Annotated in this window: 58 protein-coding genes and 1 pseudogene (2 of these 59 only partly in view); 27 read left to right on the top strand and 32 right to left on the bottom strand. The window is 57.5% G+C overall.

Translation table 11 applies throughout. The features are described from left to right. Together ASC80_RS23040 and ASC80_RS10510 are read left to right on the top strand one after the other, a co-directional pair. Nucleotides 1-114: the 3' end of a hypothetical protein gene (locus ASC80_RS23040; RefSeq protein WP_082512512.1), read on the top strand. The gene continues 186 nt to the left of window position 1, outside the view; the window shows 114 of its 300 coding nt (coding positions 187-300); its start codon lies beyond the left edge, outside the window; its stop codon occupies nt 112-114. 134 nt (nt 115-248) lie between these two features. Beyond that, entirely contained in the window at nt 249-1,127 is an 879-nt protein-coding gene (locus ASC80_RS10510; protein ID WP_082512511.1) for a universal stress protein, read from the top strand. 29 nt (nt 1,128-1,156) lie between these two features. On the opposite strand, the gene mnhG is transcribed toward ASC80_RS10510, so the two are convergent. The 11 genes from mnhG to ASC80_RS23035 form a co-directional block, all read right to left on the bottom strand. Then, a complete protein-coding gene (mnhG, locus tag ASC80_RS10505) occupies nt 1,157-1,501 on the bottom strand; it encodes a monovalent cation/H(+) antiporter subunit G (RefSeq protein ID WP_056296498.1) in 345 nt (114 codons plus the stop codon). After that, nucleotides 1,498-1,779 carry a K+/H+ antiporter subunit F gene (locus ASC80_RS10500; protein ID WP_056296494.1) on the bottom strand — a complete coding sequence of 94 codons (282 nt, stop codon included), beginning with the start codon at nt 1,777-1,779 and terminating at the stop codon, nt 1,498-1,500. The genes mnhG and ASC80_RS10500 overlap by 4 nt, the downstream gene beginning before the upstream one ends. Beyond that, on the bottom strand, nt 1,776-2,264 hold the full coding sequence (locus ASC80_RS10495) for a Na+/H+ antiporter subunit E (protein ID WP_056296491.1): 489 nt from the start codon (nt 2,262-2,264) through the stop codon (nt 1,776-1,778). The genes ASC80_RS10500 and ASC80_RS10495 overlap by 4 nt, the downstream gene beginning before the upstream one ends. Beyond that, nucleotides 2,261-3,904: a monovalent cation/H+ antiporter subunit D gene (locus tag ASC80_RS10490; protein ID WP_056296488.1), complete on the bottom strand. Its 1,644-nt coding sequence runs from the start codon at nt 3,902-3,904 to the stop codon at nt 2,261-2,263. The genes ASC80_RS10495 and ASC80_RS10490 overlap by 4 nt, the downstream gene beginning before the upstream one ends. Then, a complete protein-coding gene (locus ASC80_RS10485; protein WP_056296486.1) occupies nt 3,901-4,245 on the bottom strand; it encodes a Na+/H+ antiporter subunit C in 345 nt (114 codons plus the stop codon). Before ASC80_RS10485 ends, ASC80_RS10490 begins: the two co-directional genes overlap by 4 nt. After that, nucleotides 4,245-7,181, bottom strand: coding sequence for a monovalent cation/H+ antiporter subunit A (locus ASC80_RS10480; protein WP_056298698.1), 2,937 nt, complete (start codon nt 7,179-7,181; stop codon nt 4,245-4,247). The genes ASC80_RS10485 and ASC80_RS10480 overlap by 1 nt, the downstream gene beginning before the upstream one ends. Nucleotides 7,182-7,374: 193 nt before the next feature. Further along, nucleotides 7,375-8,097 carry an arsenical resistance protein ArsH gene (gene arsH / locus ASC80_RS10475; protein ID WP_056296483.1) on the bottom strand — a complete coding sequence of 241 codons (723 nt, stop codon included), beginning with the start codon at nt 8,095-8,097 and terminating at the stop codon, nt 7,375-7,377. Next, nucleotides 8,087-8,491 (bottom strand): arsenate reductase (glutaredoxin), encoded by a 405-nt coding sequence (gene arsC, locus ASC80_RS10470; protein WP_056296480.1) that lies wholly within the window; start codon nt 8,489-8,491, stop codon nt 8,087-8,089. The genes arsH and arsC overlap by 11 nt, the downstream gene beginning before the upstream one ends. Nucleotides 8,492-8,507: 16 nt before the next feature. Continuing rightward, entirely contained in the window at nt 8,508-9,185 is a 678-nt protein-coding gene (locus ASC80_RS10465) for an aquaporin (protein WP_056296476.1), read from the bottom strand. Then, nucleotides 9,185-9,712, bottom strand: a complete 528-nt coding sequence (locus ASC80_RS10460) for an arsenate reductase ArsC (protein WP_056296473.1) — start codon at nt 9,710-9,712, stop codon at nt 9,185-9,187. The genes ASC80_RS10465 and ASC80_RS10460 overlap by 1 nt, the downstream gene beginning before the upstream one ends. Then, nucleotides 9,702-10,058, bottom strand: coding sequence for an ArsR/SmtB family transcription factor (locus tag ASC80_RS23035; RefSeq protein WP_082512510.1), 357 nt, complete (start codon nt 10,056-10,058; stop codon nt 9,702-9,704). The genes ASC80_RS10460 and ASC80_RS23035 overlap by 11 nt, the downstream gene beginning before the upstream one ends. Before the next feature lie 837 nt (nt 10,059-10,895). Here ASC80_RS23035 and ASC80_RS24390 point away from each other — a divergent pair. Both ASC80_RS24390 and ASC80_RS24385 read left to right on the top strand, forming a co-directional pair. Next, the gene (locus ASC80_RS24390; RefSeq protein WP_056298696.1) at nt 10,896-11,273 is read left to right on the top strand and encodes a response regulator; all 378 of its coding nucleotides are present in this window, start codon (nt 10,896-10,898) and stop codon (nt 11,271-11,273) included. Between the two features lie 105 nt (nt 11,274-11,378). After that, complete coding sequence (locus ASC80_RS24385) at nt 11,379-12,161, top strand: sensor histidine kinase (RefSeq protein ID WP_056296470.1); 783 nt, start codon at nt 11,379-11,381, stop codon at nt 12,159-12,161. A 54-nt stretch (nt 12,162-12,215) separates the two neighbouring features. On the opposite strand, the gene ASC80_RS23030 is transcribed toward ASC80_RS24385, so the two are convergent. Further along, a complete protein-coding gene (locus ASC80_RS23030; protein ID WP_082512509.1) occupies nt 12,216-12,467 on the bottom strand; it encodes a hypothetical protein in 252 nt (83 codons plus the stop codon). After that, nucleotides 12,464-12,751: a hypothetical protein gene (locus ASC80_RS10445; protein ID WP_244487245.1), complete on the bottom strand. Its 288-nt coding sequence runs from the start codon at nt 12,749-12,751 to the stop codon at nt 12,464-12,466. The genes ASC80_RS23030 and ASC80_RS10445 overlap by 4 nt, the downstream gene beginning before the upstream one ends. 515 nt (nt 12,752-13,266) lie before the next feature. Between ASC80_RS10445 and ASC80_RS10440 the strand changes: the two genes are divergently transcribed. The 5 genes from ASC80_RS10440 (at nt 13,267) to ASC80_RS10420 (ending at nt 21,249) form a co-directional block, all read left to right on the top strand. Then, a complete protein-coding gene (locus ASC80_RS10440; RefSeq protein WP_056296464.1) occupies nt 13,267-14,220 on the top strand; it encodes a class I mannose-6-phosphate isomerase in 954 nt (317 codons plus the stop codon). A gap of 2 nt (nt 14,221-14,222) precedes the next feature. Continuing rightward, nucleotides 14,223-16,499, top strand: a complete 2,277-nt coding sequence (locus ASC80_RS10435) for a glycosyltransferase family 4 protein (RefSeq protein WP_056296461.1) — start codon at nt 14,223-14,225, stop codon at nt 16,497-16,499. Nucleotides 16,500-16,543: 44 nt separating this feature from the next. Next, entirely contained in the window at nt 16,544-17,839 is a 1,296-nt protein-coding gene (locus ASC80_RS10430; RefSeq protein WP_056298694.1) for a glycoside hydrolase family 130 protein, read from the top strand. 784 nt (nt 17,840-18,623) lie between these two features. Continuing rightward, nucleotides 18,624-19,325 (top strand): VIT1/CCC1 transporter family protein, encoded by a 702-nt coding sequence (locus ASC80_RS10425; RefSeq protein ID WP_056298691.1) that lies wholly within the window; start codon nt 18,624-18,626, stop codon nt 19,323-19,325. A gap of 79 nt (nt 19,326-19,404) precedes the next feature. Next, nucleotides 19,405-21,249, top strand: coding sequence for a heavy metal translocating P-type ATPase (locus ASC80_RS10420; protein ID WP_056296458.1), 1,845 nt, complete (start codon nt 19,405-19,407; stop codon nt 21,247-21,249). A gap of 174 nt (nt 21,250-21,423) precedes the next feature. Here ASC80_RS10420 and ASC80_RS10415 read toward each other — a convergent pair whose 3' ends face one another. Continuing rightward, a complete protein-coding gene (locus ASC80_RS10415; protein ID WP_056298688.1) occupies nt 21,424-22,248 on the bottom strand; it encodes a universal stress protein in 825 nt (274 codons plus the stop codon). A 172-nt stretch (nt 22,249-22,420) separates the two neighbouring features. Here ASC80_RS10415 and ASC80_RS10410 point away from each other — a divergent pair, with 172 nt between their 5' ends. The 4 genes from ASC80_RS10410 (at nt 22,421) to ASC80_RS24160 (ending at nt 26,071) form a co-directional block, all read left to right on the top strand. Further along, nucleotides 22,421-23,248 (top strand): universal stress protein, encoded by an 828-nt coding sequence (locus ASC80_RS10410; protein ID WP_056296456.1) that lies wholly within the window; start codon nt 22,421-22,423, stop codon nt 23,246-23,248. Between the two features lie 389 nt (nt 23,249-23,637). Next, a complete protein-coding gene (locus ASC80_RS10405) occupies nt 23,638-24,387 on the top strand; it encodes a CBS domain-containing protein (RefSeq protein WP_056298685.1) in 750 nt (249 codons plus the stop codon). 170 nt (nt 24,388-24,557) lie between these two features. Next, the gene (locus ASC80_RS10400; protein WP_056296453.1) at nt 24,558-25,817 is read left to right on the top strand and encodes an MgtC/SapB family protein; all 1,260 of its coding nucleotides are present in this window, start codon (nt 24,558-24,560) and stop codon (nt 25,815-25,817) included. 86 nt (nt 25,818-25,903) lie between these two features. Further along, nucleotides 25,904-26,071 carry a hypothetical protein gene (locus tag ASC80_RS24160; protein WP_200941180.1) on the top strand — a complete coding sequence of 56 codons (168 nt, stop codon included), beginning with the start codon at nt 25,904-25,906 and terminating at the stop codon, nt 26,069-26,071. A gap of 62 nt (nt 26,072-26,133) precedes the next feature. Here the strand turns inward: ASC80_RS24160 and ASC80_RS10395 are convergent, their stop codons facing one another. Together ASC80_RS10395 and ASC80_RS10390 are read right to left on the bottom strand one after the other, a co-directional pair. Next, complete coding sequence (locus ASC80_RS10395) at nt 26,134-26,961, bottom strand: universal stress protein (protein ID WP_056296450.1); 828 nt, start codon at nt 26,959-26,961, stop codon at nt 26,134-26,136. Between the two features lie 41 nt (nt 26,962-27,002). Then, nucleotides 27,003-27,851: a universal stress protein gene (locus tag ASC80_RS10390; RefSeq protein ID WP_056298681.1), complete on the bottom strand. Its 849-nt coding sequence runs from the start codon at nt 27,849-27,851 to the stop codon at nt 27,003-27,005. An 845-nt stretch (nt 27,852-28,696) separates the two neighbouring features. On the opposite strand from ASC80_RS10390, the gene ASC80_RS10385 reads away from it, so the two are divergent. Continuing rightward, entirely contained in the window at nt 28,697-29,182 is a 486-nt protein-coding gene (locus ASC80_RS10385) for a potassium channel family protein (RefSeq protein WP_056296447.1), read from the top strand. Between the two features lie 41 nt (nt 29,183-29,223). Here the strand turns inward: ASC80_RS10385 and ASC80_RS10380 are convergent, their stop codons facing one another. The 5 genes from ASC80_RS10380 to fixL all read right to left on the bottom strand — a co-directional run bounded on the left by ASC80_RS10380 (nt 29,224) and on the right by fixL (nt 33,006). Continuing rightward, complete coding sequence (locus ASC80_RS10380; RefSeq protein ID WP_056296444.1) at nt 29,224-29,502, bottom strand: hypothetical protein; 279 nt, start codon at nt 29,500-29,502, stop codon at nt 29,224-29,226. A 62-nt stretch (nt 29,503-29,564) separates the two neighbouring features. Continuing rightward, a complete protein-coding gene (locus ASC80_RS10375; protein WP_056296440.1) occupies nt 29,565-30,263 on the bottom strand; it encodes a helix-turn-helix domain-containing protein in 699 nt (232 codons plus the stop codon). 96 nt (nt 30,264-30,359) lie between these two features. After that, entirely contained in the window at nt 30,360-30,752 is a 393-nt protein-coding gene (locus ASC80_RS10370) for a response regulator transcription factor (RefSeq protein ID WP_056298678.1), read from the bottom strand. Nucleotides 30,753-30,858: 106 nt separating this feature from the next. Then, nucleotides 30,859-31,482, bottom strand: a complete 624-nt coding sequence (gene fixJ / locus ASC80_RS10365) for a response regulator FixJ (RefSeq protein ID WP_056296438.1) — start codon at nt 31,480-31,482, stop codon at nt 30,859-30,861. A gap of 3 nt (nt 31,483-31,485) precedes the next feature. Further along, nucleotides 31,486-33,006 (bottom strand): sensor protein FixL, encoded by a 1,521-nt coding sequence (gene fixL, locus ASC80_RS10360; protein WP_056296436.1) that lies wholly within the window; start codon nt 33,004-33,006, stop codon nt 31,486-31,488. 266 nt (nt 33,007-33,272) lie between these two features. Between fixL and ASC80_RS10355 the strand changes: the two genes are divergently transcribed. Both ASC80_RS10355 and ASC80_RS10350 read left to right on the top strand, forming a co-directional pair. Then, nucleotides 33,273-33,470 carry a hypothetical protein gene (locus ASC80_RS10355; protein WP_056296433.1) on the top strand — a complete coding sequence of 66 codons (198 nt, stop codon included), beginning with the start codon at nt 33,273-33,275 and terminating at the stop codon, nt 33,468-33,470. A gap of 92 nt (nt 33,471-33,562) precedes the next feature. Then, a complete protein-coding gene (locus tag ASC80_RS10350; RefSeq protein ID WP_056296430.1) occupies nt 33,563-33,988 on the top strand; it encodes a CBS domain-containing protein in 426 nt (141 codons plus the stop codon). 15 nt (nt 33,989-34,003) lie between these two features. On the opposite strand, the gene ASC80_RS10345 is transcribed toward ASC80_RS10350, so the two are convergent. After that, a complete protein-coding gene (locus ASC80_RS10345; protein ID WP_056296427.1) occupies nt 34,004-34,579 on the bottom strand; it encodes a hypothetical protein in 576 nt (191 codons plus the stop codon). Between the two features lie 499 nt (nt 34,580-35,078). Between ASC80_RS10345 and ASC80_RS10340 the strand changes: the two genes are divergently transcribed. After that, a complete protein-coding gene (locus tag ASC80_RS10340) occupies nt 35,079-35,453 on the top strand; it encodes a hypothetical protein (RefSeq protein WP_156464350.1) in 375 nt (124 codons plus the stop codon). Nucleotides 35,454-35,460: 7 nt separating this feature from the next. Next, nucleotides 35,461-37,237, top strand: a pseudogene (locus tag ASC80_RS10335) (PHA/PHB synthase family protein). A 26-nt stretch (nt 37,238-37,263) separates the two neighbouring features. On the opposite strand, the gene ASC80_RS10330 reads toward ASC80_RS10335, so the two are convergent. The 3 genes from ASC80_RS10330 to ASC80_RS10320 form a co-directional block, all read right to left on the bottom strand. After that, nucleotides 37,264-37,470 carry a YgaP family membrane protein gene (locus tag ASC80_RS10330; RefSeq protein WP_056296422.1) on the bottom strand — a complete coding sequence of 69 codons (207 nt, stop codon included), beginning with the start codon at nt 37,468-37,470 and terminating at the stop codon, nt 37,264-37,266. A 171-nt stretch (nt 37,471-37,641) separates the two neighbouring features. Beyond that, nucleotides 37,642-38,823 (bottom strand): acetate/propionate family kinase, encoded by a 1,182-nt coding sequence (locus tag ASC80_RS10325; protein ID WP_056298675.1) that lies wholly within the window; start codon nt 38,821-38,823, stop codon nt 37,642-37,644. Between the two features lie 34 nt (nt 38,824-38,857). Further along, complete coding sequence (locus tag ASC80_RS10320) at nt 38,858-41,278, bottom strand: phosphoketolase family protein (RefSeq protein WP_056296418.1); 2,421 nt, start codon at nt 41,276-41,278, stop codon at nt 38,858-38,860. A gap of 382 nt (nt 41,279-41,660) precedes the next feature. On the opposite strand from ASC80_RS10320, the gene ASC80_RS10315 reads away from it, so the two are divergent. Further along, nucleotides 41,661-44,354, top strand: a complete 2,694-nt coding sequence (locus ASC80_RS10315; protein WP_056296415.1) for a bifunctional acetate--CoA ligase family protein/GNAT family N-acetyltransferase — start codon at nt 41,661-41,663, stop codon at nt 44,352-44,354. A 24-nt stretch (nt 44,355-44,378) separates the two neighbouring features. Here ASC80_RS10315 and ASC80_RS10310 read toward each other — a convergent pair whose 3' ends face one another. The 6 genes from ASC80_RS10310 to ASC80_RS10285 all read right to left on the bottom strand — a co-directional run bounded on the left by ASC80_RS10310 (nt 44,379) and on the right by ASC80_RS10285 (nt 49,723). Next, nucleotides 44,379-45,971: an MBL fold metallo-hydrolase RNA specificity domain-containing protein gene (locus ASC80_RS10310; RefSeq protein ID WP_056296412.1), complete on the bottom strand. Its 1,593-nt coding sequence runs from the start codon at nt 45,969-45,971 to the stop codon at nt 44,379-44,381. Then, entirely contained in the window at nt 45,968-46,888 is a 921-nt protein-coding gene (locus ASC80_RS10305) for a ribose-phosphate pyrophosphokinase (protein WP_056296411.1), read from the bottom strand. Before ASC80_RS10305 ends, ASC80_RS10310 begins: the two co-directional genes overlap by 4 nt. After that, nucleotides 46,885-48,435, bottom strand: coding sequence for a thymidine phosphorylase family protein (locus ASC80_RS10300; protein WP_056296408.1), 1,551 nt, complete (start codon nt 48,433-48,435; stop codon nt 46,885-46,887). Before ASC80_RS10300 ends, ASC80_RS10305 begins: the two co-directional genes overlap by 4 nt. 62 nt (nt 48,436-48,497) lie before the next feature. After that, nucleotides 48,498-48,905, bottom strand: coding sequence for a hypothetical protein (locus ASC80_RS10295; protein WP_056296406.1), 408 nt, complete (start codon nt 48,903-48,905; stop codon nt 48,498-48,500). A 52-nt stretch (nt 48,906-48,957) separates the two neighbouring features. Then, the gene (locus ASC80_RS10290) at nt 48,958-49,446 is read right to left on the bottom strand and encodes a phage holin family protein (RefSeq protein ID WP_056296403.1); all 489 of its coding nucleotides are present in this window, start codon (nt 49,444-49,446) and stop codon (nt 48,958-48,960) included. A gap of 1 nt (nt 49,447) precedes the next feature. Beyond that, nucleotides 49,448-49,723 carry a hypothetical protein gene (locus tag ASC80_RS10285; RefSeq protein WP_056296400.1) on the bottom strand — a complete coding sequence of 92 codons (276 nt, stop codon included), beginning with the start codon at nt 49,721-49,723 and terminating at the stop codon, nt 49,448-49,450. 169 nt (nt 49,724-49,892) lie between these two features. Here ASC80_RS10285 and ASC80_RS10280 point away from each other — a divergent pair, with 169 nt between their 5' ends. Genes ASC80_RS10280 through ASC80_RS10270 form a run of 3 tightly spaced genes read left to right on the top strand, consistent with a single transcriptional unit; the run spans nt 49,893 to nt 52,914 of the window. Next, the gene (locus ASC80_RS10280) at nt 49,893-51,029 is read left to right on the top strand and encodes an ABC transporter permease (protein WP_056296396.1); all 1,137 of its coding nucleotides are present in this window, start codon (nt 49,893-49,895) and stop codon (nt 51,027-51,029) included. Nucleotides 51,030-51,031: 2 nt separating this feature from the next. Continuing rightward, entirely contained in the window at nt 51,032-51,805 is a 774-nt protein-coding gene (locus ASC80_RS10275) for an ABC transporter ATP-binding protein (RefSeq protein ID WP_056296394.1), read from the top strand. Between the two features lie 2 nt (nt 51,806-51,807). Then, the gene (locus ASC80_RS10270) at nt 51,808-52,914 is read left to right on the top strand and encodes an ABC-type transport auxiliary lipoprotein family protein (protein WP_056296391.1); all 1,107 of its coding nucleotides are present in this window, start codon (nt 51,808-51,810) and stop codon (nt 52,912-52,914) included. Between the two features lie 13 nt (nt 52,915-52,927). Here ASC80_RS10270 and ASC80_RS10265 read toward each other — a convergent pair whose 3' ends face one another. After that, nucleotides 52,928-53,245: a c-type cytochrome gene (locus tag ASC80_RS10265; RefSeq protein ID WP_156464349.1), complete on the bottom strand. Its 318-nt coding sequence runs from the start codon at nt 53,243-53,245 to the stop codon at nt 52,928-52,930. Between the two features lie 295 nt (nt 53,246-53,540). Between ASC80_RS10265 and ASC80_RS10260 the strand changes: the two genes are divergently transcribed. The 5 genes from ASC80_RS10260 to napA form a co-directional block, all read left to right on the top strand. Continuing rightward, nucleotides 53,541-54,095 carry a cytochrome b gene (locus tag ASC80_RS10260; protein WP_056296388.1) on the top strand — a complete coding sequence of 185 codons (555 nt, stop codon included), beginning with the start codon at nt 53,541-53,543 and terminating at the stop codon, nt 54,093-54,095. After that, nucleotides 54,092-55,351: an APC family permease gene (locus ASC80_RS10255; RefSeq protein ID WP_082512506.1), complete on the top strand. Its 1,260-nt coding sequence runs from the start codon at nt 54,092-54,094 to the stop codon at nt 55,349-55,351. The genes ASC80_RS10260 and ASC80_RS10255 overlap by 4 nt, the downstream gene beginning before the upstream one ends. Before the next feature lie 310 nt (nt 55,352-55,661). Continuing rightward, complete coding sequence (gene napE, locus ASC80_RS23025) at nt 55,662-55,856, top strand: periplasmic nitrate reductase, NapE protein (RefSeq protein ID WP_082512505.1); 195 nt, start codon at nt 55,662-55,664, stop codon at nt 55,854-55,856. Nucleotides 55,857-55,864: 8 nt separating this feature from the next. Then, nucleotides 55,865-56,176: a chaperone NapD gene (locus ASC80_RS10250; protein WP_056296387.1), complete on the top strand. Its 312-nt coding sequence runs from the start codon at nt 55,865-55,867 to the stop codon at nt 56,174-56,176. After that, a protein-coding gene (napA, locus tag ASC80_RS10245) for a periplasmic nitrate reductase subunit alpha (protein ID WP_056296384.1) crosses the window boundary here: on the top strand, nt 56,173-56,337 show its 5' portion. 2,331 nt of this gene lie beyond the right edge of the window; 165 of the gene's 2,496 nt are visible here — the first part of the coding sequence; the start codon lies at nt 56,173-56,175; its stop codon lies off the right edge, out of view. Before ASC80_RS10250 ends, napA begins: the two co-directional genes overlap by 4 nt.

Here is a 56,337-nt window from a genome sequence, read left to right as displayed (position 1 = left end):
CGGGAGAACGGTGGCGGTATCGGTGTTCGGCTGAAATTCACCAGCGCCGAGGCCAAGCAGATTGCTCGCCTTGAGGGGGAGGGTGGTATCGTCGCCAGCGATAGAGTGCCCTGAGTTCATTGCAAAGGGCAACTCAAGCATCGAAGAACTACGGATTGCGGAGGCAATCGTCGTCGGGCCGTTGGGCCAGCGTGCTGCTGACATGACTTGTGGAGTGGAATGGCCACTTGGTGCGGGGAGGTGTTCAAGTGCGTATTCTCGCAGCGACGGACTTTTCGACACGATCTCATCGCGCATTGCGACGCGCAGGCGTACTGGCGCAAGACAAAGGCGCTGAACTTGTTATCGTCCACGTCGTGGACGATGATCATCCGACGCAGCTTGTTGAGATTGAGAGACGTGAGGCTGAACGGATCCTCGCTGAGCAGATCGGCGCTATCTCCGAACTGCGCGACGCAAAATGCCACCCAAAGGTCGTAGCGGGCGATCCCTTCTACGGCATCCTGCGGATGGCGGAAACGGTCAAGGCAGATCTCATCGTGATGGGCGCGCACCGCAAACAACTGCTGCGGGATATCTTTGTAGGGACGACTGTCGAGCGCGTGATCCGGACCGGATCATACCCCGTTCTCATGGTGAACAATGAAGTGAGGCGACCGTACCGAAATCCCCTGGCTGCCGTCGATGTGTCGGAACCCTCGGTGAATGCGATCAGGGCTGCGATGTCAACGGGACTCATCGGAGACCAAGGCGCTACGCTTCTTCACGCTTTTCTCCCTCTCGGAAAAGGCAAGCTTTCCGTCAGCGGGACCGATGAGGCTGCCATTAACGAGTATGTGGCGAGCGAGCGCGAGCGGGTCGTCGATGAACTCGCCGGATTTCTCACAGCGAACAAGCTTCTTGGTCCAAAATTGTCTTTGCGGGTCGAGGAAGGCGGAATCTTCGAGGTAATTGCACGGACTGTCGAAGAGACGAGACCTGATCTTCTCATTTTAGGGACCCATAGCCGTTCCTGGTTGCTGAAGGTGCTGCTGGGAAGCGTGACGGAAGAAGCTCTGCGGTGCCTCGACATCGACATTCTTGCGGTGCCGCCTGTCAGATCGCTTCCGAAGAATGTGAAAGCCTGACTTCAAAGTGCAAAGGCACATAGAGCAGACTACGTTGCATCCGGTCCCGAAGCACCATCTGTTCGCTCCAGCCTGTCGCGAAACAGCGCAGCGCGTACCAAGATCATCAGGGTGACCGGTGTGGTGACGGTGACGAAAACCACGATCAGGATTTCGTGCAAAGCGAGCCGGCTCTGCGATGCCGAGAAAAAAATGATTGAAGCGAGCGCGATGCAGCCGGTTCCAAGAGTCGTCCCCAGCGTAGGCGCGTGGAGCCGCTCGTAGAAGCTTGCGAGCCGCAAAAGGCCCAGCGAACCGATGAGAGTTGTCGCTGCGCCGGTGAAAACGAGAATGGCGGTTATGATAGCCGCCCAGGCTGGCAAGTCCGCAATCATTCGATTACCTCACCGCGGAGCAGGAACTTGGCGATAGCGACGGTCCCGACAAAGCCGAGAAGTGCGACAATTAAAGCGGCCTCAAAGTACAGGGTGCTACCCGACGCAATGCCGAATGTCAGAAGCAGCAGCATGGCGTTGACGTACAGGGTATCCATGCCTGAGACGCGATCCTGCGCCCTCGGGCCCCGCAAAATGCGGAGAGCCGCGATTCCCATGGCAAGACTCAAGAAGATTTTAGCCAACGTGAGCGACCACGTCAGGAAGACGATGCTCATTCGAAAATCTCCAGCAACAGCCGCTCGTAGCGACCCTTGATCGTCTGGATCCATTCGCTTTCGTCGATCAGATCGAGGACGTGGATCATCAGTATTCCTCTGGCGGAATCAAAATTTACCCACAAGGTTCCGGGTGTTGAGGTGATGATGCATGCCAATGCAGCGAGCCCGTAAGGATCACGCAGTTCAAGAGGAATGTGTACGAATCCGGGCCGCCGTCCCCGTCCTGCCAAGCCGAGGACAATTCGGGCTACGGCGATGTTGGAGCGTATGATGTCGGCCAACACCAGTGATGCCAAATGGAACATCGCGCCGAGCCGCCGAAGCCGGGCGTTTGGCGGCTGTAGCGCCGTCAATGCCCCCCCCCCGGCAAGCGCCGCTGCGGCTCCAAGAAGGACCTGGCCCCACGTCAATGCCTGATTGAGCAACAGCCAAAGAACGAACAGTCCGGCTGCAGCCAATGGGAAGGGCAAAAGCCGTCTCATATCTTGCCTGCCTTATACGCCTGCTCGGCCGGCGGCAGCACGGCATGCACGTAGTTCGCGGGTGCGTGAATCGAGTGGGCGGTTGTTTGCATGAATTGCATGACCGGTCCCGCCAAGACCGTTTGCATCGCGCACAGGATGAGAAGCGCGGCGATCGGCGCCATCTCAATTACCCGCACGCTTGGTACAGTACGATCGAACTCGGCCCAAAAGACACGAATGCCTGCGCGGGTCAGCGCGACAAGCGCGGCCAATCCGGACAGAATCAAGATCGCGAGCAAGCTCCACGAGGCGACCGGCACTGATCCGTTGCCCGGTGTCATTCCGGCTGGATTGAGAGCGGCGGAAAGGAGCGCGAATTTCGCAATAAATCCGGACAGCGGCGGCAGGCCTGCGATCACCACCGCGCATCCAATGAAGGCGAGTCCCAGCTCTCCCATGGTGATTGGCATGGCGAGGCCGACCTCTTCTTCTCTCTCCTCATCGGTGTTATCGTCTTCGCCATAAGCTTCCCTCGTGACGGCGAGTACGTCTGCGCCCGGTTCGCGGCCGCGCTCGACGAGTTCAACCAGAAGAAAAAGTGCACTGATGCCGAGAGTCGAACTGACCATATAGAAGAGCGCTCCCTCGGTGACGCCAACCTGTCCCATCCCGATCGCGGCGAGCATCGTTCCAGAGGATACGAGCACGGAGAATACGGCAAGCCGTGCCATGTCCTGCGACGCCAGCGTCCCGATCGTGCCAAATACAACCGTGGCCATTCCGCCATACAGCAGCCACTCACCGCCGAACTGCGCTGACGCTCCCGCGGCGTCGCCGAACAGAAGCAGCCAAAGTCTGAGCACGACATAGGCACCGACCTTGGTCATAATCGCAAAGATGGACGCCACCGGTGGGCTGGCAACCGCATAGGTCGTCGGCAACCAGAAACACAGCGGCCACATTCCGGCTTTGAGGAGAAATGCCGTCCCCAGGATGCCGGCGCCCACCTCCAGCAACGCGCGGCTCTCCGGGTCGAGATTCGTAATCCGCATGGCGAGGTCCGCCATATTTAGCGTTCCGGAAACTCCGTAGATCAAACTGACGCCGACCAAGAACAATAAGGAGGCCACCAGATTGACCACGATGTAGTGCATCCCAGCCTTGACACGCGCGACGCCCGAGCCATGCAGCGCCAAGCCGTATGAAGCGGCGAGCAGCAGTTCGAAAAAGACGAACAGGTTAAAGAGATCACCGGTCAGGAACGCGCCGTTCAGGCCCATCAGCAGAAACTGGAACAGCGCATGGAAATGTGCTCCGACGCGCGACCAGCGAGCGAGGGAAAAAATCAGGGCGGCTGCTCCAAGGATGCTCGTCAGGAGGACCATGAGAGCTGAAAGACGGTCCGCCACCAACACGATCCCGAACGGCGCGGGCCATTCGCCCAGTCGGTAAACGCCGATCCCTGAGGTCGAACTGTCCGGCGCAGCATTGACCGAGGCAAGCAATGCGATCGCGATGCCGATGAGCGCAAAGGTCGACGCGACGCCGATGGCGGCTTTCAGGGCGTGCCGCCGCTCCGCAAGGAGAAGCATTGCGGCACCAGCCAGAAGCGGCAGCGCCACGGGCGCGATGATCAGGTGATCGGCCATGCGGCTCATCGCTCTGGTTCCCGGCCATCAACGTGGTCAGTCCCGGTCAGACCTCGCGATGCCAGCAGCACCACCAGGAATAGCGCGGTGGTCGCGAAACCGATGACGATGGCGGTGAGGACGAGCGCTTGCGGGAGCGGATCGGCATAGTGCGCGGGATCGCCCGCAGCGTGCGTGGCCAGGACGGGGGCCGTCCCCGTTTGTAGCCGCCCCATTGCGACGATGAAGAGGTTGACACCGTAGGACAGCAGAGAAAGGCCGATAATCACTTGAAATGTCCGCGGTCGCAGGATGAGCCATATGCCCGAACCGGCGAGCGCCCCGATGCCGAGTGCCAGAACGATCTCCATCATCTCACCTGCTCGATGGAAGGATTCGTTTGGGTCTGAGATTCGCGCGCGTGCGGTGCGCGATGGCTTCGCACCGATTGGTGTGCAATCGCGATCAACATCAGCACCGTGGCGCCGACGACAAGACAGAACACGCCGATGTCGAAAAGCAGGGCGCTCGCCGTCGGCACGCGACCGATCAGAGGCAACTCGATATAGGCAAAGTATGAGGTCAGGAACGGGCGGGAAAACAGCCATGCGGCAGCACCTGTGCCGCCCGCGGCGAGCAGGCCGATGCCCATCCATCGCACAGGCTGAACCCGCAGGCGCGCCTCCACCCAGATCGTGCCATGCGCCATATACTGAACGATGAACGCGACAGCCATAGTAATGCCCGCCACGAATCCGCCTCCGGGCAGATCGTGCCCGCGCAGGAGCAGGAACATGGCGGCCACGCCGATGACGGGAAAGAGCAGCGTCATGATCAGCGCCGGAGTCGCCATGGCGTCCTTGATGGTGTCGCCTTTTTCGCGGTCCGGGTGCTCTTCATCATAGATGTTCTGGGTTCGCTGCTGTTCGGGGACCGGGATGCTCTCACGTGCCGGGCGGAAACGTCGCAGCAGAGCATAGACGGTCAATGAAACGACACCGAGCACCGTGATTTCTCCGAGCGTGTCGAAGCCGCGGAAGTCAACCAGGATGACGTTTACGATGTTGGTGCCGCCACCTTTGATGTAAGCGTTCTCCGTAAAAAAGTGTGAGATGCTGACGGGTGCAGGCCGGATCATTGCTGCATAAGCGAGTAGGGCTAGTCCCACGCCCGAGCAGGTTGCTATCGTGAGGTCCCGGATGCGGTGCCAACGCATGATGTGCGCCGAGCGTTCTGCGGCAGGGTGTTCGATTCTTTTCGGAAGCCATCGCAGTCCGAGCAGCAACAGCACGGTGGTGACGGTCTCCACGACTAGCTGCGTGAGTGCGAGATCCGGTGCCGACAGCCAAACGAAGCTTATGCAGGTAACGAGCCCCGCGCCGCCGAGCAGGATCAATGCTGCAAGACGATGAAACTTGGCCTGATATGCCGCACCAAGGGCGCAGGAAATGCCGACAACCCACAATAGTGCGAAAGCAAGGTCGAAATTACCCGACGGCCAGTGCCCGACGGCGAGACCTTTTGCGTAAAGCGGCAATAACGCGGCGAGGAACGCCGCTCCAGCCAGCAGCCGAAGCTGCGGCTGAAGACGCCGCGTACCGAGAAGTTCCTCCAGTTGTCGGGCAAGCCGCCAGGACAGGAAGACGAGTACCCGCTCGAAAATACGCTGCCCCTTCAGATGGCGCAGCAAAGGCGGGCCCTCAATCCCGCTGAGCAGGTAGGAGCGCAGCATGAAATACACCGCGACGCCGCCACCGAGTGCAACGATGCTCATCAGGAATGCAGGCGTAAACCCATGCCAGACGGCGAGGCTGTATTGCGGGGTTGCAGCGCCGAGCACAGCGTGTGCGGCCGCATCTAGAGCCGGGCCGATCGTTATTGCGGGAGCGACGCCGATAACAAGGCACGCCAGAACGAGAAGCTCGGCTGGCAGTCGCATCAGGAATGGGGGTTCGTGTGGTGTGCGCGGCAGGTCCTCGGATGGAGGGCCGAAAAACACGTCGCGGATGAAGCGAAACGAATAGGCCACGGTGAACATGCTGGCCAGTGTGACGATATAGGGGAGGGCCTGATCTACGAACGAATTGTCGTGAATCTCGATGGTTTCGGCGAAGAACATTTCCTTCGACAGGAATCCATTGAGCAGAGGAACTCCTGCCATGGCCCCGGCCGCTATCATGGCCAAGGTCGCCGTGATCGGCATGAAGCGCCAAAGGCCGCTGAGGCGACGAATGTCACGCGTACCGCTCTCGTGGTCGATGATGCCGGCAGCCATGAACAGCGACGCTTTGAAGGTCGCATGATTCACGATGTGGAAGATGGCGGCGATCTGACCCAGCGGCGTATCCAGCCCCGTCAGAAGTGTGATCAATCCGAGATGGCTGATCGTCGAGTAGGCGAGTAATCCCTTCAGATCTTGCTGAAAAACGGCAATGAAAGCGCCGAGGATGAACGTGATGAGGCCTGCGGATCCCACCAGCCACAGCCATTCCTGAGTGCCGCCCATGGCAGGCCACAGGCGGATCAGCAGGAAGACGCCGGCCTTCACCATGGTCGCGGAATGCAGATAAGCCGAGACGGGAGTCGGGGCCGCCATCGCGTGTGGCAGCCAGAAATGGAACGGGAACTGGGCGCTCTTCGTAAAAGCACCCAACAGGACTAGAACCAGAGCTGGAATATAAAGTTGATGCGAGCGGATGATTTCGCCGGAGGCCAGCACGCGATCGAGATCGTAGCTGCCGACGATATGACCTATCACCAGCACGCCTGCAAAGAGACAAAGCCCGCCAGCGGATGTAATGGTCAGCGCCATGTATGCGCCTTCGCGAGCGGCCGCGTTTTGATACCAGTACCCGATCAGAAGGAAGGAAAAGAGGCTCGTGAGCTCCCAGAAGAATACAAGCTGAATGAGATTGCCCGACAGCACGATGCCAAGCATGGAGCCCATGAACGCGAGCAAGAATGAAAAGGACCGGGGCACCGGATCCGTTGGCGACATGTAGTATCGGGCGTACAGGACCACGAGGAATCCGACGCCGCTGACCAGCATGGCGAACATCCAGGCGAAGCCGTCCAACCTCAAGCTGAACTCGAGATTAATATTCGGCACCCACTCCGCAGTGTATCGAATCACGCCGCGGTTGATCATGCGCGGGTAGCTCGCAACGAGAATCGCCAGATTAACGAGTGTAACCGCTCCTGACAGCCATGCTGCTGCGTTGCGGGCATTGGTCCGAAGGAGGGCGGCAAAACAGCTTCCGACGAAGGGAAGTATAAGAACAAGGATAAGGATCGACTCGTACGACATCTGCGTCGTCATCCGTGGCGCGAGGTGAGTTCCAGATGGCTTTTCCGCATCTCCCATATGGTCGGTTTGTTGCCGCGAAGGCAAGCGGCGATGCGTCGCGCTCGGTGTTCATCGGGCCCAGTGCTTTGGCAGGGAGCGTAGGAACTGCACTAGATAAATTCGGGGTGACACACAGGCAATCCCATCAAAGTTTTTATAGAGCCTCGCCTAGTTGAACTCGCTTTGAGAGAGCTTTCCGGCTTTCCTTTCGTTCGCTGTATCGGTTTGTGAGATACGCCGATTCATTTCGCGTCAGCAGTGTGAATTTTACCAGTTCTTCCATCACGTCGACGATCCTGTCGTAGTACGGCGATGGTTTCATACGGCCGCAATCATCAAATTGTTCGTATGCTTTCGCCACCGAGGACTGATTCGGAATCGTGATCATCCGCATCCAGCGGCCAAGAATGCGAAGCTGATTGATCGCGTTAAACGATTGCGAGCCACCACTGACTTGCATCACGGCTAGCGTTTTTCCTTGCGTGGGTCGAACAGCCCCAATCGAGAGCGGTATCCAGTCGATTTGAGTTTTCATGATGCCGGTAATCGCACCGTGGCGCTCAGGACTGCACCAAACCTGGCCCTCCGACCATGTCGAGAGGTCACGCAGCTCTTTGACTTTTGGGTGGTCGGCTGGAGCGTCATCGGGCTGCGGCAAACCAGCGGGATTAAACACGCGAGTTTCTGCACCGAATGCTTCAAGCAGGCGCGCGGCTTCCATTGTTGCAAAGCGGCTAAAAGACCGCTCCCGCAATGAGCCGTAGAGCAGTAGGATTCGCGGTCGATGAGTTGCGCGGGTTGACTGACCTAAGTCAATCCTTGGCACTTCAAAAGCTCCGCCATCGATTTTGGGAAGGCCAAGCAACTCAGGCGGCATCAATTACCTCGCCATCCTCCTTCACAAACCGACCGATATGTGGGTTTGGTAGTAAATCAAGAACCGTCTCGGATGGACGACAGAGCTTTACGCCCTTCGCGGAAACTACAATTGGCCGATTGATAAGAATGGGATGCGCCAGCATGAAGTCGATGAGGCTGTCGTCGCTCCAAGTGAGATCGGCCAGCCCAAGCTCGGCGTGGGGAATGTCTTTCTCACGGAGCAAAGACCTTACCGGTAATCCCATTTTATCGATCAATTCAATCAGCTTTTCACGAGCGGGCGGCGTCTTGAGATACTCAATTACGACCGGCTCGGCGCCGCTTTGTCTGATCATCGCCAGCGTGTTGCGCGAAGTACCGCATTCAGGATTGTGATAGATTGTAATGCTCATAGTTGAGCCTCCGAGTTTAGAAACGTACATCGTGTTCCGGTCGTAATAGCCACGACATAACGGCGAGGCCAACCATTGCGCCGCAGACTTCCGCTGTAATGAACCCTGGTAAATCGTGCGGTCGAATACCAGAGAACGTATTTGTAAATGAGCGTGCAATCGCTACGGCTGGATTTGCAAATGACGTGGATGCCGTGAACCAGTAAGCGGCGATGATGTAGAGGCCGACTAACCAAGGCACAGCTTCTTTCTGAAATCGAATCCCGGCAAGAATTGTTGCAACGAGTCCAAAGGCCGCAATACCTTCGGAGAACCATTGTGCTCCACCCGTTCGTATTTTTAGAGAAGCATCGAGCATGGGCAGAGCGAACATCAAATGCGCCGTGATTGCGCCGACGAGTCCGCCAGCGATCTGGGCCAGGACGTAAACAAGCCCCGTACCGACTGACAACTCTCGCTTGAGCGCAAAGATTAGTGTTACGGCTGGATTAAAGTGAGCGCCGGAAATTGGACCCAAGATCGTGATCAGCACGACAAGAATTGCGCCGGTCGGCAAGGTATTGCCCAGAAGCGCTAGCGCGGCGTCTTTTGTAAGGGTTTCGGCCATGATGCCGGATCCCACGACTGTCGCCACGAGCAGCGCAGTCCCCAATCCTTCGGCGACCAGTCTACGTGGCAGATCGAAAACAAGCATCAACCAGCCTTCTCTTGACCTGAAGTCGACCCATCGAGACGACCGATCTCGCGCAGTTGAGTACCGAGCGACAACTTGTCGATTCCGGAAAGCGGCAGACTGGTGAACGCGATCAGCCTATTTTTCAGATAACGAAAGGCTGTGAGGAATGCCGCGTGTTTCTGAAGGTCAGTACCCTCCACAGCAGCAGGATCCTCAATGCCCCAATGCGCTGTCATTGGTTGTCCCGGCCAGATAGGGCAGGATTCACCGGCTGCGTTATCGCAAACGGTGAAAACGAAATCCATCACGGGTGCGTCAGGAACGGCAAACTCAAGCCAGCTTTTTGAGCGCATGCCTTCAGTTGGATATTCCAAACTTTCAAGAACTTTCAGTGCGAAGGGGTTCACTTCTCCTTTTGGCTCACTTCCTGCCGAGAAAGATTGAAAGCGACCACCGCCATCCTTTCGCAAAATCGATTCAGCGAGGATCGAACGCGCGGAATTACCGGTGCAGAGAAACAGCACGTTGAAAATTCTATCGGACATTACGTTTTCCCTTTGGAGAACAAGACGACAGGCTTTCAATCAAGGGCGCACACACCTCTGGGCTGCCTCCGCAGCAGTCCTTCACCAAGAACAGCATGACCTCTTGAAGTGCGGACAAATTGGCGCGGTAGATGATCGATCGGCTTTGGCGCTCGCCAGTTACGAGCCCAGCGCGGGATAAGATTGAAAGATGAGCTGACAAAGTGTTCTGCGGAACACCAACAAGACGCGCCAACTCACCAGCTGGCACTCCGGCGGGTTCGTGTTTTACGAGGAGGCGAAAGGTATCTAGCCGCGTGGATTGGGCCAGCGCGGCTAAGACATCAATTGCAGTTTTGCTTTCCATATATCCAGATTAGCAGATATAATAAAACGGTCAAATGGCAATGAGACAGTGAAGCTGACAAATATTCCAGTTGGCAGGGGCCGCTGGAGAGACGGAGTTCGATCAGGCGTGAGCTCGAATCCTCTCAATCGAGCCAGGCAGTGTATATTTTGGAGATATTTCTTCTTTGGTGTCAGAAATGCTCGCCAACAGCGGGCTTTTATGAGTGACGAGTCTCGGTAGACATCGATATTCGCACCAACTCTACCGGATTCGATCGACATTTTCCGAGTAGGGATTAAGAAGTTCCGTTTTCCGGAGCCTCGCGTCAGAGACCGGTCCGATAGCACTGGATGGTACCCGGAAAGCGAGAGATTTTGTGTCTCTTAGCCGAATAGATTCGCTGTCGTCGTGTCCGCTAATCAGACATGACGCCGCCATGCGCGTGTTCATTTCATTAAAGACCGTACGGCAAATATAATCGCACAAATATATCAGCACTTGCGGAACCTCACATCGGGAGACCTGTTGTCAATCGTTCCCCAAGCGTTAGCGGGATTGGCGACCAGCCGCAGTCAGCAGCCCGAAAATGATCACATCGTACGCTGCGCTCTCGATACTCGCAGTTCCGGGAGCATTCGTAATTGCGTTGCCCGCCTTTGGGCCTTCGGTGAAAGCAGATGAAGCCGTGACGATGACCAAAGAAGGCCGGCTCCCGGCCCCCAGTGCCGTGGACGCATTCCTGTTTGCACAACGGCGGCTCGGGCGTCCCGGTCAGGGAAGCGCGGCCGGTTTTGGGCCGATGGAATGTTCGACGCCACAGCCCGCAGGTCGGCTTCCTTTACCCAAAGCTCTGTCATGATGAGTCTGGATCGCCCGGCAGTTGTGCTTGTTGTTGAGGATGACCTGATCTTGCGCATGCGGGCGATCGATATGGTGGATGACGCCGGCTATGGCTCGATCGAAGCGGCAGATGCGGACGAGGCCTTGGCCATTCTCCTGTCCAGGTCTGATATTGCGCTTTTGTTTACCGACGTTCAGATGCCGGGCAGCATGGATGGGCTCGAACTCGCTAATGCCGTTCGCGAGCGTTGGCCGCTTATCAAGATCATCATTGTGTCCGGTCAATTAAAGCTGTCGAGTAGTCAGCTTCCGCGTGACAGCCGGTTTTTCGGCAAGCCACTCGTGTCAGGCCAAATGATCGCTGAAATGCAGAATATGATCGGGTCGGCTTGATTTGGCTGGGAAAAGGCCGATCTGCGACCTTTCCGACCCTGGCAGCTACGATCTTGTGTGCGAAAGATTTGGGTGGAACTGGACAGATCGTGATAAGCCTTGCCGATGCTCAAAATTGACCATGACGGGGAAGCCGTCGACTTGGCATCTGGTCCAAGTTCCGCCGAGGAACTACTGACGGCAGAGAACGTCAGTCTCAGGCTCTTGCTGACACAGGCAGAATTGAGCGCCGAAACCCTGCTTACGCAGGCCGGTATCGACGCCAAGGAGCGCGAAGCAGCCGACAAGCTGCAAAAGCTGATCCTGGAAGAGCTTCATCACCGTATCAAGAACACGCTTGCGACGGTCGGTGCCATTGCCTCCCAAAGCCTCCGCAATGCTTCGAGTACGCAGCATGCACAGCAGGCGATTGAAGGCCGGTTGCTGGCGCTCGGCCGTGCTCATGATCTCCTGTTGCAGGCACGGTGGACCAGCGCGGACATGCGAAAAATCGTCCGTGGCGCCGTCGAGGCTTTTGACAATCCGGACGTGGCGAAGTTCTTCATCGAGGGACCTGACGTTCAGATCGCGTCCAGCGCTGTGATCGCCATCGCGATGACCCTCAATGAACTCTGTACCAATACCACCAAGTTCGGTGCGCTATCGGTGCCTGCTGGCCGGGTTGCCATTAGCTGGGTCGTAGATGAAGCGAAGCGGCTGCAGTTCGCTTGGAGGGAGTACGGCGGTCCGAAGGTCCATGTCCCAACCCGACAGAGCTTCGGCACCCGCCTGATCGAAAATCTCGGGAGGCAGCTCAAGGGCAACGTCAAATTGACTTACGAGCCGAGCGGATTTGTCTACGTGCTTGACGTTCCGTTGGCTGCTCTTGAATTCTCACCGATCGGGTAACGAGCGAGCCGCACTTCTCTCTGGTTGACAATGCGGTTCGTTCAAGAGGCGCACTCACATCGTGCAATATCGTCCCGCGCTTCGAACTGCGCCATTAATCCCGTCTGCCAATTGGATTTCGCTTATTTGATGAAGGTTGCCGGCCAGCGCCGACGCCTGAATCGAACTCATGGAGAGCGGCTTACGATCTGCGTAGCAGAACTTGATGCGCCAAACGCCTTGCCTGTTTCGATGCGGCTCCACCAAAATTATTGGAAGATCGGGTAATCCGTTTTCAAAAAATAGAACTGAAAGTGCGCCGGTCATGGGCTTGCACTGAATTCGTCCGGGACCCTTCCTTCCCGATAAAAGACCTTTGGTTCTTCGTCATAGTCGCCGGTTTCGTCATCAGAGGTCATGGAGAAGGCGACAACGCCTGCTTTCGACAATGCGAGCCGCTGCGCGGTACGACGCGCGCCCTCCGCGGATCGACACACGATAGGCGTGTCTGGCTTCAACTGATCATCTTTTGCGGTGTTAAAAGCCTGCACGAGAAACTGCGTTTGAGGCGACATGGCGCAAACATGCGCTCTTTCTGGCTTAATAGCCATTTATTAGTTCGGAATTCGGCCTCATACCGAGTTAGCTCCATGGGGGTGTTCTTGTATTTCCCGTAAGTCGCCATACGTATGAGTTCTGTGCTGTTGACCACGGCGAAGCTGGTCCCTATCTCGCGTCTCCCAACAAGATACCATGTCTTACTATCGAGATGTAAAGAGATGCGATGGCGGCGAAGCCGAGGATTTCTAGTCTATCGGGCGACGTTTGCGTTGAAGATAGTAATGGTCATTGGGTAGGAAAGAGCCCATCTATAATACGCGATCAGCGACAGCTGCTTGCACAAACGCCCGCAGTCTTCGAACTTGCTAGACGCTCGGTTGCTGCACATCCGCTGAATGCGGAGACGAATGTCGCTGCCGCCCGAACCGCGATGCTCGGCATCGCGAACGACATACTTGCTTAGCTGTTAATCAGGATCGCGCCGCGCTCACTGCAGCGAGCGGCGTTACCCCTTTTCATGTCGGCTTGATTGCGGCCGGAGGCCGGGAGGCCAAGTGGAGTCAGAGTGACGATCGAACATGCCGCCGTGCACATGCATCGCAAGCCCTGGGGAAGCACTGATCTGCTGCCTTGGGCTGGGGCACCCGCAAACGGTGACGCGATCGGTGAATTGTGGTTCGAACGGGCGGATGCCACCGCGCCGAAATCGGCATTACTTCTGAAACTGCTGTTCACGTCCGAGCCTCTCTCCATTCAGGTCCATCCGGACGACGACTTTGCGCGGTCCATCGACTTGCCGAACGGCAAGGCCGAGGCTTGGTATATTCTCTCGGCAACGCCCGGCGCGCAGGTTGCGGTCGGACTGAAACACCTACTCACCGCCACCGAGTTGCGCGCGTCGATCGAAGACGGCTCCATCGCAGAGAAGGTGCAATGGCGGGCGGTTTGCACCGGCGATGTGATCTCTGTTCCTGCCGGCACCGTTCATGCGATCGGCGCCGGGATCGTTCTCGCGGAAATCCAGCAGCAAAGCGACGCCACATTTCGCTTGTTCGACTATGGGCGGCAGCGTGGATTGCACGTCGATCATGCCGTGGCGGTTGCCAAGACGGGGCCGGCCGATCCACAGCCGCAACCGCGAAGACTGAACAAGGCGAGAGCCGCACTCATTGTCAGTCCACATTTTGTGCTGGAGCAGTTGAATCTTCCGGCACGCTCCATCTGGACGCTCGATGCGCCAAAAGAAACCTGGGTTTTGGTTCTTGGCGGTCACGCTCGGATCGGTTCAATCGACGCACATCTTGGCGACGTCATTTTTATGGATGCGGATCGTGCCGACATCGAAATCGGCGCTGAGGGCATGACAGGCTTGCTGGCCTATCTCGGCCCTAACGTAAACTCCGGAGCGCTTGAACAGCAGAGCAATGTCAGCGTTGTCACCGATCCAATTTCTGTGCGTTCGCCGGCAACACAGACTGCGTCCGAACACTTGCCGCCGCTCGCAAAACAGGAGACTTAGACGTGACCACGCTCAATCGTATGGCGTTCATTGGAAATTCACTGCCGCGCCGTTGCGGCATCGCGACCTTCACAACAGATTTGCAGCGCGCCGTTGCCGACTCGCGCCCGGATCTCGAAGCTACCATTGTCGCTATGACCAATCACGGTCAGATTTACGATTACCCGCCCACCGTCGGCTTTCAGATCAACGATAGTTGCCGCGAAGACTACATTGAGGCGGCAAACTTCCTGAACAGCGGCAAGTTCGAGGCGGTGTCACTACAGCACGAATTCGGCATTTTCGGAGGCGAGGCAGGCGATCACATCATGGTGCTGCTATCGCGGCTTGCCATGCCGATCGTCACGACGCTGCACACGGTTCTGTCGGAGCCAACAACCGCGCAGCGCGATGTGCTTTCGCAGATCGTGGCGGTTTCGTCCAAGATCGTCGTTATGGCGGAAAAGGGCCGCGAACTGCTGCGCGCGGTTTACCAGGTGCCCGATGAAAAGATCGAAGTCATCCCGCACGGCATTCCGGAATTTGAATTTCTCGAGCCGGACGGAGCCAAGGCCAAGCTCGGGTTCAGCAACCGAGCGGTGATTCTGACGTTCGGTCTGCTCTCGCCCAACAAGGGCATAGAGGTCATGATCGACGCCATGCCGTCAATTCTGAAAAGCCGGCCGGATGCAGTCTACGTCGTTCTCGGTGCCACCCATCCTAACCTCGTCCGGGATCAGGGCGAGGCCTATCGCGAAAGCCTTATCGAGCGTGCACGGAACGCCGGCGTCGAGGATCACGTGGTGTTTCTCGACCAGTTTGTCGATCAGAAGACGCTGCTCGATTTCATTTCCATGTGCGACGTCTATGTCACGCCTTATCTCAACGAAGCCCAGATGACATCGGGCACGCTGGCTTACAGTTTTGGGCTGGGGAAAGCCGTGGTCTCCACGCCATACTGGCATGCACGGGAATTGCTGGCCGACGGTCGCGGCATTCTGGTGCCATTTGGCGATGCCGCAGCGATCGGCAGTGAGATTGCAAAACTTCTGAAGAACGATGCGCTGCGGCAGGCAATGCGTAAGCGCGCCTATTCGAGCAGCCGCTCGATGATCTGGGAACGAACGGCGGACCGCTACATGTCCGTATTTGAAAATGCCGGCCGAAGGCATCGACTCAAGACGATTGCCCGATCAGACACCAGCACGTTGTTACGCGATAGCCATGCTCCGCCGGAAATGCAGATCGATCATTTCCTGTCGATGTGCGACGATACCGGGCTGTTTCAGCACGCCGTTCACTGCGTGCCGGATCGCTCCCACGGCTATTGCGTCGATGACAATGCCCGCGCACTGCTATTGGCCTGCGCGCTCAATAATCCCGGCGAGCAGCGCCTGCCGGAGGTGCTGACGGCGCGCTTTGCCGCCTTTGTCCAGCATGCTTGGAATCCTGACACGAAGCGCTTCCGGAATTTCATGGGCTTTGACCGCAACTGGCTTGAAGATACAGGATCGGAGGATAGCCACGGCCGGACGCTTTGGGCATTGGGCGTGTGTGCGCTCGCCGACGCAAATCCATCGCGGCGAGCCTGGGCGGCTTTGCTGTTCGCTGAGGTCGTACCGACCGCGGAAAAACTTCGCTCACCGCGTGCGTGGGCGTTCGTATTACTCGGGCTCGACGCCTACTGCACGGTTGCTGTCAATGATCTGCGGGCGATCAGTCTCCGTCTTCTTCTCGCCGACCGGTTGATGTCGATTCTCGCCGCAGTGGAGACGCCGAACTGGGTGTGGTTTGAGGAGGGGCTCGCCTACGACAATGCGCGCTTGCCGCAAGCCCTGATCCTGACTGGCGTCGCCACCAAGACGCCGGCGTATCTGGATGCCGGCCTGAAATCCCTGCATTGGCTCGTGACGCAGCAGACTTCGGTGACGGGTCAATTTAGACCTGTCGGTACCGATGGATTTCGCGACAAGCGCCGTCCACCCCGGGCGTTCGATCAACAGCCGCTGGAAGCCGCGGCGACGATTGCCGCCTGTCTCGCGGCGTGGCGCGCCGTTAGTGATAGTGAGTGGAAAGTCGAAGCCGCGCGTGTGTTCGCATGGTTCCTCGGCAGCAATGACTTGTCGATACCTCTGGTCGATCTGGAAACCGGCAGTTGCCGCGATGGCCTGCATCCTGATCGCCCCAACGAAAACTGCGGCGGTGAATCCGTCGTATCTTATCTGTTGGGCTTGTCCGAGATACGCCAGATTGCGCGCCTCAGCGAGAGCCATGCGACACTGTTGCCGCGAGTGGCGTGACACCGCGTTCGTTTGCAATCTCCATCAAACAATTCGAGGTTTTCTTGTCACAATTTCCGTTCCTGAACCGCCAGGCTCTTTATTTGCGGCCCGATCCAACGCGCGTGATTGTGCGGCCTTTCAAACCAGCAACCGAGCCGCGCGATCTCAATCCGACGGACAAGACCCGGGCCAATCATATCGTTGACCGAGTCCTCGCCCTCGACCCCGAGATCGCGGCCAGCCAGTTGGCTGATGTGCTGGAGAACTTTGTCGACCGCCACCGGAATTTGTTGCAGGCGTTCGAGGCTCGCGCCGATGAAATGGAAGACGCGTTGGCCGATCATGTCGCGTTCACCAAGGTGCAACGCCAACTGGTCGGAGCCTATTTCTTGAACGAGTACTCGTTTGAAGCTTCCGCGCTGTTCAATCCAAGCATCGTGCCGCATCCCGATCAGTCTTGCACGCCGGCTGGCAGCCTGCGGTTCGTCCTCAGCCTTCGCGCGGTTGGCGAAGGACACGTGTCCTCGCTGACGTTCCGGTCCGGGCTGATTGCTGTGGATGGAACCGTCTGTCTCGATTCCACCGCGCGCCTTGCGTCAGGCCCCAAGATTCTCGATCCAGGGTCTGGTCCCGACGCTGATATCAAGTTCGTCTTTAAGGCCGACGAGGACGTCAGCGAGCGGGTGATTTTTCCGATTACGGAATCGCAGTCCAACGGAATCGAGGACGCGCGCTTTGTTGAATTCTGCGACGATGACCGCAAGGTCTATTATGCGACTTATACCGCTTACAGCGGACGAGCGATTCGATCGGAGCTGATCGAAACCTCCGACTTCGTTTCGTTTCGCCTGTCGGTGCTGAAGGGCACCGCGGCGCGCAACAAGGGCATGGCTTTATTCCCTCGGAAGATCGGCGGCAAGTACGCGATGATCGCGCGGCAGGACAACGAGAATCTATATCTGATCTATTCGGATGATCTGTACACGTGGGACGGTGGACAGGCGATTCTGAAGCCGCAATTCCCGTGGGAATTCGTGCAGATCGGGAATTGCGGATCGCCGATCGAACTCGATGAAGGATGGCTGTTGCTGACGCACGGCGTCGGTCCGGTAAGAAAATATTCGATTGGAGCAGCGTTGCTTGACAAAAACGATCCCTCGAAGGTGATCGGTCGTTTGCGCGAGCCATTGCTTCGGCCCGACCCCTTGGAACGGGAGGGATACGTTCCGAACGTCGTTTATACGTGTGGTGCAATGCGGCACGACGACAAGATCATTTTCCCCTATGCGATTTCCGATACCTTTTCCAATTTTGCGACCATCGAGATCGCCGCGTTGATAAAAGCTATGCACGGATGAGGGCTGTCCCGTTCAATGTTAGAAGCGGAACGCGCGCGAGCGAAGTTCGTGGAAATCCAGGGATTGATCGATGCGATCGATCGTGCAGTTCGCGGCGAGCAAGCAGGGTAGAATTTTGGCCCTCGGACCTAATTCATGATGATCTTGGGCTGCGGGCATCGGGCTGGTCCGGGTAACGATCAGAGGTACTAAAGCGATCAGCGAGCGTAAATTGTCTCCGGCCACTTCTCTGTTTATTTTGGGAAGCCAGACAAATAGCGTTCCGTGACTAAATCCCAACCTTGATCTCTCCACAGTCTTTTCTGCAAGAGTATGCGCTGAGCGCGCCTGATGCTGTCGCGGAATGAGCAGATATGGAATTAGTCATAGCAGAAAGCGTGCTTAAGGCGACGGATTCCGATTGCAGGTTACAATTGGTCAAAGCCTGAAAATTGGCGTTAGGAGAGTTGACCTGAATCAAGCCTTACGAGCGCAGGGCTGCGAAAAAGAGGTCGATGGACTATCCTCAGGGTCCAGATTGAAAGAAGTGCCAATGCGTCAACGCCCGCCTGCATAATCATGGGAATCGAGCGTAACGCCGATGTTCAATTTCGATTTTCACGAGTGTGGATGGTTACCGTTGTAGCATTCCTCAGAACAGTCTGCCGACGTCAGTCGATTACGAACTCCGATGAAGACAACCGCCGTCTCGATCTGCTGCTTCAGAATGTCCAGAAATGCGGCGCGATTTTTCCAATACGGTGGCGACCACAACGCCGGTTCGGGGCATTATCAGGAGAAAGATATGAGTCGCCTTCACGTGCACCCTGAGAACCATCTCGTTGATCGGATCGGATGGCTCAGGGCGGCTGTCCTGGGAGCAAATGATGGTATCATTTCAACCGCGAGCCTGATCGTCGGCGTTGCCGCGGCAGCCGCGACACGAAACGATATTTTGATTGCAGGAATTGCGGGATTGGTGGCCGGGGCAATGTCGATGGCGGCCGGGGAGTATATTTCCGTCAGTTCGCAATCGGATACCGAGCAGGCCGACCTTGCCCGCGAACGCGAGGAGTTGAAAGATGATCCTGCGTTTGAATTGGACGAACTTGCCGAAATCTATGTCAAGCGAGGTGTCGACGCACCCTTGGCGCGGCAGGTGGCTGAGCAATTGATGGCAAAGGATGCGTTGACGGCTCACGCGCGCGACGAGTTGGGAATTTCGGAAATTACTTCAGCGCGTCCCGTTCAGGCTGCGCTGGCCTCGGCTGCAATGTTTTCGGTGGGCGCCGCCATGCCGTTGCTGATGGTGGTCGTATCTCCTGGATATGCGATGGTGCCGATCGTGTCCGTGGCATCACTGGTCTTTCTGGCCGTTCTCGGTGCAGTGGGGGCAAAGGCGGGCGGCGCGAACATTCTGCGTGCTACCATTCGGGTAACATTTTGGGGCGCGCTTGCCCTGGCGCTCACAGCCGGTATTGGAAAGCTGTTCGGGACAGTGGTCTGAGATTCCGGTCAGCCGGCTTCTCGCGTGTAAACTGGAATGGCTCCGCGGGCGGGCGCGCGCTTCTGCGAGGTGGTTTGAGATGCTTGCCGGCTTCTTCGTGCGGACCGTATTGGTGTTGCTCCCGGCTTTTGGTCTTGGCCTCGGCTTTGCCATGCCACTGCTCGGACAGCCGGCGTGGCAGGATCGTGTCTGGGCGGCGTTCACGATTCCGGTACTGATCTTCCTCGTTTACGACATTGTTGCAAGCCTGCGCCGCGGTGAAGTCGGCCTCGACATCGTTGCGGTTCTGTCGATGGCGGCAGCGCTCGCTGTCGGGGAAGAACTGGCTGCAGTCGTCGTCGCGCTGATGTATGCCAGCGGGCAATTCCTCGAAGCATTTGCGGAGCGCCACGCGCGCCGCGAGATGACGGCATTATTGGCGCGGGTACCTCGAACAGCTGTTCGATACCGGGCAAGTGGCCTAGAAGAGGTCGAACTGGACCTGGTCGTGCCTGGCGATCGTCTGCTGATCCGGCAGGGCGATGTAGTCCCGGCCGACGGCGTGGTGGCGAGCGGGCTTGCGGTGCTGGATCAATCCGCGCTCACGGGAGAGCCTATTCCGGTTCAGCAGCGCGCCGACGACGAGGTAATGAGTGGATCCACCAACGTCGGCGAGGCGTTTGATCTCATCGTATCGCATCGCGTCGCCGAAAGCACTTATGCCGGTATCGTGCGGCTGGTGGAGAACGCGCAGCGCTCCAAGGCTCCGATGTCGCGACTCGCCGATCGTTTCGCGATAGTCTTCCTCGCTATCACCGTGATAATTGCTGCCGCCGCCTGGTTCTTCACGGGCGATCCGGTCCGCGCCGTCGCCGTTCTCGTCATTGCCACGCCGTGCCCCCTTATCCTTGCAGTGCCGGTCGCTCTCGTGTCCGGCCTTTCCCGAGCGGCGCGACATGGCATTCTTATCAAAGGAGGTAAGGCGATCGAAGCGCTAGCGCGCATTAATTCACTGATACTTGATAAGACCGGTACGCTCACCGACGGCAGGGCGAAAGTCGTCGCCGTCAACGTATCGGCCGATGCCGACCCCGGTGAAGTGTTGCGCCTCGCCGCCTCGCTCGATCAGGCATCCAAGCACATCATCGCTCAGACCATCGTTGCCGAAGCGCAGAGTCAGCAGCTTAAACTCGCAATACCATCCGGCGTTGTCGAAACGCCCGGTGAAGGAGTTCAGGGCGTCGTTGAAGGGCGCATCGTCGCGGTCGGCGGGATACAGTTCGTGATGTCCAAATTGCCGCAAGGGATGGAAAATTCGTTCCAGCTAGCAAAGGTTGCCGGCGCGGTGGTTGTCGCCGTTGCTATCGACGGCCGTCTGGCGGGCGAAATAAGGCTGGCTGATGAACTGCGTTCCGGCACACAATCTCTTCTTCAGCTGGTGAGAATGTTAGGAGTGCAACGGATTGTTCTCGCAACAGGGGATAGGAGCGCGGTTGCGGACGCCGTTACTGCAGGTTTGGGAATCGACGCGGTCCGTTCGGAGTTGACGCCGGATCAGAAAGTCCTGGTTGTGCTCTCCGAGCGAAAAAACGGTCCCGTCATGATGGTAGGCGACGGCGTCAACGATGCGCCAGCACTGGCCGCAGCCGATGTCGGCGTTGCAATGGGAGCTAGGGGTGCCACGGCGTCCGCCGAGGCAGCCGACGTTGTCATCCTGGTCGATCACCTTGATCGCATCGTGCCTGCCATGGAAATCGCCCGGCGTTCCCGCTTGATCGCCCTCGAAGGTGTATTTGCCGGGATGGGGCTCTCGCTGATCGGAATGGTCGCCGCAGCGTTGGGTTATCTGACGCCAGTGGAGGGAGCGCTAATCCAGGAAGCAATAGACGTCGCCGTCATCCTGAATGCTTTGAGAGCTCTGGGTGACGGGAAACTGCCTGTTTGAAAAATCGGCTGAGCGTTGGAAAGAAAACTGTTAAACAGGATGACGGAGACTAATCTGATAGTGTGCAATGCATAATGTTACGGTACGGCCGACGAATTGGTCGAATCGAGCTAGCTATTTTAGCGGCACGCAACGATAGCTTCTCCAACGGGCCTGAGCATTTTGCTCGAGATGCTATCTTGAGAGGAGGACGCAGCGTTTCTGCTGCGTTACAAGATGGCGGGTGACCCCTCCCAGTACCCATTCGCGAAATCTTGAGTGCCCATAGGCGCCTGCAACAATTACACCTGCGCCGGCATCGGATGCGACTTCATCAAGGCGCATCGTGACGTCCTCCGGTTGATCGATCACCAACGTCTCCGCGGAGAGGCCGTGTTGCTGGAGCCAGGATGCGACGTCCTTCAGTCGGGACTGAGCTGCCGGCCGCGTGCTGCCTTCTTCCAGGATTTCAACAATTGTTACTTCTGTCGCGAGTGAAAGCAACGGTAGAGCATCAACGATCGCTCGCCGTGCTTCCCGAGTGTCCTTCCAGGCGACAAGAATGTGTCGGGTATCAAGCCAGTTCATGCTTTCGGGCACGACTAACAGCGCCCGGCCAGTGGCCATTACAAGATCGGTCGGGTCGGCACCTGAATAGGGGTCAGTCGGTTCCACACCAACCTGGATCACGAGTATGTCGGCGGCACGAACCTGGGTGCTTATAAACCGCGTCGAAAGATCGATGGCACAGCGCCATTCAAGTCCTTTTGACTTATCGGCCAAGCGAGCGCGAAATTTTTTCTCCAACTGATCGATGCGTTCGCGGATGGCCGTTCGTTCCTGGTGGAAGATTGCCTCGGCTTGCTCGCCTTCTGCGTAGTAGAGCGGTGGTTTGAGATCAGAAGCGGCGATACCAATCACATGCGCCCCTAAGCGTTGAGCCAAGTCACCCGTTACCGCGAGGCAGGCGTCATTGGATCGATCAAGCGCCAAGCTAGTCATAACCGTTCTGAATTTCATTCTTTCCTCCATGCGGCTCCAGACTGTCCGTCCGGGCTGGCGTCGACAGCATTCATAGAGGCTTTTTTCGGGTAGAGACTGAGCTAGATCAAAAATGCCTCTGAGCGATACAGATAGACTGACCCTTGTCGAGCGCCTGATCTAGCGGGCATTTCGTCGACGGGAGAGTGGGATGGCCTACAAGTCCATAATGGTATTCTTGGGTCTTGAGCAGGTGAACGAGGCGGCTCTCAGGGTGAGCTGCGATCTGGCCGATCGGTTTGATTCCCGGATTATCGGCGTCACATCTGGTGTGCCATATGTGCCCGTCCATCTGAATGGCATGGTTGCGGCTAGCATGCTGGAGGCTGATTATGACGAACTGGCTCTCGCGACTGCTCGATGCGAAAGCCGCTTTCGTGATGCGATCAAGCCCTGCGGGCAACCTTTCGTTTGGCGAGAGAGCACCGAGATGCCTGCGGACTTCCTTGCAGCTGAGGCGTGCAGCGCTGATGTTGTGATCGCGGAACTATCGGAAAATAGTCCGCTTATGAGTGGGCAACGTTGGTTGGATTTTGGCGATGCACTGATGAAAGCCGGTCGACCATTTATCATCGTTCCTCCACGAACAACCGCAATGGCATTGAATCGCATCCTGGTTGCCTGGAAGGATTGCGCTGAGGCGAGGCGGGCAATAGCTGCGGCGTTACCGATGCTTCAGGCCGCACAGGATATCGCTGTCGTTGAAATCGTGGATAGCGAGAGGGAGACAGAAGCGGCTTCCGCAAGCGTTGCGGACGTTGCCGAATGGCTTTCTCGGCACGGAATTGCCGCGCAGGCGCGTGCGGAACTGGCGGCCGGCGATACGGGAAAGCAACTCGAGGCGATCACTGTGGAATTTGGTGCAGATCTGCTTGTGGCAGGTGCATATGGGACTAGCCGATTTAGCGAATGGGTATTTGGCGGTGTAACCAGTCATCTTCTGAAACAACGGTCGTTTTGTGCATTGCTCATGCATTAACACGCGAAAAGGGGCGACATACGATGACACCTTATTCTGACAGCTTGATGACTCTCATCACCGCAACATTGCCGTAACAAATCCCCAAGCGATCTTCGCGGCCGTTCCTCCGCAAGAGGGAATTGCGCGGAGCACGTTAGGCGCGGAAGTTGAGAAATCGTGGCTCGATCTATCGGAGAGCCGGTCAATTTCCTGTGGGAACGTAAGGAGATTGAATTAGAATCAACTCCGATCTGACCGTACGAACTCCGGCGCGCTTCCGAAGGCGATCTTCTGCCAAAGATCTAAATCTCGAGCTCGATGATCAACGTCAGTCAGAGATTGATCTGCATCAAATGGTACGACTTGGTAATAAGTAGTTTTCCGATTCTGAACGGATGGAGTTCGTCATGCGTGCGCATCAGATTATGACTTTCGACGTGGTCACGACTTCGCCAGAAACGGACATCATCTATGCTATGCACACGATGCTACGGCGTCATATCAGCGGCATGCCGGTTCTCGACAACACAGGTAAACTGATCGGGATGGTGTCGGAGGGTGATTTTCTGCGTCGCGGCGAGATCAGCACCGAGCGAAGGCGCGGACGCTGGCTGTCGTTCCTTGTCGGTCCAGCCGGTCACGCCGCAGACTTTGTAAAGGAGCATGGCCGCAAGGTTGGGGAAGTGATGACTCGACGTGTCATTACCGTGAACGAAGATGCGTCCCTTGAAGAGATTGTTCGCTTGATGGAACGAAATCACATAAAACGTGTTCCGGTCATGCGCGGAGACCGTATTGTCGGAATCGTCACGCGCTCGAATCTTCTGCTGGCTGTCGCGAGTATGTCCGGTGAAATCCCGAATCCGGCAGAAAGTGACGATCGCATTCGAGAGACCATCATTCGAACAATTCAAAATAACGACTGGAGCCCGGTCACGCTAGAGGTCATTGTGAAAGACGGCATCGTGCATCTCAGCGGATTCGTAACCGACGAAAGCTTCCGTCAGGCCGCAATCGTTGCTGCGGAAAACGTCGAGGGAGTGAAGCTAGTCCACGATCATCTGTGCTGGGTCGAGCCGATGTCCGGCTTATACATGCAATCGCCTGAAGACCAGGAGCTATCGCAACAGAATGAGCCAAGTCGGGCGAGCGATTAGGTATCAACCAAAACGATACATGAGCACGCATTGGCGTGATGTGTTCGCGCTTCGCTGCGGCGTTTCGGCCGCACGATGCGCCTCCCTCCAAATCGCAGTCGATGATGACTCCAGAAGCGGCAATGAGTGCAAGATGGCTGCCAGCGGTGATCATGTGAGATCATAGAGATATGGATCAGGGTGAAATTTTTACGCGGCTCAGCGTCGCTTTAGCAATCGGCATGCTGATTGGTCTTGAGCGGGGCTGGCGCACTCGCGACGAGCAGGATCACCAGCGAGCTGCTGGGTTCAGGACCTTTGCATTATCTGGCTTTCTGGGCGGCGTGACCGGCCTCATTGGAGTGAAGCTCGGCGGTCTGTTCGTCGGTATCGTTTTTGCCGGTTATGCTGCGGCCTTCACCGCTTTTCATTGGCTTGAGGCCAAGGCCGAGCAGAACCTGAGTGCGACATCCGTCGTCGCCGGCATGATGACATTTTTGCTTGGAACCATGGCTGCGATCGGTGATGTGGGCGCCGCCGTAGCTTCGGCGGTTTCCGTAGCATGCCTTCTTGCGTTGCGAGAGTCGTTGCATGGCCTGATCGCAACCATCAAGTGGAAGGAGTTGCGAGCGATCCTCGTCCTGCTCGCGATGACGTTTCTGCTACTTCCGATCTTGCCTAATAGAACTGTCGACCCTTGGGACTCGTTCAATCCCTATCAGATATGGGCCTTCACGATTCTGATCGCTGCAACGTCATTCGTGGGTTACGTCGCTGTGCGCGTCTTCGGCAATCGGCTCGGCATTGTCGCAACGGCCATTGCCGGAGGTATGGCATCATCCACCGCCACAACTTTTACATTTGCACACCTGGCGCAAAAAAATCCAGGGTCGAGCCGAATTCTATATGCAGGTATTTTGATAGCCGGCGCGGTAATGATGATCAGGGTCGGAGTCTTTACGATCATACTAAATCAGTCATTGCTCCCGGATCTCTTGCCGGCGCTCGGCGCTGCTGCGACGGTGCTTTTAGCCGGAGCGGGGATTGGTCTTGTCACGGACGCAGAGAGAGACTCACCGAAGCTGGAGATCGAAAATCCTCTGGCGATCGGCGCGGCGCTCAAATTAGCCGTGTTCATGAGCGTTGTGACGATATGTGCAAAATTGCTCAGTGATACCTTCGGAAGTACTGGAGCGCTGTTCATCGCAAGCCTCTCCGCCATTATCGATGTCGACGCCGTTGCGGTTTCAATGGCCCGGCTTGGCAGCGATCCGGCTAATCAGAAAATGGCTGCTGATGCCGTCCTGCTCGCGGTGGCGGTCAATACGTTATCGAAAGTGGGAATAACGATCTGGGTTGGTGGAATAAGAACCGGGTTGCTCGTTGCAGGGGGCAGTGTCGCCGCTCTTTGTGCAGGAGGCGTTGTCGCCAGACTCTCTGCCGGAAGCTGATTTGGGCGAGTGACGCGCTTGAACTGGATCAATGTACCAGCGTCTCATCGGAGTACGATAGTTCAGTGCCATTTTATGAGGAAGACATGGCTTGGATCCTGCGCCTGCTTTTGTATATTGCGGCCCCCGTTACCGCATTGTTCGTGGCACGCGATGCCCTGAATTTTGGCTTCGTGCAGATGATGGTGACAGCGGTCCTGCTGACCGGGTTGGTTGCCATCTTTGCATTTTGGCCCCGCCGCCGAAAGCTATAGCAGGATAGCGCTGCTCACCCAGGATAATCATCTGCGGAGGCAATGGGCCTGAGGCCGTGAAGCTAGTGCGACATGAAGACCGGTGCGGTCATGGATGAAAGGATTGTGCGCGTAGCGCCTCCCAGCACAAATTCCCGAAATCGCGAATGTCCGTAACCACCCATGACGATCAAGTTAGCGGAACAGTCGGCGACGTGAGAGAGGATCGCGTTAGGGACATCAATGTCCGCCACCGGCACACTTTCAATATCAACGTGGACACCGTGACGTGCGAGATGTTTTGCCATTTCGACGCCTCGGATTTCATCGTCACCAGAGGTCTTTTCATTGACAACGATAAAGAGCTCTGTGCTTTTTGCGCGCTTCAGAAACGGCATCGCATCGTTGATCGCTCGCGTCGCCGCTCGACTTCCGTCCCAACAGCACACGATTTTTTCGAGCTTCAATGGCTCTTTCAGAAAGTACGGCACAACGATTATCGGTCGTCCGGAATCGAACAGCGTTGCCTCGATCAATGTTTCATTGATGATGCCTGCATCAACGTCGGTTTGCATTATGACGCTTAGATCGAACCGTCGCGCCATTGTTGAGAAAAGAATCGACGCTGCAACATGTCTGGTCACCAGCCGATGCTCGAAGGAAATGCCTCGGCGTGTGGCGGCCTGTTCGAACCGTTTGACCGACTGCCTTGCGGTCTCCTCGTTCTCCGCGAGAATTTTTTCCATCAGGTTAGCTGGAAAGTCAGGCATCATGACGGTAGGGATATCCAGGCCCGCCATTCCGACGCCCGCTAGATGAGATTCAAACTCTTCAGCTATCGAAATGGCGTAATCGCCGACGCCATCGCGACTGGCATCTTGCTCTATATTCAGGATGATATCCTTGATCATGGTCGATCCCTAATCTGGTCGTTTGGTCTACAGGTTAAGCGCTAGTGTGAAAGGAAGGTCGGCACGGGAGGCCGCAGAAGCATGCTTCTGGTGGCGCCGCCGAGCACGAATTCGCGGAAACGCGAATGGCCGTAGGCTCCCATCACCAGCAGGTCGCCGTTACGCAGTTGAATGTGGGATCTCAGAACCGTCCCGATATCCCTCCCGGCGGCATCCACGACGTCGAGGATGACTTCCACACCATGCCGAGAGAGGTGTTTAGCCAACTCAACGCCCGATCGCTTGGTGTCGATAATCTTCTCATTCGTAACAGTCAGAATGAAAACCCGCTTCGACTGTTTCAGGATTGGCAACGCATCGGCCACCGCTCGCGAGGATTGCCGACTGAAATCCCAAGCGACGATCACGTTGTCGAATGATTGTGTCGGCTTCGGCGAAGGTTCCGGCGGCAACGCGATGACGGGACGTCCGGAATCGAAGATGAGCGTTTCCGCATACCATCTCTCGTTACCGTCCGTATTCGTCATCGGCACTACGGTTAGATCCCGCAGACGCGCGTAATCAACCAATACGTCTGGCTCATTGGCGGTCGAACATTTTTCGAGGATAGTATCCTGAAGGACATTTTGGCGTTCGGCAGCGTCCTGGAATCCCGCCAGAACGTCTTTGGCGTTGGCCGCACTCTTCCGCAACTCGGCCGCGACCATGGCAGGGATGTTGAGCAGCGCGGTTCCCAACGGGCTTGCCGGCGCGGGTACTCTGACTTCGCAGGCTATCGCCGAGACGCGTGCACTGAGGGCGACGGCTACTTGAACTGCATCTTCGATGCTCGAGTTTGGAGTGCGCTCAGGGTAAGTCGTTAATGCGACTAGAACGTCCTTGAATGACATCATCTACTCCTAACACCATAAAAATTTTATCGTTTCCACCGGCTGTCGTGTTGATCGATCTCAGTATGCCGATATTCCGATGTGGGCCTCGCCCAAAGTAATCCGTTCCTGGTAACTCGTGCTCAAGCGTCAAGCCGAGCCGCATTCACTCCGAACTGATTATCGTCCGGCGAAACCTGTCTCTTGTCAGAACGGCCTGTGCTTCGGGTGTCGATGTTTCTTTTGCACGCCGTTGCGGGCTCGAAGGCCAGCCCAGATAAAAGCGGCCGCAAATACAACAAACAAGACCACTAAGGCCGTGATCGGTACGATCGATCCATCTATGAGCATGCGAGCTCTCCCAATCTTGCGGACAAATGAATAGTACCTGCTTTGCAAGAGCCGCTGTTGATGAAGATCAACAAACGTCCGGTCCGGTCCTTCCGGCAGCACTTCGCTGGCACTCGACCGGACGCGATCTCCAGTATATGTTCGGAGACCGTAATTCGCATGAAATCAGCATTGTGAGGTCGGCTGCATATTCAAGATCAACTTTGCACGCGTCGCCGCCGTAGCTATCGCTTGGTTTTCTTTAACAAGACTTGCTCTCGAAGGAATTGCCGAACTCTGTTCAGAGACAATGACGCCGTCCGCGAGACGCCGTCGCCCCTGTGAATGTGATGCGGGTTCTTCTCTTCGGCCGCCGGCTAACGGTCGGTGAGCTTATGGAACGGAGATATAAAGCTGTTAACAGTAGCGTCCGGATCGTCGACCAGATAACACCGCTGAGGGTGACCCGCATTGGTCCGTGGGAAATTTGCGGCAAGTGGTAAGTGAAGTTATCAATTTGCTGGAAGGTCTGCGCTATGCTCCAAGCCCTCGTTCTTTCTACGCTTTTGGTGGCGTCATGTATTATCATACACTACGAAGCGTTGAGAGTTATGTCGATCGTGATTCCGGCACTGAAGATTGCTGTTCGCTTGAGGGTTCTTCTTGTGGTGATGGGTTGCTTTATCGCCCACACGATTGAGGTATGGCTCTACGCATTTGCGTACTTACTTCTTGAAATCACAGGACAGGGTTCGCTCAAGGGACATGTTGAGGAGAAATTCGCTGATTTCCTCTATTTTTCCGCAACGTCTTATTCGACGCTGGGAATCGGAGATGTTTATCCCACGGGCGTATTCAGGCTCATTTCAGGTATTGAAAGCATCAACGGTTTGTTTCTCATCGCCTGGTCAACGTCATTCACGTATTTCGTCATGGACCGTCTATGGCCTCTACACTCTGAGAAAAATACTCAGCGTCATATCAACCATGATGAGCATCATAACAAAGACGATGACGGATAGTTAGAAAGGCGTCGAATTCCCTTCAAGTCCAAGGAGGCGATTCACGTCATGGTGAGCTTGTCATGGGATGCGCGACTCCATGTGTGCTTGCAAGGGACGGTCGGGGGAGCAGACTGTTTGAGGTCAGGATGGTCGCCTGCCAAATGCACCACCTCGACGCAGTCAATGTGCAGGCGCTCGTCGTCGATCAGCCCCTTGGCGAGGACACGTGCCCGAGACGGACTCTCCGACTGAATGTCGACCTGACGCTGAAGACACCTGAAGCTATGGCCGTCCGAATTCAGCAGGTCCTTGTAGAAGGAAACGCGATAGATGCTCATTCAGAATTCCCATCCTTGCGTAACTCGATCACGGTCCGATCGATTTCCAAGATGAAATGGCCTCAGGCGTCCATGGCCGCCGCCAGCTGCTGACGATTACGAAGCATGATCTGCCGGGCACTTGAAAATGCGAGGACGCCTTGGTCGCTGAGCTGTGAAAGCGCCCGCGAGATCGTCTCCAGCGTAAGGCCGAGATAATCGCCAATATCGCGACGGCACATTGGAAGGGCCATCATGCCGGCCTTGGCGAGCCGACGGTCCATTTCAAAAAGAAAAGTAGCAACACGTTCCATGGCTGTCTTGCGGCCAAGAAGCAGCATGTGATCTTCCGCATGCCGCAGGTCGCCTGCGGTCATGGTCCAGAGATTGTGGGAAACCTGAGCGTTCGATACCGCTGCCGCTTCGAGGCTGCGGCGTTTCAACAGGCGTACTGTGGTGTCGGAGATCGCTTCCGCGGTAAGACGATGGGATGAATCGAGGTCGAGGCCGAATACGTCGCCGGGCAAATGGAACGCGCCGATTTGGCGCCTTCCGTCGCTCAGCAGCTTGTAGGTACGAACCGCGCCACGGATTACCTGGTAGAGGTATTCGGAAGGCTCGCCTTCTCCGTAGATTTCTTCTTCTTTCTTGTAGGAAAATTCGCTCGCGATCACTCCCGAACACCGAGCGATTATGCTGAACTGGTCAGCCGATTCAGTCATTGTGGCGCGCGTTGCGCTGAAAACCCTGGCTGCCGGCGTGGTGGTCATCTGGGTAAGCATGTCGCCATCTCCTCAATGTGGGATGGCTTGGTGTACCGGGAATGCCGAGGTCAGAATATTTCGGTCGATATCCTAAGGGGTGCCACCTAAGGGCTGTTACGGAGGTGACCTGCCCGAGGCCTCAGGACCTGGCAAAGACGGACCGATAGCGCTTCGAACGCATTCCAACAAGCTGTTCTGGAGATCGGGCTTTAACAGCACCTGCTGCACCCCGGCTAAGCTCGCTTTCGCCAGGATGTTGTCGTCCGGATAACCCGTAATCAGTACGATCGGCGTTGTAACGTGCATATCTCGCAGCCTTTTGGCGAGTTCCAACCCGTCGATTCCCGCCATCTTGTAGTCCACCACAAGGCAGTCTGCGTCGTGATCGCCCGAGAGTTCGAGCAAAGCGGATCCGCTGCGGAACGTCCGAACGTCGAATCCCTCAGTTTCCAAGAGGAAACGCAACGATTTCAGGACGGCAAAGTCGTCATCGATGACGTAAATCATCGACCTTTTGGGCTGAGGGTTGCTCTTGGTTGGGCCGGGCCGACCCTGAGGGACATTTATCATCGGGAAAGAGTAAACGGGTTCACCTGAACGGAATTGACTTGGCTCAATCCTTGAGAACGCCCGCGCGAATTGCAAACCTGACTAGTTCCGAAAGGTTTCCAGCCTGCATCTTGGTCATCACGTTGGCCCGATAGACCTCTATCGTGCGCGGGCTGATGTCGTATTGCCGTGCGATCATCTTGTTTGACTGTCCGGTCACTAGACCCTGCATGACCTGGCGTTCTCGCTGGGTGAGGGAGGCGACCCGCTCGGCCATTTCCGCGAAAATCGTTTCGTTCTTCGACGCGCCTTCGTTCTGCAAAAGGGCAGTCTCGATCATGCCAATCAGTCGCTCATCGTTGAAAGGCTTCTCGAGAAAATCGAGAGCGCCAAGTTTCATCGCCTCGACGGCGAGCGGAATATCGCCGTGACCCGTCATCACGATGACTGGAAGCTTGGGGCGCGCTGAGATTGGAACCAACTGCCGCAGCAGTTCCATGCCGTCCATGTTTGGCATGCGAATGTCCGTAATCACACAGCCGAATTCCAGATGCGGTAGCTCGCTTAAAAAGTCCGGCGCGGACTCGAAAAGGCGCACGCTAAAACCTGCCGCGCTCAGCAGGAAATCGAGGGAGTCGCGCATCGCTGGATCGTCATCAATGACATAGACCTTAGCGTTCCGCGACATCACTTACGTCCTTGGCTGCGCAGCGGGTAAAGTAAACCGAAATGTGGCGCCGCCGGCTGAATTGGTCTCGGCCCACAGCCGGCCGCCGTGGGCTTCGATAATCGTCCGGCTAATCGACAGGCCGACGCCCATACCGGCTTCCTTCGTCGTGAAAAATGGCTGAAATAGATTCGCATGGGTCTCGTCACTAAATCCATGCCCGGTGTCGGAAATCACAATTTCAATCATATCATCCGCTGTTTGATAATTTAAGGCGGTCAGTTCGCGATGCGTCGATGTGGCCATCGATTCTAGTGCATTGCGGAAGAGATTGACCAGAACCTGCTGAATTTGAACCCGGTCGGCGAGTACGAGATCGCAGGTCGGATCTAAGTTGAAACGCAGGCTTACCCCCTGTTCGCGGGCGCCGGTCAGTCCGAGTGCCCCAGCCTCTTCGAGTAACTTCGAGAGACTCTCGATGCGCTTCTCTGAGTCTTCCCGCGCGACGAAAGTTCGCAACCGCCTGATAATATCACCCGCGCGGATGGCTTGCTCCGCAGCACGATCGAGAGCAGCGTCGATCTTCGGCGCATTAACATCGGTACTATCCACCAGCAGGCGGCGCGATCCCTTCATATAATTGCTGATAGCCGAGAGCGGCTGATTAAGCTCATGAGCAAGGGCCGATGCCATCTCGCCCATCGCGCTAAGACGTGACATGTGCACGAGCTCTGATTGCAGTTCCAGCAATCTTGCCTGAGTCTGTTGCTGTTCGGTCAAGTCGCGGACAAAGCCCGTAAAGTAGGGCTGTCCGCCGGATTGCATCTCGCCGATGGTAAGGTACATCGGAAACGTGGTGCCGTCCTTGCGCATGCCGCTTACGATACGGCCGATTCCAATAATGCGCCGCTCGCCCGTGGCCAAGTAACGCGCGATGTAACCGTCATGGCGGCTGCGGTCTGGCTCCGGCATCAGCACGCTGATATTTTTCCCGATCGCTTCAGGCTCCGTGTAGCCGAATTGCCTCTCGGCGGCGCTGCTGAAGAACTGCATGATGCCATGTTCGTCAATCACGATCATCGCATCGGGGACGGTATCCAAAATCGAGCGAAAGTGCTTTTCTCGGGTTCGCAGGGCTTCCTCGAGGCGCTTCTGATGATCGATATTGATCACGATGCCGCTCAGCCGGGTCGGTTTACCGTCCGGTCCCTTGACAATAGCCCCTAGCGTCCGCACCCAGTGACCGGCATCCGTATGGCGGTGGACCCGGTACTGAACGTCGAAATTGCTTCCGGTCTCGATCGACGCCTGGATAGCCTTCGCGGTGCGGTCGCGATCTTGCGAATCCATGAGAGAGAGAAAAAAGTCGAAGTCGACCGGTGTGTCCGGTGCGACTCCGAAAAGCCTTCGCGTCGTATTCGACCAGATCAATGCCCGGGTCGAAAATTCGAAGTCCCAGGTTCCGACACCGGATCCCTCGATGCCGCTACGCACGTTCTGGTCGAACGGATCCTGATTTAGGAATGGTCGGTCGACGTCGATCATGCTCCGCCTTTTTGGCTCCGCGTAACCGCTGGCTGCAACGCCCGGCACCAGATGTCGTCTGAAGCGGGATCAACCCATACCTCGTATCCGATCCAAAGCAAAGAAAATGCCCCCGTTTTCAAACTAACAGCATTCCTCAAATCTGCGGTCGGCGAAAGCGGCCATTTTGATCTAGGTCAGGGCCGATGCGGAGCTACCCCTTACGATGGTCTCGCACAGGCATGGTGTCCATACGGCATCCTGCCCCAGGGCATAGAGAGCAGAATATGAATTACAAAACCGTGATGGTCAGCCAAGCGCTGGACCGGCCGAACGATGCCTGCCTCGCGGTGGCTAGCGATCTTGCCGAGCTCTTTGAGCCATGGCAGTGCAGCCACGGCATTCTGGCGAACATCGTCGGTCCTGAAGCCGACGGCGTCACCGCCACTGTTGCGGCGCAGCCCGACGGGCGCTTTCGCGAATGAATTCTCGGCAGGGTCATCCATCATCTGGCGAAGAACCTTTCTCAATCTACGTTTCTATCTCGTTGACGAGGCCGCGATGAAAGGGAAACGCGATGCATAGATTTCTCGAGGCGAGCGCTGGCGACTATATGACACGAATAGTTCGGACCGTGCTCCGCGAAACCACCATGCGCGACCTTCAGAAAATGTTTGATGAGGTCGATTTCAACTGCTTTCCGGTCCGCGACAATGATGAGATTGTTGGCCTGGTAACAAAATTCGATTTCTTGAAATGTTTTGTTTTTACCCCAGCCCGGATGGTTCCAAATTATGATGAATTATTGTCACGGCGCGTCGCGGAGGTCATGACAACTGAATTCATCTATGTCGACGCGGGGACGAAGCTGACGCGGGTTTTGGAACTCATGGTGGATCACCGGATGAAGAGCATTCCCGTATTGAATTCCGAGCAGCGCCTGGTAGGCATCATCGCGCGGGAAGATATCATGAAAGCACTGGCGGGCAGCGCACGCAGGTAGGCTGCTGGTGCGGGTCTAGAGTTCCTCCCGTGCCTTTTCGTTGCGTTTGCGAAAAGTGTCAGCATCGCCGAACTCCGCGAAACGGTTGTATCCTTCATGTTCCGCAATGATGCGTCGGGCGTGCTTGATCGGGCACCAATATTGTTCGGTGCGGCCCGCGATCTCGCGAGCATAGGCCAGAAGGCCATTCCCATAAGAGCAATAGGCGCAGTTAATCTTTTCAAGCAGATTCAGATAGGCCAGATGATGTCGGTCGAAAATCAGATAGTCGCTGCGTTTGACTTTCTCGATTCCATAGACCGGAAAGCAAACGGCCTGATAGATGCTGACGAAAATATCCAGCAGTATGAAAGGTACAATCAGAGAGTAGATGACGGGGGCTGTGACGATGTGCATCACGTCGGCGTTAAAAACATAACGAGCGAGATTTACCCGAAATGCCTTGTGAGCACGCAAAACTTCCTGTTCGAAGCGCGCTCGACCGCTATGCAGCGTATAGTTGAGGTTAGCGCGCCCGATTGCCAGCTCTGCCTCAAGCTGGCTCTGGAGCGATTTTATCTGCTCGACAAGCTGTTCGATGGATGATGCCATTCCGGGAGACTTCCACTCGGCAGTGGCGGCGTCAACGGGCCAATTCCACTGGCCTTTACCATCTCAGTGTATTCTGGTGATTCTAGGTACGTCCCGGACATCGGTTCGACCCAACATAGATGATCGTGCCTGTCTTTCGGCGTCTGGTTGCCGACCGGATTTGGTGTAAGTGAGCCCCCGGGCACCGAGCTATCACGGCCGCAGGAAACGCTTTGCAGCAATTGAGATTGTCGCGATCTTTCGCCGGGTTTTGATGTGGGACAACGTCATCGCGAATGCGAATGCATTGGCTACGCTTAATTAGCTTAGTAAATGCACCCGGAAATAATCTCCGCGCCGTAGCTGCCGAGGAGCTGGCTTCGTCATGTGGTCCATGGAGAATAGTTCATGACGTATTTGCGCGTACGCCACGACTTCGATCGAATCGATTTGATGTAGCTCAACGTGCGGTCTGGAGACGGAATGTAGAATTTGAGTGAGATCAAAATTGGAGGTCATCATGTCTATGCCAGAGTTGTCGGGAGTGACTGCAGCGAACCCAGGGCAGGCAACGGGGGAAGTTGCATCTCAGATGACCGAAGCCAATCAGCGCATCTCCAATTTCATGCTTGGTGTACAGAAGTTGATGCTTGAAGAGTTTGTTTTCCTCGGCAGTGAATTCTTGGATCGGACGCAGACCGAAATGAACTTGTTCTCAGAATTTGTCTCGAAAATGGCCGGCGCGCATTCCGTCAAAGGTATCAGTACGATGTACGAGGAATGCCGCGAGCATCAGCTCGAATTCATTCGTCGTGATTGTGATCGGATACTCAAGAATAGCGAACATGTCATTGACGCCGCTTCGGACTTGTTCAAAAGCCATCCGCTGAACTGATTAGCCCATGCCCGCGAATTCTATCCTGCCGAAGACGGAATCGCTGCTCTCGCTGGCGCCAGCCAGAGATGAAGCAAAGGCGCAGCCAAGTTGCGAACGCGATACTCAGGTTCAACTAAAGAACGTCGGTGAATCCGAGCCGGCTGATCGCGCGTTTCATGCGGCGCTGGCGCAGTTTAGCGGAGGCATTTCGCCCGTTGCGTTGTTACTCGCCTATACCGACTGGCTCTCGCATTTGGCGGCCTCGCCACAGCGCCAACTCGAGATTTCTCAAGAGGCGGTATGCGACGGAAAGCGATTCTTTGACGCCGCGCAGCATTTTTTTACAGCTGGCCAGGGGCCTTGGTCTCTGATCAAGCCGCAGGCGCAGGATCGGCGTTTTACCCAGCCGGAGTGGAAAAATCCGCCCTTTAACTTGGTTGCCCAGGCGTTTCTGCTCGGCGAACAATGGTGGCACAATGCGACCACCGGCGTGCGTGGCGTCGCTAGGCAGAACGAGGCAATCGTCGAATTCTCGGTCCGGCAGATGCTGGATGTGCTGGCTCCGTCCAATTTCGCCGCGACCAACCCCGAGGTACTGCAGAAGGCTTTCCAGAGTGGCGGCGCGAATTTTGTGTTCGGTTGGCAGAACTGGTACAGCGACTGGATCCGCCTCTTGTCAGGCGGGCGGCCAGTGGCCGACAGTGACTTTGTCGTCGGTGAAAGTATTGCGACTTCGCGTGGTAAAGTCGTTTTCCGCAACGAACTGATCGAATTGATCCAGTACTATCCGACAACGGACAAGGTGCGTCCCGAGCCGATCCTGATCGTGCCGGCCTGGATTATGAAATACTACATTCTCGACCTCTCACCACGAAACTCGCTGGTGAAGTACCTTACCAGTCAGGGCTTCACCGTGTTCATGATCTCATGGCGCAATCCGGACGGGGCAGATCGCGACATCACTTTTGACGATTATCGCAGGCTCGGCGTGGAAGCCGCACTTGCTGCCATCGAGGGCATCCTGCCAGCCCGAAAAATTCATGCGCTGGGCTACTGTCTAGGCGGCACCTTGCTCTCGATCGCGGCCGCCACAATGGCACGCGAAGACGATGCTGACGCTGTTTATCAACGAAAGCCAGGTCTCGTTTCTGGAAGACATGATGTGGCAGCGCGGTGTTCTGGACACGACGCAGATGGCGGGCACATTTCAGTTATTGCGCTCCAACGACCTGATCTGGTCACGAATTACCCGAGACTATTTGATGGGAGAGCGGGCGCCACCGAGTGACATCATGGCGTGGAGCGCAGATGCGACGCGATTGCCGTACCGCATGCATTCGGATTATCTGCGCAAGCTGTTCCTCAACAACGATCTGGCCGAGGGACGTTATCTTGTTGAGGGAAGGCCGATTTCGCTGTCGGACATTCACACGCCGACGTTCGTGGTCGGAACTGTTCACGATCATGTGGCGCCCTGGAAGTCGACCTACAAGATCCACTTTCAGGTCGATGCGGACGTGACGTTCCTTTTGACCAGTGGCGGCCACAATGCGGGAATTGTAGCGCCGCCAGACGAGGAGGGGCACACCTACCGGATGAGGACGAAGGCCGCCGACGACAACTACACCGGCCCCGATGAATGGCTGAAGACGGTCGAACTGGTCGAAGGATCGTGGTGGCCGGAATGGACAAAGTGGCTGGTTACACGCTCTGGTGAACCTTCAGAACCACCACGTATGGGCATTAGATTTGCTGATGAGCGGGTCTTACCCGATGCGCCCGGTGACTACGTTCGCCTATGAGGTTAAGTGTGCCGCGAAGCCGCCGGTTACTGGCGAACTCGGCATGTCGAGTAGCCGAATATGGTATAAAGCGGGCATCTCTTAAAGAAAGCGGTCAGGAGCAGCACCAAGCCGATTAATCCGGCCCAGTGCCAACCTTGAATGGGCAGGCCGCCCTGAAACGCATAGGCGACCAAAACCAAACCCACCACGATCCGTACATACTGATCAATCGTACCCACATTTGCCGGCATGATCTTTTCCTTCCGATAAGCCTCGGTGCTTGAACCAAGCCAAGATCGCACGGAGCGCCGGATTGGGCTTTGATCTGTCTCAACCTTGAATTCTCGATTGGATGAAGCCGACCAGATTCGTCATCGGACCAGAACCTCTCAGGTTGCAATATTGCGCAGGCAGCGAAATGCTCAATGCACTGCTCGTAGTATTTCCGAGCAATGCCGTGCAATCGTGGTTTCTTCGCTTGTGGGAATGACACGCACATCAATCCTGCTGGTCTCTGTGCTGATACATTCATTCCCTTGATCATTGGCGGAATGGTCGACCTCCGCTCCCAGCCACTGCAGCCGTTCGCATACTTGCTGCCTTATTTCTGAGCTATGCTCGCCGATGCCACCGGTAAAAACCAGGCGCTCCAGCCCGCCGAGGGTATTTGCCATTGCCGCGACTTCTCTGGCAACGCGAAACGTGAATAGCTCGATTGCCTCGGCAGCACGTGAATCCTCGCTGGCAAGCAGCGCGCGCATATCGGCGGAAATGCCGGAGACGCCGAGCAGTCCGGATTCCAGATAAAGCGTGTGCTGGAGGTCATCGAGTGACATGCCGTACTGCTGAAGGTACAGCAGCACGCCAGGATCGATGGCGCCGCTACGCGTTCCCATCATCAGGCCGTCCAGCGGGGTGAGGCCCATGGTGGTATCAACGCTTTTACCGTGGCGCATGGCGCAAAGGCTCGCCCCATTGCCGAGATGCGCCACCACGGAGCGCTTGCCGGCCAAGATCGGCGAGATCTCCTTCAGGCGGTTGGCAATGAATTCGAAAGAAAGTCCATGAAAACCGTAGCGCCGGATGCCCATATCTTCGAACCGTCGAGGGATCGCAATGCGGCTAACGGGTGGCGTCAAGCCACAGTGGAAAGCGGTGTCGAAGCAGGCAATTTGCATGAGACCGGGCCGCAGTGACCTGATGGTCCGCATCGACGACAGGCAGCGCGGCTGATGCAAAGGCGCAAGCGGCGTCAGCGCGGCCATCTTCTCAATGGTATTGTCGGTGACTTCGGCAGGACCGTTGAAATCGCGTCCGCCGTGAACGACGCGATGCCCGATGGCGACTAAGGTGCCGCCAGCGAGATAGTCATTGCTCCAATCCATGATGTCGGCGAGCAGGGCATCGGCATTATTGTCGGCTGGTGCGCGTCGCTTCTCGAACAAGTGATTGCCGGTGGCGTCGGTCATGGTGACGCCTGGCTTGGCCTCGTGTTCGTCAAGGAGTCCCTTGCCGAGCAAGCGCGGCTCAGTCCCCGAAATATCGAACAATCCGATTTTAATGCTCGATGAGCCGGCATTCAGGACCAGGACGGCGTCGGACATCATCGATATTCCTAAGTGACAGGCGAGGCGATCGTCAGTAGCCAGTTGGCGCCGAAGTTTGCCCAGCCGCGCTGCTTCGCCAGGCCCAGTTGCGAATTTGCGGCATGTCTTCGCCGTGTTCGCGGATGTAGTGGGAATGCTCGATCAATGCGTCGCGAAATTTCTGCTTGATGTGGGCTGCAGCGATACTGAGGCCGGGAACGCGTTCAACGACCTCGATCGCGAGATGAAACCGGTCAAGCTCGTTCAACACCACCATGTCGAACGGCGTCGTCGTGGTGCCTTCTTCCTCAAAGCCGCGGACGTGCATTCCAGCATGGTTGGTCCGGTTATAGGTCAGGCGATGAATCAGGTAGGGATAGCCGTGATAGGCAAAAATCACCGGCCGGTCACACGTGAAGATGTCGTCGAAATCGCGTTCGCTAAGCCCGTGCGGATGCAGCTCCTTCGGCTGCAGCGTCATGAGATCGACCACGTTGACGACACGGATTTTCAGCTCGGGCAGGGATTGTCGAAGGAGGTCCACCGCAGCCAGGGTTTCGATCGTCGGAACGTCGCCGGCGCAAGCCATCACGACATCAGGCTCGGAGCCTTCGATTTCGCTACCGGCCCATCTCCAGATTCCGATACCCGCATCGCAATGCGTCGCCGCCTGCTGCATGGTCAGCCACTGCGGCGAAGACTGTTTGCCGGCAACGATCACGTTGATCCTGTCATAGGTCCGTAAGCAATGATCGGTAATCCAGAGCAGCGTGTTGGCGTCAGGCGGAAAGTAGATGCGGACGATGTCGGCCTTCTTGTTGGCGACGAGATCGACGAAGCCCGGATCCTGGTGGCTGAAGCCGTTGTGGTCCTGCTGCCAGACGTGGGAGGTCAGGAGATAGTTGAGCGAGGCGATCGGGCGTCGCCAAGGCAGGCTGCGCGAAACCTTCAGCCACTTGGCGTGCTGGTTGAACATGGAGTCCACGATGTGGATGAAGGCCTCGTAGCAGGAGAACAGGCCGTGCCGGCCGGTGAGCAGATATCCCTCCAGCCAACCCTGGCAGAGGTGTTCGCTCAACACCTCCATCACTCGGCCGTCCTGAGTCAGGTGAACATCGTAAGGTTCGGTGCTCTCCATCCAGACCCGGTCGGTCACCTCGAATACCGCATCGAGGCGGTTGGAAGCGGTTTCATCCGGTCCCATGATGCGAAAGTTCCGCGCCTCAGCGTTCAGACGGACGACGTCGCGGAGGAAGCGTCCCATCGTGCGCGTTGCCTCGGCCTTCACGCCGCCGGGTCGGGGCACATCAACGGCATAATCCCGGCAGTCCGGCAGCTTCAGGTCGCGTTTCAACGATCCGCCATTGGCATGTGGATTGGCGCCCATTCGCCGCTCGCCCGTCGGCGCAAGGGCCTGTAATTCCGGGAGCAGACGGCCCGTGTCGTCGAACAACGTTTCGGGCTGATAGCTGCGCATCCATTGATCGAGCAGCTCCAGATGCTTGGGATTTCCACGGGGATTGGCAATCGGGACCTGGTGCGCGCGCCAGAAGCCCTCGACCTTTAAGCCATCAACTTCCTTGGGGCCGGTCCAGCCCTTGGGGCTGCGGAGCACGATCATCGGCCATTTCGGGCGATCGCTCGTCTTGCGTCCGTCACGCGCGATGTTTTGGATCGCGCGAATGCTCTCAATTGCCTGCTTCAAGATGTCGGCCATCCGCCGATGCATCAGCCTTGGTTCATCACCTTCAACGAACAGCGGTTCGTGGCCATAGCCGGCAAAGAGGTGCCGGATCTCCTTGTCGTCCATCCGGCCGAGCACGGTGGGATTCGCGATCTTGTAGCCGTTAAGATGAAGAATTGGGAGAACCGCGCCGTCATGAACGGGACTCAGGAATTTGTTGGAATGCCATGAGGCAGCCAACGGTCCGGTTTCGGCTTCGCCGTCGCCAATCACGCAGGCGACCATTAGGTCGGGGTTGTCGAAAGCCGCGCCGTAGGCGTGGACCAGTGCATAACCGAGTTCGCCGCCCTCGTGGATTGACCCCGGCGTTTCCGGAGCGGCGTGGCTGGGGATGCCGCCGGGAAAGGAAAATTGGCGGAACAGGCGACGCAACCCATCGGTATCTCGGCCGATATCGGGATAGATTTCGCTGTAGGAGCCTTCCAAATAGGTATTTGCGACCACGGCGGGTCCGCCGTGACCGGGTCCGCAAACATAGATGACGTTGAGGTCCAGGGCCCGGATGGCACGATTGAGGTGGGCATAAATGAAATTCAGCCCGGGCGTCGTGCCCCAGTGCCCTAGCAACCTCGGCTTGATGTGCTCTGACCGCAGCGGTTCCTGCAGCAGCGGATTATCGAGCAAATAAATCTGACCGACCGACAGATAGTTTGCGGCGCGCCAGTAGCGGTCCACCAGATTCAGGTCCTCGGCATCCGCCTGCTGGTGGTTCGTTCCCGTCGTTGTCATCCTGATCCCTTCGAGCCGACCTGCGTATCAACCGGATCGAAGGCAGATCGATCCGTCCTTCCAAAGCGAAAGGTCGATCCGGGCGTCAGCACAGCGAGCAGTTGCAAGAAGCGGCCGACCTGTTCCGACTAGAACCGGCCTCGCGCCATCCATACGGTAATGACCACAGTCCTCGATGATCAACACCAAGTAAGTTTTGCACGCCATATCAGATCGGACCTTGATCCGTCTCAACAAGGAACAATCGATTTGACGTAGGAAAGCGTGACGAAGTTGTCATCGGGCGGAGAATGCGCCTAGTTACAATGTCGTCCCATGGACGCATTGCACAGAAGCGCGGCTGAACTCACAAAGGGCCGGTGCTCGCCAGGTATCGAGACCGATGTCGACCTATGGTCTGAAAAATCTGCTGGCCCCCCGTTCGGTCGCACTGGTCGGTGCCAGTCCACGCAAAGGCTCGGTTGGCCGCGCGATTCTCGGCAACATCCAAAAATCGCAGTTCAAAGGCGAATTCGGGCTGGTCAATCCGCGGTATTCGGAGATCGACGGCAGTAGCGCCGCTGGCAGCCTCGCCGAACTATCCTTTGTGCCGGAATTGGTTGTAATCACGGCACCGGCTACGTCGATTCCAGGCCTGATCGATGAAGCGGGCCGCCGCGGCGCGGCAGGCGCGGTTATTATCAGCGCCGGGCTTGGCCACGGTCCGGGCTCGCTGGCGAATGGAACGGAAAAAGCCGCGCAAAAGTATGGAATGCGGCTGATTGGTCCCAATTGCCTAGGCATCATGATGCCCGGCGCCAATCTCAATGCGAGTTTCTCCGCGCACATGCCGAATAAAGGAAGTCTGGCGCTGATCTCGCAGTCCGGCGCGATCGCTGCAGGTATGGTGGATTGGGCGGCGCAGCGCGCGGTGGGCTTTTCCGGGGTCGTGTCCATCGGCGACCAGCTCGATGTCGATATCGCCGACTTGCTTGACTACTTCGCGCTCGATGCGGAGACGCAGGCTATTCTGCTCTATATCGAAGCAATCAAGGATGCTCGGAAATTCATGTCGGCGGCGCGGGCCGCCGCGAGGATCAAACCTGTCGTCGTCGTCAAATCCGGCCGCATGGCGCAGGGCGCCAAAGCCGCAGCAACCCATACCGGTGCGCTGGCAGGATCCGATGCGGTTTACGATGCCGCGTTCCAGAGGGCCGGCGTGCTGCGAGTCTCGGACCTGCGCGAATTGTTCGACTGCGCTGAAACGTTGGGGCGCCTCAAATCGCCTCCCGGCAAGCGGCTGGTGATCTTGACCAATGGCGGCGGCATCGGCGTGCTCGCGGTCGATCGACTGGTCGAACTGGGTGGCGTTCCCGCCGCTATGACTCCTGAGATTTGGGCCAAGCTGGACGCGGTGTTGCCACCGACATGGTCGGGCTCAAATCCCGTCGATATCGTCGGCGATGCTGGCCCCGCACGGTACGCGGCGGCGCTCGAAGTGTTACTTGCCGATTCCGGCAATGACGCTGTTCTGGTGATGAACGTGCAGACAGCGATCGCGCGCGCGGACGAGATTGCCGGCGCCGTCACCGAGATCGTCCGGAATTATCGCGAGCAACGTCGCGAGTTATCCAAGCCGGTACTTGCCGTCTGGATCGGCGCGGACCAAAAGATTAGTGCTCTCCTGAGCGGCGCCGGGATTCCGAATTATCCCACCGAGGACGATGCCGTGCGCGGCTTCATGCATCTCGTGCGGCATCGTGAGGCGGTGGAGGTGTTGGCGCAGGTTCCGCCGGCGATGCCCAGTTCGTTTGCGCCCGACACCGAGGGGGCCCGGCGGATCGTCGCTGACGCGCTGGCCGATGACCGTCAATGGCTCGATCCGATCGAGATCAAGCGACTGTTTGACGCCTATGACATCGCGATGGTGCCGACCTATGCGGCCACCGATGCCGAGCAGGCGGTGGCTCAAGCCTCGGTCATTTTGGCGCAAGGATCGACGGTCGTGCTGAAGATCATGTCGCGTGATATCGTGCATAAATCCGATGTCGGCGGCGTCGTTCTCAATCTCACCAGCGCCGACGCAGTTCGAGCAGCGATGTCGGATATTTTGGCGCGGGCGAAAACGATGCGGCCGGACGCACGGATATCCGGCGTCATGGTGCAGGCGATGGTACTGCGGCCGAAGGCGCGCGAGCTCATTCTGGGCCTCGCCGACGATCCGACCTTCGGCACCGTCATGGTATTCGGCTGCGGCGGCACGGCGGTCGAGATCATCAACGACAAGGCGCTGGCGCTTCCGCCGCTGGATTTGCAATTGGCGCGCAGCATGATCGAGCGCACCCGCGTTTCACGATTGCTACGCGCCTATCGCGACGTGCCGGCGGTCAAGGAAGACGCGGTCGCGATGGTGCTCGTCAAGCTGGCGCAGATGGCCGCGGACATTCCCGAAATCCGCGGACTTGATATCAATCCACTGCTGGCGGATGAAACGGGCGTGCTGGCCGTTGATGCGCGTACTGCGGTCGGGCGCGTAGAGCGCAAATTCCGCGGTTCTGGGCCCGCCAACTTCGCCGTGCGGCCCTATCCGTCACAATGGCAGCGCCACCTCGAGGTCAAGGATGGCTGGCGGGTCTTTGTACGTCCGATCCGTCCGGAGGACGAGCCGCTGATCCATGAATTCCTGCGTCATGTCACCAGCCACGATTTGCGGCTGAGGTTCTTTGCGTCGATGAAGGAATTTTCCCACGATTTCATCGCGCGGCTGACCCAGCTCGACTATGCGCGCGCGATGGCCTTTGTCGCCTTCGACGAGATCACCAATGAGCTGCTGGGCGTGGTTAGAATACATTCGGATTCGATCTATGAGAGTGGCGAATACGGGATCCTGTTGCGATCCGATCTCAAGGGCAGGGGGCTGGGCTGGGCTTTGATGCAGTTGATCATCGAATATGCCAAATCCGAAGGTCTCAAGGCTATCTCCGGCGATGTGCTGACCGAAAACACCGTCATGCTGGCGATGTGCCGCAGCCTCGGCTTTGAGGTGGAGTCCGATCCGGCTGAGCACGATATTTGCAGCGTCAGGCTTGCGCTCTAGCCTGCTCACGAAATCGGGACGCTTTCACTCGTCCAACGCGCGCCGCAGCCTTCGAATGATGACGCTGCGCGCACGATCGTCCGCGGCAGTCTCAATGCGATCGTTGATGTCGAGGACGAGTTTTGACATGTCGTTGTGCCAGTCGAGCCTGACCACCGCTTCCGGCGCCAACCGTCTTCGATGGGAGCTATCGAGGAGCGTCGGGGCCGCAGTCGACAATTCATAAATGTCATCCAGAAGCGGCTGAAAAACCTGTGTTGCTGGTATGATCCGTTCGGAGATGCGATCCGCGAGGCCGGCAATTGCAGGCTCTTCACCGTGAACCAGGAACAGACCGCGCTGGATCGGACGGCGCGCGGCGATCCATCGTGCGAGCTCAGATCCATCGGCATGTCCGGAATAGTCGTCGATGGTGCGAATTCGCGCCCCGACCTTGATCTCGTCGCCCTGGATGCGAACGGCCTTCGCACCGTCAACAAGAAATCGGCCGAGCGTTCCCTGGGCCTGGAAGCCGACCAGCAGAACGGTCGCCCGCGCACTCCACAACCAGTTCTTCAGATGGTGCCGTATACGTCCGGCATCGCACATGCCGCTGCCGGCGATGACGATATGAAAGCCGGTGAGCTTGGCGATGGCCTTGCTCTCGTCGACCGTTTCGGTGAAGCGGAGCTGCGGCGAGTTCAAAAGCCTTCGTACGTCGACATTGGGATCCAGGTTCGCCGCATGTTTGCGAAAAACCTCGGTGGCGCGGATCGCGAGCGGAGAATCGAGAAAAATATGCGCGGCCGGTACCTCGCCGCGTTCCATCAGGTCGACCAGATCGACGATCAGTTCCTGGGTTCGTTCCACCGCGAAGGCCGGAATCAGGAGTGCACCCTTGCGGGCTGCCGCTTCGCGGACTTCTACGGACAGACGCGCGCGGCGAGCATCAGCCGTGGTCGGTGCTCGCTCTCTATCCCCGTAGGTCGATTCCGAGATGACGTAGTCGAATCCGGTAGGCGCTTCAGGATCGGGCTGCAACAGTTTGGCGTCGGGGCCGATGTCGCCGGAGGCCAGAATGCGAAGCGGCTTCTGCGAAGGCTCCTGGTGCGCGATTTCGATCTCGATCGAGGCAGACCCGAGCAAATGCCCGGCGTTCCAGTAGCGCGCGCGGACACCCGGAATCACGTCGACCCATTTTTCGTAGTCGACGGCCATGAAGGACTGCAACGAGGCAATCGCATCGGCCTGCGTATAGATCGGGCTGACCTCAGTCCGGCCGCGCGCCGCATTGCGCCGGTTCAGGGCAGCGACCTCGAACTCCTGGATATTGCCGGCGTCCGGCAGCATGTAGGAACACAGATCGATGGTGCCGCGCGTCGCCAGAATGCGGCCGGAAAAACCGTTGCGCACCAGCTTCGGCAGTAGGCCGCTATGGTCGATATGGGCATGGGTCAGGAGAACCGCGTCGATGTCGGCGGCGCGAAATGGAAACGGCCTGTAGTTCAGCTCTTTCAGGGTTTTCTGCCCCTGGAACAGGCCGCAATCGACCAGGAAGCGTCCGGACGGGGTTTCAAGGAGATAGCAAGAGCCCGTTACGGTATGGGCCGCGCCGCAAAATCGGATCGTTACGCTCATCGGGATGCCTCGGGAACATTTGCAAACGCCATTTCTTCTTGCAAGGCGTCGATGAATAGATTGTCGAGCGTGATGGCGTTGGTCGAGTGCGGTACGCTGTACGTCGAACGGATCGAGCGAATGCCGGACTGAAGCAGGTCGCGGCAGAGTTCTTCCGGGAACAGCGCGTGCGTGACGATGGCGTCGATCATCGTTGCGCCAGCCGACGCCAGCGCTCCGGCGCAGGCGATCATGGTGCCACCCGAGGAGACGATATCGTCCACAATCAGGACAGGGTGACCGGAAATGCGTGCTGGTTCCGGAAGTCCGATCTCGACCGAGCGGTCGCCGCGCCGGATCTTTTGCGCAACGGTATGGGAGAGCCCGAGCCGACCGGCGAGGTCGCTGACCCAGGGCCGTGATTCTGCGTCCGGTCCCACCACTACGGTTGCCGGATCAAGACCGGCTTTGCGCAGTGCGTCTGATATCGCCGGCATCGCCGAGAGATTATCGGATGCGATCCCCGGAAACACCATTCCGATGTCACGCGTGCGGTGCAGATGCGCATCGACGGTGATCACGCGATCGACGCATCCGGTGAGCATCACGCCGATGATCTTTTGGCTGATCGCTTCGCCTTCATGGAAAGCTGTGTCTTGGCGCATGTAACAGAGATACGGCGTCAGCAACACGAGGTGCTTCGCGCCCCCGCGTCGCAACGCGTCGGCGGCGAAGGTAAGCGCAATCAGTTTCTCGTTCGGTCGGTCGAGCGATGCATAGATGATCGTCACGGGCGAAGCCGGTGCGGCCGTCACCCGTATTTCCCCGTCGGGAAATCCGTGGATCCCAATTTCATGACAGGGAATCCCGAGCCGTGCCGCGAGCCGGGTGGCGTCGCGCGACGATGATGGCAGGCTCTGAATGATGGCCGCGTTCACGGCGCCATCTCGCCGGTTACCTGGTGCCCGGTTCCGATTGTATAACCGCAATTCGCCTTTGCGGCGGTCGCGGCCAGATCGAGTTCCGACTGGTCATAGGCATGGATTCGATAAAGCGGCTGGCCTTGCTCGACGTGATCGCCGAGCTTGCTGAATAGCCTGATGCCGGCGCCCTTGTCGATCGGTGCGCCGGCGGTGCGGGCAAGGCGGTTCAACTGTAGGCAATTGATCTCGGAAATGACGCCGTCTTCTGCGGCGAGGAGGTCGAAAGTCAGCTTGCCGACATCGTTGCGGCAGTTCGAGGGGCCCTGCGCATCGATGATTGCCTGCATTTTCTTCATCGCCGCGCCGCTGTCGAGCAGTTCGCGCGCGCGCGCATAGCCGGCCCCACCCCGCATTTGTGGGTCATATTCCAGAAGATGCGCCGCGAGCCGCAGCGATTTTTCACGCAGGTCGCCGAGCGCGGAGGCGTCGTTGGTCAGCACAGACATGACGTCCTCCGCTTCCAGAACGGGACCGATGCCATTGCCGATTGGCTGGCGCCCATCAGTCGTAATAACCTCGACGGCAACACCGAAGCGGTCGCCGACGAACTCAAACAGCTTCCTGAGCCGCATCGCGTCGGTGGCGTTGGCCAATTTCGCTGTCGGGCCGACCGGCAAATCGATCAGGAGATGAGTAGAACCGGCCGCTACCTTCTTCGACATGATGGAGGCCACCATCTGCTCGCGGGTATCAAGGCTAAGCGGTCGTTCGACGGAGATCAAAATATCATCGGCTGGCGACAGGTTGACGTGCCCGCCCCAGACCAGGCAGCCGCGGCATGCAGCAACAATCTCCCTCATCTCATCGACGCTGACATCGACCCTGGTCAACACTTCCATGGTGTCGGCGGTGCCGGCCGGCGAGGTGATCGCCCGCGAGGAGGTCTTGGGAATGGTGAGCCCATGTGCCGCCACAATCGGGACCACGATCATCGAGGTGCGGTTGCCCGGGATACCGCCGATGCAGTGTTTATCGACGACGATGGTGTCAGGCCACTTCAATTGCGTCCCGGCATCCGCCATCGCCCGGACCAAGGCAAGCACCTCACCGCTGGTCATGAAGCTGGCGAATCCGACCAGGAACGCCGCGATCTCCATGTCGGAGTAGCGATAATGGGTGACATCGCGGATGATGGCTTCGATTTCGGCCGTTTGAAGAGTTTGACCCTGGATCTTGGCGCGAACAGCATCAAGACTCTCAGGCGAGACTGCGGGACTGACCGTGACGAGGCTGCCCGTGGGCTCGTCAAAGCGGCGGAAGACCGGTTCGGACAGGCCGATATCATTGGTGCCGACCAAAGCGTCATCGTCTGTAATCAACAGCGTCGCCAGTACGACTTTGGAACTAGTCCGCAATTCGACCCGGCTGAAGCCGCGGAAGACATCGGGCCGTAAGGCGCGCGAATGACGTGAGATCACCACCACGTTTTCGCGGCCTGTATCCAGGCTTATGCGACGAACTCTCAGTTGCGGACGGGTGGTGTCGGCATTCTTATCGGCCATCGTCGATCTCTCCGTCAGGTGTCGATGGCCAGGGCAGCCGGATTGATTGAGTCTCGCCTATGTTACAGGTGTGAAACCGTCGTCACGCGATAGGTATGCATCTGTCCATGCTCGTTGATTGAGATATATTCGCCGACGACAAAGCGCTCGTCGCCGAAATGATAGCCGGCTTCGTCGGGCAGGTTGGCTTCGCCGTCATAGTGAAAGCCCCATCCACCAGCATGATAGACAAGATGACCAAGCTGGCTCTCTTCGTTTGGACGGTGTCGCGCGACGCGGCAGGCGTCGCGATGGGCTCGCCATAGCTTTTCGTTGATGCGTCCCTCGGTATCGATCGGCGCGATGAAGGTATACGCAACTTCAGTGTCGCCTTCGGGATGACCGGGCTCTCGGGCCAACACGATACGAACCTGACGGAATTGGGCCGGTAGCGATGCGTTAAGGATAGGCTTGAGTTGAGGATTGGACATGTTGAAAATGCTCCTTGGATTGCGAGGACGACGACCAATTAACCCGCAGTGATCAGGGTTGCTCGACCGTAGCTGCCGCAGGCGCGACAGCTGTGGATTTCTTCAGGCTCCTGACAATGATCGTGATCAGCGGAACCAGCAGTAGCGGCAGGGCGGTGTTCAGCGGATGATGGACCATGCCGAAAAAATGCGCTTGCGCCGCCCTTGCTTCGATTTGGAGTGCGTCAACGGCGGATGCATGAATTTCGTTCGCAAGTTCAAGCTCTCGGCCGGAAGATGGCCTCCCTGCGAAGACGAAGAGGACCGTGGCAATAATAAAATTGATCGCGCCAAGGACGGCCGCTGCGGAAATTGCCCCCCAGATTTGCACCAAAACAAAATAGGCCGCCAGCTCCAGCATCAAGAGGCCGAAGGCCGCAATCAGCGCAGCGAACGCCCGCAAGCCGAGACCGATCAGCATATGCTTCATCCTGATTTCGGCGATGATCCGGTCGGCTCGCCAAAGCGTGCGCAGGGTCTTGATGACATTCTCGCTGTTCACCTCAGTGTCTCCTCAGCATGAAGCCGACGACGACGCCGAGCGCGAAAGCCGACGCCATTGTTGCAACCGGTCGCTCCGCGATCAGCGCCTCGGCATGATCTTCTTGTTCGTTCAAAGTTTTGCCGAGTTCGTTCAAGGCGGCCTTGATCTGGTCGGCGATGGCGTCGGCGCGGTTCTTGGCGACGTCAAACATTCCTTCGGCTCCGTTACTTAAAAGCCGCGACGCTTCGTCCTTGAGCGCCTGCAGTTCGTCACCCAGCTCGCTTGAATTGAACATCACACTCACTCGCATTGCCTGATCTGTTCAATTGTAGCGGAGCCCGGACCGCCGCAATTGATTTGCGTCAACGATGACGAGCAATAGCTGCTTGGGCGGTTTGAGGCAGGTCAACATGGGAGCGCCGCCTGCGACGTAGAAAGGGTGTTATGTCCTAGAGGGAACCATTGTGGCGACCGCACCTCTGTTAACGGCCATGCCATCTGGCGGCCTGCTTGAATTGCGCCCCAGCGGCTCCTGGACGGCAGCCAACGCGTCTATCCTTGAGCAGCTGTCCAACGATGTCATGCCGCAGCTCGATCGCTCCAGTACCATCAGGCTGGATATGGCCGAGGTGCGCGAACTCGACACGCTGGGCGCGTGGTTGCTTGAAAAGATCACGCGGCGGGCGGTGTTGGCTGGACACCGCGCCGACGTGGTCGGTGTGGCTAACAACCATGCCGGCCTGATCGAGGAAATTCGTGAGGTCAATCGTCATAACCCGGCAGCGCCGCGCGCGCCCAATCCGATCGTCGCCAAGGTCAACGATCTTGGCCGCTTCACGATCGGTGCGCGCGGAGATGTAATTGCGTTTTTGCAGATGCTGGGTTCGCTTTTCATGGCGCTGTTCAGCATCCTGCGACGACCGCAGTCGCTGCGGCTGACCTCTCTAGTTTATCAGCTTTACAGGGTGGGCTGGCAGGCGATCCCGATCGTCTTGCTGATCACCTTTCTGATCGGTGCCATCATCGCCCAGCAGGGCTTCTTCCATTTCCGCAAATTCGGTGCGGATTCTTATGTCGTCGACATGGTTGGCATTCTGGTGCTGCGCGAACTGGGTGTGTTGATTGTTGCGATTATGGTCGCCGGCCGTTCGGGGAGCGCCTACACGGCAGAACTCGGCTCGATGAAGATGCGTGAGGAAATCGATGCCCTCTCAACTATGGGACTCGACCCGGTTGAGGTGCTTATTTTGCCCCGCGTCATTGCGCTGGTGTGCGCGCTGCCGATCCTGAGCTTCATCGGCTCGATGGCCGCGCTGTATGGCGGTGGCCTGGTCGCGCAATTCTATGGAGGCATGGGGCCGGCGATCTACATCGCGCGACTGCACGATGCGGTGTCAGTTACCAGTTTCGAGGTGGGGATCATCAAGGCGCCGTTCATGGCGCTGGTCATCGGCGTCGTCGCTTGCAGCGAAGGTCTGCGGGTGAAGGGAAGCGCCGAATCGCTTGGCAAGCAGACCACGACATCGGTGGTGAAATCGATCTTTCTCGTGATTGTGCTCGACGGATTGTTCGCGGTGTTCTTCGCGTCGGTCGGAATGTAGTGATGCAGGACGCAACTGGGCAGTTCGCGATCCGTGTACGCGACCTTGTCGTTGGCTTCGGCGAACATGTCGTGATCGATAGTCTCGCGATCGACGTGCAAAGGGGCGAGATCCTGGGCCTCGTCGGCGCATCCGGCGGTGGCAAGTCGGTTCTGATGCGGACAATCATCGGATTGATTCCACGGCGGAGCGGAGAAATCGAAGTCATGGGCACCGTAATCGGCGAGGGTCGGGCGACTTCGGGGGCCGCGGGGCAGTGGGGCATCCTGTTCCAGCAGGGCGCGCTGTTTTCGTCGCTGACGGTGCGACAGAACATCCAGTTTCCGTTGCGCGAGAACCTCGATCTCTCGGACGTGCTGATGGATGAAATCGCTACCGCCAAACTCGAAATGGTAGGACTCAAGCCTGAGGACGGCGACAAATTTCCCTCCGAATTGTCCGGCGGCATGACCAAGCGGGTGGCGCTGGCGCGGGCGCTCGCACTCGATCCCGCCATCGTATTTCTCGACGAGCCGACGTCAGGCCTGGACCCGATCGCTGCGGGGGATTTCGACGTCTTGATCAAGACATTGCAGAAAACACTGGGGCTGACGGTGTTTATGGTCACTCATGATCTCGCCAGCCTCAACACCGTCTGTGACCGAGTCGCGGCGTTGGCGGACGGAAAAATCGTGGCGATCGGCCCGATGCAGGACCTGCTTCAATCGAAACATCCCTGGGTGCGGGCCTATTTCCACAGCAAGCGCTCCCGAATGCTGCAACCTCTGGCGAGTTGAATATGGAAACCCGCGCTCCTTTCGTCGTTGTCGGTGTTTTCGTCCTTGCTGCCATCGCTGCCGTATTCGGCTTCGTCTACTGGTTGCACAACACCGGCGGCCTCGGCCCGCGTGCGAGCTATCAGATCCAGTTCGAGGGCCCGGTGCCGGGGCTCCTAGTTGGCGCCGCCGTATTGTTCAACGGCATCCGGGTCGGTGAGGTCACTGAACTCGGTCTCGCTTCGGACGATCCGCGCGGCGTGAAGGCGGTGGTCTCGGTGGCGTCGTCCACGCCGGTGCGCACCGACACCAAGGTCGGCCTGGAATTCCAGGGCCTGACCGGCGTTCCCGTCGTCGCGCTGGAAGGCGGTACGATGGTGGCCAATGCTGGGAAGGTGCCGACACTGATTGCTGAACCCGGCGCCGGTCAAGGCATGACCCAGGCGGCCCGCGATGCTTTGCGAAGGGTGGATTCCGTTCTCGCGGAGAACTCCGAGCCGTTGAAGGAAACCATCGCCAATTTCAAGGTATTTTCTGAAGGACTGGCGCGCAACACCGCCAAACTCGACGGCATCGTCGCTGGCCTCGAACGGATGACAGGCGCGACTGCCCCTCCACCAAAGATCACCTACGATCTGCCCGCTTTGCAAAGCCAGGGGCCAGCTGCCAAAATCATACACGGGCGGCTTGCGATTCCGACACCCACGGCGGTCGCCATGCTGGAGACGCAGCGTTTCCTGTTCTCGCCCGCGCAGGAATATCCTAGCTTCACCCAAGCGATGTGGGCCGATGCCATACCGAGGCTTGTGCAGGCGAGGTTGATCGACAGCTTCGAGAATTACGACATCTTGCACGCGCCACTTCGGGAGACCGAAATCGGACAATCGGATTTCCAGCTTCTGATCGATGTCAGGTATTTCCGCGTTGCTGTGGTAGCCAGGCCTGCAGCCGAGATTGGATTGTCGGCACGGATTGTCGACAAGAGTGGCAATGTTGTAGCTGCGCGTCTCTTTGAGGAAAGCGAGACCTTCGATCAGATCCAGCCACCGGAGGCTGCCGCCGCGTTCTGCGAGGCGTTTGGTAGGATCGCAAAGGACATGATCGCATGGACGGTGCAAGCGCTGCCGTAGTGACTCCGGGCAGTCATTCGAGACTCTTCAAATATGACAGAAGATCATTGATCTGATCCGGCTCGAGCTGGAACTCGGGCATAGTCGGATGGCCCGTGGAGATGCCTTCAGCCAACGCTTCGCCCAGGGCCTCGATAGGGTAGCGTAGGTGCAGAGTCCGGAACGGAGGCGCGATCTTCAACGGACTCGGGGTTACCCGATCCACCGAATGGCATCTTGCGCAATTGGTGATGGCGAATGTTTTGCCGCGCTGCTCGGCCGGCGACATGGCCAGAGCCGGCGTTGTCACCAAGAGCATGAAAAGTGTTTGTCGCAGAGCCAGTCGCAGCATCGCGAATCAATCCCTTCAAAATGCGCAGCAGAAGAGGATTTTGATAATGCGGCGAAATGGATCGTCCTTGATCTAAATCAAGGGGCGCATGGTCATTTTCTTGCAAGCGATCCAACTCGGCCGCTCAAGCGCGGCGTGGATTCCGTCGAACAGCAGCAAACAGCCGATCATCCTGCAACGAACCGACCGTGCCTTCAGCGTCTTCAGAGCCAATGAGGTATCGAACCGGACCATGCTTTGATGCAGGTCAAAGGCTTTACCGCAAGCCCGGATAGCGTTGTCCGGAGGCTTTCAGATGCAGCTGCAAAATACCGCCCAGAGCTACAGCACCGTCTCCAAGGTGCTGCATTGGTGGATGGCCGTTCTTGTCGTGGTGTGCTGGATGCTCGGTGTTTTCACGAGTGGCCAGGTGGAATTAACAAGCCGGGCCGTCACTCTATTTGTTCACATCACGGTGGGGCTGGCATTGCTCGATGTTCTCGTGCTGCGAGTGCTCTGGCGCGCCGTGTCTTCGCCGCCTCCGGCCGAGCGCGCGATATTTGGGATATGGCCCTGCATAGGAAGGCTGGTGCATTATCTGCTCTATGCAATGCTTCTGATGGTGCCAGTCACCGGCATCGTGCTTCAATTCTCCTATGGCAAGGGCCTGCCACTTTACGGTTTAATTGAAATCCCGTCGCCTCTGGTATCCGATGCCACGCTCGCAAATATCATGATCGAGGTCCACAAGTTGTCCGCTCATGCGTTAATCATGCTGGCGGCTACGCACGCACTTACAGCCCTTGTTCATCATTACGTTTTTCGCGATCGCACCCTCGTACGGATGCTGCCAGGTTCGGATGACTCATGACAGGCCGCGCACCCCCAATTCTCGCCGGTGTGACGTCCCGCGCGCCGTTCACCGTCACGACACTCAAACGACGCCTTGGGCTGCCGTTGCTTGTTCTTTATGGCACCGGCATCACGATTGGCGCGGGTATTTATGTGCTCATTGGCACGGTTGCCGGTCACGCCGGTGTCTATGCACCGTGGTCGTTTCTGCTCGCCGCTGCCATCATGGCGCTCACCGTCGCTTCGTACATTGAATTGTGCACGCGGTTTCCGGTTAGCGCAGGAGAGGCGGCATATGTAAGGGCCGCCTTCGAGTCGCGTTCACTTTCTATTTTGGTTGGTTTGCTGACGATCGGCATTGCGACGGTTTCCTCCGCGGCTGTGGCGCTGGGGGCCGCCGGTTACATCCAGCAGTTTCTGGACTGGCCCAGAGACCTGATCGTTGTGGCGGTTGTCGTTATCCTCGGGGTCGTCGCGGCGTGGGGCATTCTAGAATCGGTGTTGCTGGCCAGCCTGTTCACGATGATTGAAGTGGGGGGCCTCGTTGCGATTATTGCCACCGCTATCTATTCGGACGTTCCAATCGCTGCAACGCTCACGAATGTTCCACCGTTGGAGGCCACAGCGCTGTCCGGTATTGCGCTTGGCAGCCTGCTGGCTTTCTTCGCTTTCATCGGTTTCGAGGATTTAGCCAATGTGGTTGAAGAGGCTAAGCAGCCGCGCCGGGACATTCCTCGCGCAATGGTGTTGACGCTGATCATATCGACCGTGTTGTACGTTCTCGTTGCGGCAGTTGCAGTTAGTACCGTGTCGATTGAACGCCTTGCGTTGTCGCCGGCACCGCTCAGCCTGGTCTTTCGCGCGGTGGCAGAGGTTAGTCCGAGGGCGATCAGCTTTATCGCGATTGTTGCGACCCTGAATACGATTCTAGCCCAGATGACCATGGCCTCGCGCGTAATTTACGGATTAGCGCGCGATGGAGATTTGCCAAACGCGCTTGCGGGGGTTCATCCTGCTACAGGAACACCCGTTATGGCGACTGCATTGATCGTGGCCTGTGTGATGCCGCTCGCGCTGTCGGTCCCGTTCGCTTGGCTGGCGGAAGGAACGTCGCTGGCAACCCTTGTGGTCTTTGCTCTGGTCAATATAGCATTGCTGAGGCTTCGGTATCGGGGGGCCTTATCTTCGCATCCTCATGTCAGCGTGCCGATCTGGGTACCAGCGCTAGGGGTTATTGCCTGCATCGCGATGATAGCGAGTTCGTTTCTCAAGTGACGAGCGCGATATATCGTAACGCTCGACAGCATGTATCCTGGCAGAATTGTGCGGCTCTTGATGATTATTTCTTGTCTGTCAGCGTGCCGCATCAATCGCCCGTTTTAGGTAGGCGATTTCGCTATTTCGTCGATATGAGATCTCCTAAGGGATCCAAATTTCATATCAGTGGGGTCCATTATCTGGCATCTTGGTCTTCGGGTTAATCGGATAGTTCGCTCTGTCGCTCTTCGCGGCTATTTTGATCTTGCCGCACCCGTCACGCACCGATAACCTGTACCCGGTGGATGTCCTTCCAAAAGGCGCACTCATGGACACGGTTTCCGACCAGTCCGAAGCCAGAGATCATCCCGTCCCCCCGCATACGCGGCGCGACGAATTCATTGTATTTTCCATTATTGCTGCGCTGATCTGGCCGATCGTTGCCGTTGGCATTGTTGGCGGATATGGTTTTGTAGTCTGGATGTCGCAACTTGTGTTGGGCCCGCCGGGGCCGCCACCCTAAGAGGCACCATGAAAAGCGATCGGGTCTCACGACGGTCGTTTCTATCAGGGCAGGTTCAGCCGTCGTCTCTGCACATCTCAAGCGCGGTCGTCTCGGTACTGCCGAAGCATCTTGAAAACGTCGTGCGGTTGCTGTCCGCGCTGCCCGGCGTCGAAGTTCATCACCGCAACGCATCAAAGATCGTCATTGTTCTCGAAGGGCCGGATAGCGGTGCGCTGGGCGCGCGGCTCGCCGAAATCTCGGGATGGGACGGCGTGCTATCCGCCAACATGGTTTACGAGCAGATCGACGATTCTGCCGGGCATGGAGAAGAGCGATGAGCCTCTCACGACGCGACATGCTCAAGGCGCAGGCCGCCGCCATCGCAGCCGCCGCGGCGAATATCTCCGTTCCGGCGATAGCACAGCCCGTCGCGCAAGGGGTCGGATCGCTCCAGATCAAATGGTCGAAGGCGCCGTGCCGTTTCTGCGGCACCGGATGC

The sequence above is a fragment of the Afipia sp. Root123D2 genome (assembly GCF_001425835.1).
Classification (GTDB): Bacteria; Pseudomonadota; Alphaproteobacteria; order Rhizobiales; family Xanthobacteraceae; genus Afipia.
This window is presented reverse-complemented; position numbering and strand designations above follow the sequence as displayed.

Coding starts and splice junctions, on each gene's coding strand:
- ASC80_RS10420 (WP_056296458.1), top strand. CDS start 19,405: ATGCTTGCCGGCTTCTTCGTGCGGACCGTATTGGTGTTGCTCCCGGCT.
- napE (WP_082512505.1), top strand. CDS start 55,662: ATGGACACGGTTTCCGACCAGTCCGAAGCCAGAGATCATCCCGTCCCC.
- arsC (WP_056296480.1), bottom strand. CDS start 8,491: ATGAGCATTACAATCTATCACAATCCTGAATGCGGTACTTCGCGCAAC.
- ASC80_RS10395 (WP_056296450.1), bottom strand. CDS start 26,961: ATGATCAAGGATATCATCCTGAATATAGAGCAAGATGCCAGTCGCGAT.
- ASC80_RS10315 (WP_056296415.1), top strand. CDS start 41,661: ATGTCGACCTATGGTCTGAAAAATCTGCTGGCCCCCCGTTCGGTCGCA.
- ASC80_RS23035 (WP_082512510.1), bottom strand. CDS start 10,058: ATGGAAAGCAAAACTGCAATTGATGTCTTAGCCGCGCTGGCCCAATCC.
- ASC80_RS10345 (WP_056296427.1), bottom strand. CDS start 34,579: ATGGCATCATCCATCGAACAGCTTGTCGAGCAGATAAAATCGCTCCAG.
- ASC80_RS24390 (WP_056298696.1), top strand. CDS start 10,896: ATGATGAGTCTGGATCGCCCGGCAGTTGTGCTTGTTGTTGAGGATGAC.
- ASC80_RS10460 (WP_056296473.1), bottom strand. CDS start 9,712: ATGTCCGATAGAATTTTCAACGTGCTGTTTCTCTGCACCGGTAATTCC.
- ASC80_RS10495 (WP_056296491.1), bottom strand. CDS start 2,264: ATGAGACGGCTTTTGCCCTTCCCATTGGCTGCAGCCGGACTGTTCGTT.
- ASC80_RS10485 (WP_056296486.1), bottom strand. CDS start 4,245: ATGGAGATCGTTCTGGCACTCGGCATCGGGGCGCTCGCCGGTTCGGGC.
- ASC80_RS10480 (WP_056298698.1), bottom strand. CDS start 7,181: ATGTCGTACGAGTCGATCCTTATCCTTGTTCTTATACTTCCCTTCGTC.
- ASC80_RS10320 (WP_056296418.1), bottom strand. CDS start 41,278: ATGACAACGACGGGAACGAACCACCAGCAGGCGGATGCCGAGGACCTG.
- ASC80_RS10355 (WP_056296433.1), top strand. CDS start 33,273: ATGAATTACAAAACCGTGATGGTCAGCCAAGCGCTGGACCGGCCGAAC.
- ASC80_RS10250 (WP_056296387.1), top strand. CDS start 55,865: ATGAAAAGCGATCGGGTCTCACGACGGTCGTTTCTATCAGGGCAGGTT.
- ASC80_RS10275 (WP_056296394.1), top strand. CDS start 51,032: ATGCAGGACGCAACTGGGCAGTTCGCGATCCGTGTACGCGACCTTGTC.
- ASC80_RS10325 (WP_056298675.1), bottom strand. CDS start 38,823: ATGTCCGACGCCGTCCTGGTCCTGAATGCCGGCTCATCGAGCATTAAA.
- ASC80_RS10385 (WP_056296447.1), top strand. CDS start 28,697: ATGCTCCAAGCCCTCGTTCTTTCTACGCTTTTGGTGGCGTCATGTATT.
- ASC80_RS10375 (WP_056296440.1), bottom strand. CDS start 30,263: ATGCTTACCCAGATGACCACCACGCCGGCAGCCAGGGTTTTCAGCGCA.
- ASC80_RS10390 (WP_056298681.1), bottom strand. CDS start 27,851: ATGTCATTCAAGGACGTTCTAGTCGCATTAACGACTTACCCTGAGCGC.
- ASC80_RS10310 (WP_056296412.1), bottom strand. CDS start 45,971: ATGAGCGTAACGATCCGATTTTGCGGCGCGGCCCATACCGTAACGGGC.
- ASC80_RS10350 (WP_056296430.1), top strand. CDS start 33,563: ATGCATAGATTTCTCGAGGCGAGCGCTGGCGACTATATGACACGAATA.
- ASC80_RS10490 (WP_056296488.1), bottom strand. CDS start 3,904: ATGAGCCGCATGGCCGATCACCTGATCATCGCGCCCGTGGCGCTGCCG.
- ASC80_RS10415 (WP_056298688.1), bottom strand. CDS start 22,248: ATGAAATTCAGAACGGTTATGACTAGCTTGGCGCTTGATCGATCCAAT.
- ASC80_RS10260 (WP_056296388.1), top strand. CDS start 53,541: ATGCAGCTGCAAAATACCGCCCAGAGCTACAGCACCGTCTCCAAGGTG.
- ASC80_RS10300 (WP_056296408.1), bottom strand. CDS start 48,435: ATGGCCGATAAGAATGCCGACACCACCCGTCCGCAACTGAGAGTTCGT.
- ASC80_RS10270 (WP_056296391.1), top strand. CDS start 51,808: ATGGAAACCCGCGCTCCTTTCGTCGTTGTCGGTGTTTTCGTCCTTGCT.
- ASC80_RS10380 (WP_056296444.1), bottom strand. CDS start 29,502: ATGAGCATCTATCGCGTTTCCTTCTACAAGGACCTGCTGAATTCGGAC.
- ASC80_RS10340 (WP_156464350.1), top strand. CDS start 35,079: ATGTCTATGCCAGAGTTGTCGGGAGTGACTGCAGCGAACCCAGGGCAG.
- fixL (WP_056296436.1), bottom strand. CDS start 33,006: ATGATCGACGTCGACCGACCATTCCTAAATCAGGATCCGTTCGACCAG.
- ASC80_RS10330 (WP_056296422.1), bottom strand. CDS start 37,470: ATGCCGGCAAATGTGGGTACGATTGATCAGTATGTACGGATCGTGGTG.
- ASC80_RS10425 (WP_056298691.1), top strand. CDS start 18,624: ATGAGTCGCCTTCACGTGCACCCTGAGAACCATCTCGTTGATCGGATC.
- ASC80_RS10405 (WP_056298685.1), top strand. CDS start 23,638: ATGCGTGCGCATCAGATTATGACTTTCGACGTGGTCACGACTTCGCCA.
- mnhG (WP_056296498.1), bottom strand. CDS start 1,501: ATGATTGCGGACTTGCCAGCCTGGGCGGCTATCATAACCGCCATTCTC.
- ASC80_RS24385 (WP_056296470.1), top strand. CDS start 11,379: ATGCTCAAAATTGACCATGACGGGGAAGCCGTCGACTTGGCATCTGGT.
- ASC80_RS24160 (WP_200941180.1), top strand. CDS start 25,904: ATGGCTTGGATCCTGCGCCTGCTTTTGTATATTGCGGCCCCCGTTACC.
- ASC80_RS10445 (WP_244487245.1), bottom strand. CDS start 12,751: ATGGCTATTAAGCCAGAAAGAGCGCATGTTTGCGCCATGTCGCCTCAA.
- ASC80_RS10400 (WP_056296453.1), top strand. CDS start 24,558: ATGGATCAGGGTGAAATTTTTACGCGGCTCAGCGTCGCTTTAGCAATC.
- ASC80_RS10370 (WP_056298678.1), bottom strand. CDS start 30,752: ATGATTTACGTCATCGATGACGACTTTGCCGTCCTGAAATCGTTGCGT.
- ASC80_RS10410 (WP_056296456.1), top strand. CDS start 22,421: ATGGCCTACAAGTCCATAATGGTATTCTTGGGTCTTGAGCAGGTGAAC.
- arsH (WP_056296483.1), bottom strand. CDS start 8,097: ATGCCGCCTGAGTTGCTTGGCCTTCCCAAAATCGATGGCGGAGCTTTT.
- ASC80_RS10295 (WP_056296406.1), bottom strand. CDS start 48,905: ATGTCCAATCCTCAACTCAAGCCTATCCTTAACGCATCGCTACCGGCC.
- ASC80_RS10500 (WP_056296494.1), bottom strand. CDS start 1,779: ATGAGCATCGTCTTCCTGACGTGGTCGCTCACGTTGGCTAAAATCTTC.
- ASC80_RS10265 (WP_156464349.1), bottom strand. CDS start 53,245: ATGCTGCGACTGGCTCTGCGACAAACACTTTTCATGCTCTTGGTGACA.
- ASC80_RS10465 (WP_056296476.1), bottom strand. CDS start 9,185: ATGCTTGTTTTCGATCTGCCACGTAGACTGGTCGCCGAAGGATTGGGG.
- ASC80_RS10255 (WP_082512506.1), top strand. CDS start 54,092: ATGACAGGCCGCGCACCCCCAATTCTCGCCGGTGTGACGTCCCGCGCG.
- ASC80_RS10285 (WP_056296400.1), bottom strand. CDS start 49,723: ATGTTCAATTCAAGCGAGCTGGGTGACGAACTGCAGGCGCTCAAGGAC.
- fixJ (WP_056296438.1), bottom strand. CDS start 31,482: ATGTCGCGGAACGCTAAGGTCTATGTCATTGATGACGATCCAGCGATG.
- ASC80_RS23030 (WP_082512509.1), bottom strand. CDS start 12,467: ATGACCGGCGCACTTTCAGTTCTATTTTTTGAAAACGGATTACCCGAT.